Below are 56206 nucleotides of genomic sequence, written 5' to 3' on the forward strand. Positions count from 1 at the left end.
CGACTACATCGAGCGGTTCTACAACACAAGGCGCCAGCACTCAACGCTGGGATACGTCAGCCCCATGCAGTTCGAGGCGGCGGTTTGTTAGGTTAAACAACCTGTCCGGAGAGGCGGGGCAAGCCCAGATACCCGGTTAACTCCTTGAACGCGTCGTTAACATATAGCACCCGGCGCAGGCTTCGTTCAGCCTCAAAAATAACGATACTTTCAAGCTGTTGATCCGCGTATTGACGAAATGCAAAGTGAACGTCAATCGGCTTGCGTTGTGCCATGTATCCAATCTCACTGGGCCAAGTAGAACATCAGCCTATACTTCACATGGGTGGTTAATCGTGATTTATGGAAGCCAAGGCGCGCCGAGCACGCCGTTCCATGAACTGAGGCAGGGACATTCGTGGGTAGATGTGTGTAAGCGTGTAAAGGTCGTTCATATCCTCGTTGGACAACTCATTGGCGCCCAAGCTGTCGAACGCGCGCACCCCCCAATTTAGCCAACGGCGGGTCTCGGAAGAATTTTCAAAGTAGCAGCCGGCGAACATAAGAGCTTTGGCAACATCAGTCCGCCCCCCTCGCTGCCAGTGCGCCCTGCGGAACTGATGCAGATAGCGCACCTGCACTATCAAGCTCCGCAGAAGAAACTCGCCAGTCAGTCCTCCGTGACGAAGATCCCACTTGATCCAGTGAACGATCCGCGCAGACAGGCAAGACGGTGACCATGCCGGGCCACGCCCGGGCAGGTTTGCCATGGCCCAGCTCCTGACGATAGCTTGATGCCACGGCAAGCGTTCGTCCGCCCCGGCCGCGGTGAGGTCCTCGAAGCGATGCAGCATGGTGAGCCATGCTTCCCCCCAAGGTATGTGGCGCCATCCTCTGCTATCTGGAAGCGTGTGCTCGACACCGTCGAACACGAATGTCCATGGACCTTTCATGGTGCTGGCCGAGGTACCTGCGGGCCAGCGACTTGCGGGCTGACGCAGCGGCAATGTAGCGCCATAAGCTGAATCAGCGAGGTAGCGCCTATAGCGATTCATGCCATAGACATGGCTCCAGCAGAACGTGCGGAGAGCGCTTTGCATCTCCGAAAAGACACTGCTGATTCCGCTGGCCGGCATGTCAACCGGAAGCATAGGTTCGAACGTGTGGGTTTTCTCCCACTGGCCTCGGCGCTCGCGGGCGTCGAATGGAACCCGTCGCTCCCCTATCGCTTCAGGGTGATCGTGCAGGCTGGACACGATACTTCTTCTATCTTGAACAGCACTCATGTTCTGTACTCACTCGAAAAGCTATACGAAATAGCGCATTTCAGATATGGAGCTCGCCTTGGCCAATCTTGCAATACATGACGTCCTGCGAGGGATCGTCAACGGCTCTGGAAAACACGGCTCCACCAACAAAACCATGCAGTAGTCGGCCGGCAGGCCCAGGTCGATTTCTGCGATTTCCAACAGGTCAAGATCGGGCAACGTACTGCTCAGAAACAAGGTGGATGGCTTCCACGCGCCAAGTGCGTGCACAAGAGCGCGATGAGTGCCAACCGCTCGAACATGACAGCCGTGCTGGCTCAAGAAGCTGCATGCGTCCGCGCAGAAACGTTTGTCTGCGTCGGCAAGCAGCACACGCTGGCGGCACGACGGAGTTGCAAGTCGCGAGGCCTCCAATGCAGACCTCGGATGACGCATTTGCCTGTCTTCATCTTTCCGGCCCCCCTTCCTGACCGGCAAGTTCGGTCGATGGCGGCGAATAGCTGTGCTTTCGGAGAGGACTGCTGTATCCATCAGTGCGTCTTCACCCTGTTACCGAACAACATCATCTTGTTCCCAAGAAGTAAGCTTCGTTTGGTTGCCTCATGCCAGAATTGTTGATTGCAATTCATGCGAGACCTTGGTCGGCGTGGCTTGCTCAGAAGCAGTAGTTCACGTTTGCTCGGAAGCCGTTGCGGTGCAGCCCATCAAGAGGTCAGGCGCCATCCCATGCTCGGAACGACGCACTTTGGCGCGTCCGATGAAATCCCCCTGCAGCCAGACGTCCATGCGACGCCGTACCGCGTCGATATCGGCTTCGCTTTCGATGCCTTCGATGACAATGTCGTCGGCAAGGCGGGAACACAGCTGGACGAGGTTGGTCAGGACGCTGCGCGCGGCGCCATCGCTGCGGCCGCGGCCCAGGTAGCCGTTGTCGATCTTGATGATGGCGGGCTTGGCTCGCACGCTGAAATCCAGCGTGTTGAATCTCGAGCCGAAATTGTCCAAGGCGATGCGGCAACCGAGTTGCTGCAACTTACTCACGAACTCCAGGGGTTCATCCGTCCCAGGAAATGACGCGTTCTCGGTCAATTCGATGACGAGCCGCGAGGCCACGAAAGGGTCGGCCTCCAAGTCCTCGAGCACCTGTCTCCACCAGGAATCGACGACGACGCTTTGCGCCGAAATGTTGCAACCGAGGCAAAGAGCTGGTCGCAACCTGAGGAGGGCCAGCACCGCCTGCACCACGCATCGGTCGAACAGACGGATCAGGCCCACGCGCTCAAGTGACTTGAGCGCGGCCTCCAGGGACACCGGCTCGCCGTCTTCGTCAAGAGCGCGCACGAGCCCTTCCTGGTAGAGCTGCTGGCTGAAGTCGACCCGCGCAACAATGGGCTGAAAGGCTAACGTCAATCGTCCAGCATTCAAGAGCTGGAATACGCGCAAAGCCTCCGACATATCTTTCGCATACTCAAGCCGCCAAGCCTCGGTACATTGGTCCGGAGCGAATCCCGGCTGAGTGGCCGTGCCTGGGCCGATGCCGGAATCCGTCAGCTTCGTGTCCACCCCGTCGATCAAACGAGCCTCTACGAGCGCGAAAGCCGTTTGCCCCCCATGTTCGACGGGCGTGCTGCAAAGAGAGATCAGGACGTACTCGAGCAGGCGCTCTCTTGAAACGCTCTCGCTGGTCAGGATGGGATAGGGAGACAGTAGAAAGCGGTCATCCCCGAGTCGCAACGCCGCGTCGCTGGTGATGCCGGCTGCAAGCGCTCGCCCCTGCAGCTCCCGCTCGACGGCAGCGGCAAATGCGTTCCCATAGACTGCGGCGAGATGGGCATGATTTCTGAGCGTGACGAGAAGTTGCGGCGCCTGCCGCCGGGCCGCATGGCCGGGGCCGCCAATGTGCTCAATGACTGGCCGGCATTTCATGTGGGCCGCCCAGCGCTGCGACATGCTGGCATGGCCGAGCCGGAAGCCCGAATTACAGCCGGGAGGCTGCCGAAGAGCCTCCCGGCTGTCCACCCCTCTGCAAAAGGGGTCCTTTTTGTCACTATCGCAAGCTAGCAGATATCGTGAAGCAGCTTTACCGTTTCAATGGGCTATTTTGTTACAAAACGCGCTCCGACAAAAGGGACCCCTTTTGTCAATTTTCGTAACATGCGCATCATCGGGCCGGGTCCTCCCACGTCTCTGCGCGTGCCGAGGTCAAGCATGAAGATCGGATACGCCCGTGTATCGACCCAGGATCAAAACCTGGCTCTCCAATTAAGAGCTCTCGAAAGCACTGGTTGCGAACGAATCTATACAGATCAAGGCTATTCAGGTTCAACGACTGCCCGGCCGGGACTCAAGCAAGCGATGCAGGCCCTCCAATGCGGCGATACATTCGTGGTCTGGAGGCTGGATCGCCTAGGTCGGTCCCTGGTGAGCCTCGTTGATATGGTCAGCCGTCTTAAGGAAGGCGGCGTAGAGTTCGTTTCCCTCTCCGAACACATCGACACGGCCTCTTCCGCGGGGAGGCTCGTGTTTCACATGATGGCCGCCTTGGCAGAATTTGAGCGCTCGCTTATCAGTGAGCGGACGCGAGCCGGGATGGCCGCAGCCCGATACCAAGGCAGGCATATGGGCCGGCCCCTGGCGCTGACCGAAGAACAACTGAAGGAAGCCCGAGTGGAACTGCAGCGAGAGCCTATCGCCGAGGTGGCTCAGCGGTACGGAATTCATCCGCGCACTCTGCAGCGTCTGGCAGCGCGAACGGATGCGCTGCTTGCACAGAAAACCCACGTCGAATCTGTTGCAGATTCGATTCAAAAGGATACAATTGCAACAGAAAAACCCCCTTGTTAATGCAACAGAAAATTTCTTTTTTTGCTAAAGCGTTCTATTGAGACTTTTCGGAGTGACGTCCGTTCGCCTTCACAGCCGGATCAAGAGACCTTGTCCGGTAGGACTTCTGCGATGCGAGTCGCTGCTGTAGCTCTTTTCCGTGAAAGCTGGTAGAGCAGTGCTCGACCGGATTCATGTTTGAACGCGTGGCATGAAGACCAGCCATGAAAATCGGTTATGCCAGAGTATCGACAGAGGACCAAAACCTTGCTTTACAAGTTGCTGCGCTTGAAAAAGCCTGCTGCGACGCCATCTATACAGATCGAACGTCTGGGGCTTATCTTCGGCGCCCCGGGTTGGACGCTGTGCTTAAGAAGCTGCACAGGGGGGCGACACTCGTAGTATGGCGTCTCGATCGGCTCGGGAGGTCGCTGCGCGCGCTGGTAGATTTGATCCATCAGCTTGGAAAGCGTGGAGTGAATCGCCCCGGGAATCGAGGAGGCTGTTTGGTTAAAGTACAGCGTTCATCGGCACAGCTTCAGAGTAGTTACGGTGATAGAGTTCTTCAGCCTGTGCAGGGGGAATATACCCGATGGACCCGAGCAGGCGCTGATGGTTATACCAAGCGACCCATTCCAGTGTTGCCAACTCCACGGCGGCCCTGGTTTTCCAGGGAGCTCGGCGATGGATCAGTTCGGCCTTGTACAACCCGTTGATGGTCTCAGCCAGGGCGTTGTCGTAGCTATCGCCTCGGCTACCGACAGACGGCTCGATGGCTGCCTTGCCCAGGCGTTCGGTATAGCGGATGGACACGTATTGCGATCCTCGGTCAGAATGGTGGATCAGGGAGTCAGCGGGACGTCGGTCATACAGGGCCTGCTCCAGGGCATCCAACACGAAGTCTGTGCTCATGGTATTGCTCACGCGCCAACCGACGATACGGCGGGCGAATACGTCAATGACGAAGGCCACGTACAACCAACCCTGCCAGGTCGACACGTAGGTGAAATCCGATACCCATAACTGATTGGGCCTGTCAGCATGGAAGTGACGATTGACCCTATCCAACGGGCACGCCTGCGAACTGTCAGCAATGGTGGTACGCACCCGCTTACCCCGGCGCACGCCCTGCAGACCCAGGCGACGCATCAGGCGTTCAACTGTGCAGCGGGCTGCGGCAATGCCTTCCCGTTGCAGTTGATGCCAGACTTTGCGTGCGCCGTAGACCTGCATATTGGCTTGCCAGACACGCCGAATCTCTGCCATCAAACCCTCGTCGCGTCGGCTGCGAGCACTGCGCAGTTCTGGACGCAGTTGACGGGCGGCATGACGCCGATACGCCGATGGGGCAACCTGCAACACCTTGCAGATCGGCTCGACCCCGTAGACGTCTCGGTGCCGGTCGATATAGGCGCTTACTTCTTCAGTTCGCGGTCGAGCGCCGCCTGGGCGAAAAAAGCACTGGCCGACTTCAGAATCTCGTTGGCCCGGCGCAGTTCTTTGTTCTCTCGTTCCAGCGCCTTCATGCGTTCGCGTTCGCTGGTGGTCATGCCGTCACGCATGCCGCTGTCGATCTCGCTGCGCTTGACCCAGTCCAGCAGCGTAGCCGGCACGCAACCGATCTTCGGCGCAATGGACTCGACTGCTGCCCACAACGATGGATACTCGCCACGATGCTCCTGCACCAGGCGCACGGCGCGTTCACGGACTTCAGGGGAAAACTTGTTCTGCTTGCTCATAGGGGCTCCATTTTCTCAAAGACTGGAGCCTCCGCAAAACCCGAGGCGATTCAGAGTGCATTTTGTCTCGCTTACCGAGAACATCTCCACGGAAACTTCGGGCGGCATGCTGCTTTTTCACATGATGGCCGCTCTGGCGGAGTTCGAGCGCTCATTGATCAGTGAGCGCACCAAGGCTGGCATGGCGGCTGCCCGTGCGCTTGGTCGTCCTTTAGGGCGATGCAGAGCGATGTCGCCCGAACAAAGAGTCGAAGCCCTGCGTGCACTGGCAGAAAATAGACCGCTCAAGGAAGTCGCGGCATATTATAAAGTGCACCCTAGGACGCTACGTCGTGTTGTGGCGCTGGAATCAGAAACTCTGTCCCTCGGCTTGTAGCACACTGTGCGGCCCGGCACCCCCGAACGAGCGGCACAGCTTGACGATCAAGGCCGTGTGATGCCGCCGGTCTCCAGGGGTGACAGGTCGTACTGGCGTTTGCTGCGGCGGCCATCCGGTCCGCTGGCCGCCACCGGAACGGTCTGGCCGAGCTGCACGCCGGATCAGTTCACGACCAGCCGGTCGTCGACCTGAGCAATGCCGGGTGCCGACCATGCCGCGTTTTCGACAGCGCTTCGTTCAAGCCAGCTGCGCACTTTACCCTCCAGCGTGACCTTGTTGTCGTTGACTTTTACCGTAATGCCATTCGCTTCGATCTGTGCGTTGCGCTTGAGAGCATCCTCGATGCGACGCCGCACAACCAGTGGAGCGGTGACCAGCGTGTTGGCCGCGCCGTTGCCAGCCATGTAGCTGGCCGCTCCTTGCACCAGGACCATGGCGGCAGCGACGTATTCCAGCCGTTCCCCGAACCAGCCGCGGATGAGGTCCATGACGGCTTTGGTGCAGCCGCAGCGGGCCAGGACCATGGCGGTTGCCGCGAACAGCATGACCGAGTAGATGGTCATGATCTGGCCCATGCCATCCAGGAAAAGTTTGCTGATGGCGGCCGCGGGAAGCTTGCCGATCAGCACTGCCGCGATACCCCCGATCAGGCCGGCCAGCAGGAAGTGGAAACGAAAGGGCGGAAGGAGCAGGACCAGGATCAGGACCAGCGGAAGAATGGCAAGTAACTGGGGCATTGTCATGCTGAGTCTCCCTTGGTGGCTGATATGGATTGCAGGTCGACACTCGGCGTCGACCATGCAGCCCAATTATGGGAATCCCCACAGAGATTTTCTTGACATAGATTAAGAATCGTCGCGTCGTTCACTTCTTAAATAGAGCCATCTCGTTTCGAGTGGAGGCTTCCTGTGTCGGATCTGGTCTATCGCCGCGACGATGCGCCGAGGTCGGCGCGGGGACTGGCTCGTCTACGGTTCCCAATGGCTGGTGACAATGTTCTATGCCGTGGTGTGGGGCTATGTGATCGTGGGAGCCGGCCTGGGACTGCGCGGCGTCGCTTTGACGCAGTACCTGTCGGCGATCGTGTTCACCATAGGGCTTGCCACATTGCTGCAGAGCTGGCTGGGGCACCGGTTTGCGATGGTCTCCGGCCCCAACGTGATTCCTTCGTTGGCCATCGTGGCGGCGTATGGGGCAGGCGGGGCGGACTATGCGCTGCACGCCTTCACGGCTCAGGCGATGGCCGGACTAGCCATCGCCGTACTGGTGCTTTGCGGCGTCGTGCGGTATGTCCAGCGCTTGTGGAGCCCGCTGGTTCTCGGATCGATGATCATGATGGTGGGCATTTCTGTGGCAGGTCTGGGCATTGCTTCCATGGCGCGCGGTGGCATCGGCGTGGATTTCATGGTGGCAATGGTGCTGGCCCTCGGTGGAAGCGTACTGGCGATACATGGCCGGGGTGTGCTGGCGACCTTGCCGCCGTTGCTGATCATCGGGCTGGGCTACCTGGCCTTCCTCGCCATGGGGCGGTTCGATGTGGCCTTGGTCGCTCAAGCGCCGTGGCTGACCACTCCGCGAGTACTACCCTATGGCTTGTCGATGCCGCCATGGGATCTCGTGTTGCTGATGCTTGTCGTCAACCTGATGGCGGCGCTCAATTTCTATGGCAACTTGCATGGCTATGCAGATGTGGTCGGCGAGACTGTATCGCCGGTTGTCGAACGGCGATCCTTCTTGATTTTCGCGTTGGCGGAGACCGTATTGCCGGGCTTGCTTGGCGCGCCGGCGACGGTGTCCTATGGCGAGAACCTCGGCATCGTTCAACTGACCAGGGTGGCAGCTCGTGCTTTCATCATCGCAGCCGCCGCTGTATTCGTCGGGCTGGCCTTCATCGGTCCGTTCGGCGCCCTGATGGCAGCCATGCCGGATGAAATCGCGGGCGCCGTGCTGCTGGGTATCGCTTCCACGGTCCTGGGAATCGGTGCGCACACGCTCGGTGCAGCTCCGGTCTTTGAGCGGCGCGAACAGACCCTCGTGGGTTTTTCGATGTTTCTGAGCCTGGGGCTGTACCTGTTGCCGGCGCAGGCCTGGGCGAACATGCCGGTCCTGGTCAAGGCGATCTTCGGCAACCCCGTCATTTCCGTTATCTTGTTTGTCATGTTGTTCGAGCACGTTATCTTTCGTGCCCGGCCGACGTCCTAGGAGAGCTGCAATGGAAGACGATGTGATTCACAAGGGTACGCCGTCGCAGGCCGGCGTGCATCGTACCTACGAGGAGTCGCTGCTACGCCGACGGGGGGAGATACTTGAACGAGTCCGCCAAGGCTATGAGCATTGGAAACAGACGGGTTTCTATGGCGTTCCACAATGGCTCTATGGTCCACCCAAAGGAAAGCTTTTCCAGGTCGCTTGCGAAGATGTCCCTGGCTTCGGCGATACGTCCTACCTTGAGTTCGACGCGGGTCGCACGGCGCTCGTGTCGATCGACTGGCAAGTCGACTTCTGCGGAGAGCATGGATATGTCGACGTGATGGGGTACTCCCTGGACAACACCGCGAACCCGTTGAAATACGCGGCGCGCGCGTTGCGGGACGCACGGCTGGCCGGTTTGCTGGTGCTGCATTGCCGGGAAGGCCATGTGCCGGATCTGAGCGACTGTCCGTACAACAAGATCCTGCGGAGCAAGATCATCGGCAAGAACGCGGTTGGGATAGGCGAGACTCCGGCCGGAGGGCTAGGGCCGCTACTGGTCCGAGGGTCCTTGAGCTGGGGCATCGTGAAGGAAGTCGAGCCGGTGTCGGGCGAATTGATCGTGGACAAGGCTGGCAAAGGCGCGGCACTGGTAAGTGATTTTTTCCTGACCCTGCAGAATGCGGGCATTACGCATCTCATCCTGTGTGGTATCACGACCGACGTATGCGTCCATACCATCATGCGCCAGGCCAATGACCTCGGCTATTGGTGCATGTTGTTGAAGGACGCCACAGGGGCGACCGACATGGGTAACCACGAGGCCGCGATCAAAATGGTAAAAATGCAGGGTGGGGTGTTCGGCTGGGTGTCTGATAGCGTCCGGCTCCATGCGGGCTTGTCGGCAGCAGGTCTGATCGAGTAGCCTGCGGTGCGTGTCGCCGGACTGCTGTCGCCATTGCCCGGTATTGGAATCAACCAAACCGATAGCGCCCCTGATCATCACGCACAATCGCGCGCCGGGAGGTAATATCTTCCAGCCCCCGGACAAGCTCGCGCCCATCCCGAGTCCCAACCGCCGTCATAAGCTCCGCGAAAAACTTGGGCCCGCTCTCCAGCGCAGCCTCCAGGGAAGCATGGCTCGAAGCCCCGAACCTTGGGGGATGCGGAACCTCATGCTCGATAGGGCGCCTGGCCCCAGGCGCCAGCCATGGCAGCGTCATGTCGAATCCGGTCTTGTCGGTCGTTCGCGAGCCCTCCAGCGAAGGATCCAATGGAACGGTCCTCAAGCCGCTTTGGACGACCAGGTCCCTGCTTGCCTGAAAACGCGTCGCCAGCGCCCACTCCATCTGGGCGTCGGAATAGATGTCGATGTCCGGGTCGACGACGAACACATTCTTGACGTTGCCCAGGCAGCCGAATGCGGCGGCGATGGCATTGCGGGCTTCGCCCGGGACGCGTTGCTGCAACGCGATGCGGACGTTGAACGATCCTCCCGCGGCGGGGGGCGCGTAGACCGCCCGCACTTCGCGCACGGCGGACTCGAGCGCTTTCCAGACGAGGACCTCTGTTCGCAGGGAGCAAAGCTGCGCCGTATCCGTGCAGTGCATGCTCGGTCCGCCGATGGAGGAGGTTTGAAAGATGGCGTCCCGGCGATGGGTGATCGCGGTCAAGTGGAAGAGCGGATTGCGTTTTACCGCTCCGTAGTAGCCGAGAAATTCGCCGAAAGGACCTTCGGGTTCCACATGGCCGCGCTCGTCGAAATAGCCTTCGAGGATGAACTGGGCATCGGCGGGCACCATCAGATCGTTGGTCACGCACTTGACGACGCCCAAAGGCTGGGCGCGCAAGGCCGCGATAAGCGCCAGTTCGTCGCCGGGAAAGCGAAGCGTGGCGGCGAGTTGATCGATGGGGTGGCTGCCGATGGCGAACGCCACCGGCGTGCGCTCGCCGCGTTCCGCGCGCGCCATGTAGATGGCGCGCAAATCGGAAGGCGCGACCAGATCCACGCCCGCCGACCGGCGGCCGCGCAGCATGAGGCGGCGCATGCCCACGTTCGTATGCCCGGCGAAGGGATCGTGGACGAAGTCGACCGACGCCGATATGTAGGGCGCGCCGTCGAATTCGTGCTGCAGGTGCACCGGCAGGGCGGTCAAGTCGCATTCGTCGCCGGTCAGCACGACCTCCTGGACCGGCGCATGCGCGCGCGGCACTTCCACCAGTTCGCCCGGCTTGCGCAGCCGCGCGAGCACCTCGGACAGCACCTTGTCCGCCGTGGTCCCGAAGGCGGCGGCCAGGCGGGCCCGGCTGCCCGCGACGTTGCCGCACAAGGCGAAGCGGCTCCCTTCGATGTTTTCGAACCATGCCGCGCGCGGATTGCTCTCCAGGCGGGCGGCGATATCGGCAAGCGCGACGGGCGCGGCATGTCGTTCCAGGTCGTCGGCGGGCAGGGACGCAAGAAAGGTACGCAGGCCGAATCGTTGTAGATCGGGACGGCTTTCTGATCGGGGAAGGGGCGCGTTCATGTTTCTCCTCCTTGTTGCGACGAAGTATTTGTAAAGATTGTTTATATAAAATATTCTTATATTAGTCTCGGCAACAGAGAAACGCCACGACCATCCGCAGATGGCGGTGTAAACCACGACGCGCATGAAGCGCCCGCTTTGCCCCTAGGAGGAGACGACATGAAGACACGCTTAGGAACAAGAGCCGGGACCTGGCTGGCCCTGGCAGCAGCGGTGCTGGCACCGGTTGCCGCGCCCGCCCAGGACCAGGCCGGCCGGTACCCGGACCGCATGATCAAGCTCATCGTGCCCTATACGCCCGGCGGCCTGGTGGACACGTTCAGCCGTGCCCTGGCCGAAGACATGGCCAGCCGGCTGGGGCAACCCGTGGTCGTGGAGAACCGCCCCGGCGCCAACCAGGCCATCGGGGCCAATGCCGCCGCCCGTGCCGCGCCCGACGGCTACACCCTGTTCGTCAGCTCGCAAACCGGCATGATCCTGAACCCGCTGACGACCAAGGGGCTGCTCGTCGATCCGGCGAAGGATTTCACGCCTATTGCCACGATGTTCTCCACGCCGTTCTATCTCGTGGTCAACAGTTCCGTTCCGGTGAAATCCGTCCAGGAACTGGTCGCGCTGGCGAAATCCAAACCCGGCAAACTCACCTACGGCTCGTTGGGCCGCGGCGGCACCCACCATCTGGCGGGCGAAATGTTCACGCGCCGTACCGGTACGAATATCCTGCACGTGCCGTACAAGGGCAGCGCCCCGGCCATGAACGATTTGCTGGGCGGCCAGATCGACATGATGTTCGAGGGCGGAACCTCGACGCTTCCCTATGTCCAGTCCGGGCGGCTGCGGGCCCTGGCCTCCACCGGCCAGACGCGCAGCGAAGCCATGCCCGATCTGCCGGCGCTGAACGAAATCATTCCCGGGTTCTCGATGACGGTATGGATCGGCCTGGTCGCGCCGAGCGGCATTCCCCAGCCGATCGCGGACAAGCTGAACGCCGCCGTGCAGGCCATGCTGAAACTGCCTTCCACACACGAGAAATTCGCGCCTGTCGGCATAGAAATGATGCCCGGCTCGCAAGCGGATTTTGCCAGGTTGATCCAATCCGATCTTCCGACCTGGACCAAGATCGTCCAGGACGCGGGGATAGAACCGCAGTAGGACTCTTCCTGACCCGCCATCCGGCCGCCGCATCGGGCCTGCTTCCGGTTCCGATGCGGTAAAGTCCATCGACACTTCGGATGGAGCGTTTGATGAACCCGAGAATGCCCCGCTACGCGTCCGCCTGCGCCGCCTTGCTTGCCTGCGCAAGCATGCTGGCTGTTTCGGCGGCGCAAGCCTGCACCCGCTTTGTCTATCTCGGCGCCGGCGGACAGGTCGTCACGGCGCGCTCGATGGACTGGAAGGTCGACGTCGGCACCAACCTGTGGGTGTTTCCGCGCGGCATGAGGCGATCCGGCGAAGCCGGCCCGAACTCCATCCAATGGACCTCGAAATACGGAAGCGTCATCGCCTCGGGCTATGACATCTCGACAACGGACGGCATGAACGAAGCGGGGCTGGTGGCCAACGTCCTGTGGCTGGTCGAGTCCTCCTATCCCGCCTACGACGGCAAGACGCCCGGCCTGACGCTCGCGGCCTGGGCGCAATACGCGCTCGACAACTTCGCCACCGTCCAGGAGGCGGTCGACACCTTGGCGAAAGAGCCTTTCACCGTCGTCACCGACAACGTTCCCGGCGAAGCCCGCCTGGCGACCCTGCATCTCTCGCTCTCGGATGCCAGCGGCGACAGCGCCATCATCGAATACATCGACGGCAGGCAAGTCATCCACCACAGCCGCGACTACCAGGTCATGACCAACTCGCCAACCTTCGACAAACAGCTGGCGATGGAGGAGTACTGGAAGCAGATCGGCGGGACGGTCATGCTGCCCGGCACCAACCGGGCATCCGACCGGTTTGCCCGGGCGGCTTTCTACGTCAACGCGATTCCCAAGACGGAAGATCCGCTGGAGACGATCGCCAGCGTCTTCAGCGTCATCCGCAACGTCTCGGTGCCCCTGGGCATCACCACGCCGGACCAGCCCAATATTTCGTCGACCCGCTGGCGCACCGTCGCCGACCACAAGCGCAAGCGCTATTTCTTCGAATCGGCGCTGACGCCCAACATCTTCTGGGTCGACCTGGCGAAGCTGGATTTCTCGCGCGAGACCGGACAGGTGATGAAACTCGACCTCGGCCCGAACCAGGCGAACATCTACTCGGGCATGGCCAACGGGGGGTTCAAGCCGGCGGCGCCGTTCAAATTCCTTGGGATCTGAATCGATCGGCCTCATTTCGACCGCCCATAACAAACAAGCCCTCTTGCGAGGGCTTGTCGTTTTTGAACCTACGCCGTTACCAACCGGCGTATGTCAAGCGTTACAGCGGCGTGATCTTGGTCGCCTGGGGACCCTTGGGGCCCTGGCCGGCGATGAAGCTGACGCGTTGGTTTTCCTGCAGCGACTTGTAGCCGTTGCCCTGGATTTCGGAGAAGTGCGCGAACAGGTCCTTGCCGCCGTTGTCCGGCATGATGAAGCCGAAGCCTTTTTCAGCGTTGAACCACTTGACGATACCGGTTTCCATAATTGTTTCCTTGATGAGAGATGGGCACACGCCCGGGAACAGACGATCAAGGAGGGACTAGAACAATTTATGGCGCACTATCGGATCGCACACAACCGCAGGAATCGCAACACTTGAAGATCTGCATACACTATCAGGCATGCGGCCTCCACCGTCAAGGCGTATTGTGTGACAGGACTCGGCGGCTCCGGTGGCGGATATGCAATGATTCTTCCGAAACCGCCACTCCCCACCGTCCCCATGCTCCAGCCACAGGCTCTTCGCTACTTCGCCGAAGTCGTCCGCACAGGCTCCCTGCGCCGGGCGTCCGAGCTCTTTTTCGTTGCCCCCAGCGCCATCAGCCGCCAGATCGTGAACCTGGAGCAGGAACTGGGCGCGTCGCTGTTCGAGCGCTCGCCGCGCGGCATGCTGCCTACCGAGGCGGGGCGGATGCTGTTCGAGTTCGTCCGCGACAGCGACCATCGCATCGAACGCATTCGCTCGGATCTGCACGACCTGACCGATTTGCGGCGCGGCACGGTCCGGCTGGCGGTGATCGAGGCCGTGACCGGGGATTTCCTGCCGGCGCTGATGACGCGCTTCAGCGCCGAGTACCCGGGCATCGATTTCCACGTGGAGGTGTGCGGCACGCATCAGATCGCCGACCGGGTGGTGGGGGAATCGGCCGAGATCGGGCTGGCGTTCGACGTGCTGAGCCGCGAGGACCTGGTGCTGCAAGGGCGGCTGGCGCAGCCGTTGCAGGTGATTTGCCGCCCTTCGCATCCGCTGGCGCGCCGCAAGTCGTTGCGCATGGCGGATCTTGCCGGCGAACGGATGGTGTTGCCGGATGAGACCTTCGGCACCCGCTATCTGATCGACCACGCCGCCATGCGCGCCGGCGTTACGTTGTCCGTCCATTGCGTGGCCAATTCGCTGCAATTGCTCAAGACGCTGGTGGCGGGCTCGGATGTGATCTCGTGCATGCCGCCCCTGACGTTCGCACACGAAGAGGCCGCTGGGCTGCTGGCCGGGGTGCCGGTTTCGGACAAGTCGTGCCGGCAGGCCAGCCTGGACATCATCACGGCTCGTCACCACAAGCTATCGGCCGCGGCCAGGGCTTTTCTCGAGCCGTTGCTGGCGAAGTGCAAGGGGCGGTGATTCCGCCCAGGTGTTCTATTTTTCAGAACGCTGCCATCACTTGTTCCCCGCTTCCGTGGCACAGGCCTGACGCGTTTAATGAAAGTACTTTCATGGAACGCCTGGAGCCCGCGGCATGACTTTAGAGAAAATCCTGTCTCCCTATGACGGCAGTGTGGTGGGCGAAATGCCGGTTGCCGGTCCCGCCGACGTGGAGCAGGCCATCGTCCGGGCGCAGCGCGCCTTCGAGGTCATGCGCAAGCTGCCGCGCTTCGCGCGCGCCGACATCCTGTCGCGAGCGGCGGAATTGCTGAAGGTGCGCCGCGACGAGTTCGTGCGCACCATCGCCGCGGAGGCGGGCAAGCCATTGTTCGATGCGCGCGGCGAGGTGTCGCGGGCGATCTTCAACCTGACCAACGCGGCGGCGGAGGCCCGGCTCCAGCATGGCGACGAGGTGCCGCTGGACGCGGATGCCGGGGTGTTCGAGTACCAGACCACGGACGCCGATGGCCGCCCAGCTTCGCTGGCGGACCTGGACCACGCGGCGCTGGCGTCGATGCGCCGCCGTGTGGGAATCGCGCGTCGCTTCCCGATCGGCACCATCCTGGCCATCGCGCCCTTCAATTTCCCGCTGAATCTGGTGATGCACAAGGTCGCCCCGGCGATCGCGGTCGGCAACAGCGTGGTGCTCAAGCCGGCGCCGCAGACGCCGCTGACCGCGCTGCTGCTGCAAGAGCTGTTGGCCGACGCGGGGCTGCCCGCGGGCGCGCTGGAGGTCGTCCATTGTCCGGTGGACCTGGCCGAGGCCATGGTGCGCGACGAGCGCTTCGCGATGGTGACCTTCACCGGGAGCGCCAAGGTGGGCTGGCACATCAAGGCCATCGCCGGCCGCAAGAAGGTGGCGCTGGAGCTGGGCGGCAACGGCGCGGTGATCGTGGCCGAGGATGCCGACCTGGATCTGGCCGCCGCGCGCTGCGTGCGGGGCGGGGTGGTGTACGGCGGCCAGTACTGCATCGGGGTGCAGCGCATCCTGGTGCAGGAGTCGGTGGCCGATGTCTTCATCGAGAAGCTGGTCGCGAAGGTCGGGGCCTGCCGGGTGGGCAATCCAATGGAAGAGGGCGTCGACGTCGGTCCGGTGATCGACGAGAACTCGGCCAGGCGCATCCAGTCGTGGGTGGACGAGGCCGTGGCGCAGGGCGCGCGCGTGCTGGCAGGAGGTTCGCGCGAGCGTGCGGTGGTGATGCCGACGGTGCTGACAGACACGCGGCCCGGCATGAAGGTAGAGGACGAGGAGATTTTCGGGCCCGTCGTCACCGTGAATCGCTACCAGGATTTCGACCAGGCGGTGCATCGTGCCGCCGATTCTAAGTACGGATTGCAGGGCGGCATCTTCACGCAGGACCTGCGCCGTGCCTTCCGGGCGATCGAGGATTGGGAGGTCGGTGGCCTGATGATCAACGACGTGCCGATCTACCGCATCGACAACATGCCCTTCGGCGGGTGGAAGGAGTCGGGCACCGGCCGTGAAGGCACGCGCTACGCCATGGACGAGATGTCCGAGATCCGCCTGATGGTCATCAACTACGCCTGACTTTTCCTCTGCCGCACTGACGCCAGGAGCCTGCCCATGAAACGCTTGACCGTATTCTGCTGGATCGCTGCCTTTTCCCTGCTGTCGGGCGCCGCCCGCGCCGATACCTATCCCTCCAAGCCCATCAAGATGCTGGTGCCGTTCCCGGCAGGCGGCACGGTGGATTTCTTCGCCCGAACGGTCGGCCCGCGGCTGGCCGAGGCGCTGGGCCAGCCGGTGCTGATCGAGAACCGCTCGGGCGCGGGCGGCAATATCGCCGCCGAGGCGGTGGCCAAGTCGCCAGCCGACGGCTACACGCTGCTGATGGGGTCCGAGATCGTCTCGATCAACATCACGCTGTACGAGAAGCTGGGCTACGACCCGGTGAAGGACCTGGCGCCGGTGATCCTGGTCGGCACCGTGCCCAACATCCTGCTGGTCAGCCCTTCGCTGCCGGTCAAAACCACGCAGGAGCTGATCGCGTATGCCAAGTCGGGCAAGAAGATGTCGTACGCGTCCACGGGCCTGGGCACTTCCAGCCAGTTGTCGTCCGAGTTGTTCAAGTCGGTGGCGGGCATCGACGTGCTGCACGTCCCGTACAAGGGAGGGGCGCCGGCTATCGTGGACCTGGCCGGCGGCCAGGTCGAGATGATGTTCGTCAACATGCCCACCGGGCTGCCCATGGTCAAGGGCGGCAAGGTGCGCATCCTGGCGGTGACCAGCGCACAGCGCGCGCCGCAGGTACCGGACGTGCCCACCATCGCCGAGACCCTGCCGGGCTTCGAGACCGCGGCATGGTCCGCCATCTACGCGCCCGCCGGCACGCCCAAGGCGGTGATCGACAAGCTCAACGCGGCCATGGTGAAGATCCTGCAGATGCCCGACGTGAAGGCGGCGCTGGCCGAGCAGGGCGCCGTGCCGGCGGGCGGCACGCCCCAGGCCCTGGGCGATTTCACGAAGTCCGAGATCGTCAAATGGGAAAAGATCATCAAGGCGTCCGGCGCCAAGATATAGTCCGTCGATCCATTCCCGCCACGAGGTCCCGCATGTCCCAACCCTCCATTCGCATCGCCGTCGGCGACTACGACCGCACTCGTGCCCTGGTCGACGGCAGCGTCGGTGTCGAGGGCTTCGAGACCCGGTTCGCGACCGGCGACCTCGAGGCCATCTTCTCGCAGGCTTTCCAGACCGCCGAGTACGAGGTCACCGAGCTGTCGTTCAGCAACTTCCTGATCGCCAGCGTGCGAGGCGGCTGCCCCTATGTGGCCTTGCCCATTTTCCCGTCGCGCTCGTTCCGCCACTCGGCCATCTACGTGCGGGCCGGCAGCGGTATCGCCACGCCGGCCGGCCTGGCGGGCAAGAGGATCGGCCTGCGCGAGTATTCCAACACGGTGGCGCTGGTCGCCCGCGGCATGCTGTCGGACGAATACGGCTTCGATCCGGGCAGTTGCGCGTGGTTTGCCGGCGACGTGGACCACGTGGAGCGGGACACGATCGACCCGCGCAACTGGCCCAAGGGGGTGAATATCCAGGCCGTGCGGGGTCGCACGCTGTCGTCGATGATGGAGGCCGGCCAGCTCGATGCGCTGATCGCCTACACGCCGCCGGCGATTTTCGGCCGCGCCGGCGTGGGCCGGCTGTTTCCCGACTGGCGCGACGTCGAAAAGGACTACTACGCGCGCACGCGGCGCTTTCCGATCATGCATGTGATCGCGCTGCGGCGCGACGTGGCCGAGGCGAACCCCGGCCTGCCCAAGGCGCTGCTGGCCGCATTCAACCAGGCCAAGCAGGTGGCGCAGGACCGCCTGGCCATCCACCAGGCGCTGCCCGTCATGCTGCCATGGATGCAGGCCGAGGCCGAGAGCACGCAGGCGCTGATGGGGCAGGACTTCTGGCCCTACGGTTTCGAGGCCAACCGCGACATGATCGAGACGCAGATCCGCTGGTCGCACGAGCAAGGGCTGATTCCGCGCCGGCCGGCCGCCGAGGAGCTGTTCCCGGGCTGGTAAGCCTGCGCCGGCTCGCATCCCCGCCCACCACTATTCGTTCCCCGCATACAGGGAATGACCGCCTTCTATTGGACGCCGGCCAATAGGAGCGCCTATCTTTCGTCTCCAACAGGCGGCGCATGCCGCCCCCAAAAGAATCCACCGAAGTGGAACAGGAGACGACATGAGCCGGAACCGGCGGCCGATACGCAGCGGCATGGGCCGCAGCACCCCCGAACGCATCTTCGTCCAGGGCCTGGACCTGGCCCGGGACATCATCGGTACCCTCAATTTCGGCGATATGGCGTACCTGGAGCTGACCGGACGCCTGCCCGATGCGCGGCAATCCCGAGTATTCAACGCCATTCTCGTCACCCTGGTCGAGCACGGCATGACGCCCATGTCCATCGTCGCGCGGCTGACCTACCTGGGGGCGCCGGAGTCCCTGCAGTCCGCGGTGGCCGCGGGGCTGTGCGGGATGGGAACCACTTTCGCCGGTACAGCCGAAGGCGCGGCACGGATGCTGGAATCCGCCTGGGCCGCTACGCCGGAGGGCTCGCCAGAAGAGCTTGCGCGCGGCGTGGTCGCGGATTTCCGGAACCGCAGGCAGTCCGTCCCGGGTATCGGCCACAACCTGCACAAACCCGTTGATCCGCGCACGGGCCGCCTGTTTCAGGTCGCGGCAGAAGAAGGTTATTCCGGACGGTATGTCGACCTGATGCGCGCCATCGGCCAGGAAGCCGAGGCGGTTTACGGCAAGAGCCTGCCCGTCAATGCCACCGGCGCCATCGGCGCGCTGTGCTGCGAGCTTGGGATCTCCTGGCGCGCGGCGCGCGGGATCGCGGTCATGGGCCGGGCAGTGGGGCTGGTCGGCCATCTGGTCGAGGAGCAGGCGCATCCGGTGGCCGCCGAGATCTGGCTGCGTACCGAGGAAGAGGCTGGCGAACATGACACGCCGCCCGCGGGCGGACGACAAGGAGGGTGACATGCGGCGACTATCGATGCGATGGCTGGCGGTTGCGGTGGCGGGCCTGGCCTGGTGGGGGCCGTCCACCGCGCATGCGGAGTGGCCCGACAAGCCCATCCGCTTCATCGTGCCTTATCCGGCGGGAGGCGGTACCGACATCGTGGCGCGCGCCGTCGGCAAAAGGATGGCGGAAAACCTGGGCCAGCCCGTCATCATCGAGAACCGGCCCGGGGCCAGCACCATCATCGGGACCGAGGCGGTGGCCCGGGCCGAGGGGGACGGCTACACGATCGGCCTGGTGACGGATTCCCACGCGTTGAACCCGATCTTCTTCGGGCAGAAGCTGTCCTACGACTCGGTCAAGGATTTCGCGCCGGTCAGCCAACTGGTCTTCGTGCCGTTCATCCTGGTGGCCAATCCCAAGGCGCAGGTTTCCACCGTGCACGAACTGATCGCCGCCGCCAAGGCGCGGCCCGGGAAGATCACCTATGCCTCTATCGGGAACGGCACCCCGCACTATCTCGCCATGGAGTGGGTGAAGGCGCTGGCCGACATCGATCTGACCCATGTTCCCTACAAGGGGGTCGCCCCGGCCTTGGCCGATGTGGTGGGCGGGCAGGTGGACGTGATGTTCACCGGCATGTCCTCGGGCGTGCCGCACGTGCGTTCGGGCCGGCTCAAGGGGCTGGCCGTCTCGGGCAAGGAGCGGTCGGCGATCGCGCCGGACATTCCCACGGTGGCCGAGTCGGGCCTGAAGGCGTTCTCTTTCATGACCTGGTACGGGGTGGTCGCGCCGGCATCCACGCCGCCAGCGATCGTGGGGCGCCTGAGCAGGGAGATCCGCAAGGCGCTCGAGAGCCCGGAGGTCAAGGAACAGTTCGTGAAGCTGGGCGTGGAGGGGGCTCCGTCCACGCCGGAGGAGTTCGGCGCTTTCCTGCAACGGGAGTCGGCGCACTACCAGCACATCATCAAGTTGACCGGCGCAAAGGGCGAATAGTGGAATTGACTCAGGAACAACGGCTGATCCGGGACACGGTCCATGCATTGGCGAGCGAACGGTTCGCGCCGGGCGCGGCGGCGGCCGACCGGCAGTATCGGCCTCCGCTCGACAACCTGAAGGTGCTGGCCGGGCATGGCTATACCGGCATTTTCCTGCCCGAGAGCTACGGCGGGACAGGCCTGGGGCTGCTGGAGACGGTGCTGGTGGTGGAGCAACTGGCGCGGTCCTGCGCCAATACGGCCATGCTGTATTCCTGCACCGACGGCGCGACGCCGCGCGCCATCCTGCACATCGGTTCCGAACCGCTCAGGCAGCGCTACCTGCCTGCCTTCGCCAAGGCGGAGCGGTATGCGGCCTGGAGCATGTCGGAAGCGAATGCGGGCTCCGACGTGGGCAATGTGCAGACCCGCGCCGTCGGCGATGGCCAGCATTACGTGATCAATGGCAGCAAGCTCTGGTGCACCGCCGCCCAGGTGGCGGACGTGTTCCTGGTGCTGGTGCGGCTGACCGACGAGCCCGGCATGAAGGGCGTGGGGGCGGTGCTGGTCGAGCGCGGCACGCCCGGGTTTTCGGTGGGCAAGCATCTGGATCTGCTGGGGCTGCGCGGGACGGGCATGGCCGAACTGGTCTTCCAGGACTGCCGTGTGCCGGCCGAGAACCTGCTCCTGCCGGCTGGACGGATGAAGGATTTGCTGCAGGTGCTGGACGCCGATCGCATCACCGGCAACCCCCCCATCTGCCTGGGGCTGGCCCAGGCGGCGCTGGGCCATGCCGTCCAGCATCTGAAGGACCGTTCCCAGTTCGGCCGCCCGCTTGCGGAGAACCAGGGATTGCAGTGGAAGCTGGCCGACATGGCGATGGATATCGAGGCGGCGCGCGCGCTGGTGTACGGGGCCGCGCAGGCCATCGACCAGGGGCGGCAGTCGGTGGCGCAGGTTTCCATCGCCAAGACCTATGCCAACGAGATGGCGGTGCGCGTGACCAACCAGGCCATGCAGCTTGCCGGCGCATACGGGCTGTCGGAGGAATATCCCTTCGAGCGCTACTTCCGCGACGCGCGCGGCATGTCCATCGGCTACGGAACGACCGAGATCCATAGAAATTCCATCGCGCGGGAACTGCTCAAGGGCAGCTACCTCGTCTGACGCCTGATGCGCGGGAGGACCATGATGTCAGAAGCAAAGACCACCATCGACGCCGGCGACGGGCGCGGTTTCGCCGCTTATGTCAGTCGACCGGGGAAACCGAACGGCCATGCCGTGATCGTGCTGCAGGAGATATTCGGCGTGACCGACGCGATACGCGGCGTCGCCGATCGCTATGCGGCCGAAGGCTATCTCGCGCTGGCGCCCGATCTCTATTGGCGCATCGAGCCGGGCGTCGAGCTGAGCCATTCGAAGGCCGACATCGAGCGCGCGTTCCAGTATCTGGAGCGGTTCGACGAAGAGGCGGGCCTGGCCGACATCGGCAGGGTTGCCGCGCACATCCGCGCCATGCCGGGATTCCGGGGCCGCGTGGCGGTGGTGGGCCTGTGCCTGGGAGGAAAGCTGGCATTCCGCTGCGCCGCCAGACTGGAGGTCGATGCGGCGGCCGTGTTCTATGGCGTGGGGGTGGAGGACCATCTGGACGAGGCGGCCGCCTTGCGCTGCCCGGTGGTGCTGCACTACGGCGACCAGGACCGCTACGCGTCCGCCGAGGCCCAGGCCAGGATAGAAGCTGCGCTGCCGCCCACGGCAGGCGGAGGCTTTCACCGATACCCCGGGGTCGGCCACGGTTTCTATACGCGCGGCGAGCTGGCGGCGGCCGAGCTGGCCCACGAGCGGACCACGGCGTTCCTGCGGACCGCGTTGGGGGCAGGCAATCGATGAAAGTCCTTCAAGGGATCCGGGTGCTCGACCTGGGGAATTTCATTACCGCGCCGCTGGCCGGCATGTCGCTGGCCGAACTGGGGGCGGATGTCGTGAAGATCGAGCGGCCGGGCAGCGGCGACCCGTTCCGCGCATTCAAGGGGGGGCTCTACAGCCCCCAGTTCCAGGCGCACAACAGGAACAAGCGCAGCCTGGCGCTGGACTACACCCGACCCGAGGGGCGGGCCGTGCTGGACAAGCTGGTGGAAGACGCCGACGTGCTGCTCCTGAACATGCGTCCGGGCGTGGAGGAGCGGCTGGGCCTGGGCGCCGAGCGTCTGCGTCGGCTCAATCCCCGCCTTGTTTATTGCGCCATCACGGGCTTCGGCGCCAGCGGCCCCTATGCCGGCCGGCCGGCCTACGACAACGTGGGGCAGGCGGTCTCGGGATGGCTGTCCATGTTCCACCGCGGCGAGGACCCGCGGGTGGCCGGCCCCGCGGTATCCGATGCGGTGACGGGCATCTACGCCTGCCTCGGGATCCTGGGCGCCCTGGTGGAGCGGGCATCGACCGGCCTGGGGCGCAAGGTCGAGGTCAACATGCTCGAAGCGATGATCGCCATGGCGTGCGAGCCGCTGGGTTCGATGCTGGCAACCGGCCAGACGCCCACGCTGTATGGGCGGGCAGCCATGTCGCAGTCGTACATCCTGACCTGCCGTGACGGGCGCCGCATCGCCCTGCATCTTTCGTCGCCCGACAAATTCTGGCGCGGGCTGGTCCAGGCGATCGACCGCCCGGACCTGCTCGCGGCCTATCCGGCACGCCACGATCGCGTGGAACGCTACGACGAACTGGCGCGCACGCTGGCCGAGGTGTTTGCCCAGCGGGAGCGGGAGTACTGGCTGCCCCGGCTCGAGGCCCATGACGTTCCGTTCACCCCGGAGCGGACGCTGGACGAACTGGACGAGGATCCGCAGGTGCGTCACCTGGGCGTCTTCTATACGCAGCAGCATCCGCGCCACGGCACGTTGCGCGCCGCGCATCGCGCGATCCGTTACGACGGCGACCACGACAGCAATTTCCTGCCTCCGCCCGACCTGGGCGAGCACACGGAAGAAGTCTTGCGGGAGGCCGGTTTTTCCGAAGCCGCCATGAGCGAGCTCAGGCAGGCCCGAATCATCTGACGCGGATCTTTCCGCACGAAGGAGATGGCGATGAAGTTGGCACGCTTCACGGGAACGCTGTGCGCGCTGGGCCTGGCGGTTGCCGCCGGCCCGGCGGGCGCGGCCGGGTGGCCGGATCGGCCGGTGCGCATCGTCGTCTCGTCGGGGGCGGGGGGGACCGCGGACATCGTTGCCCGCCTGCTCGCGCAAAAACTGGAGGCGGCTTTCGGCCAGCCATTCGTCGTCGAGAACAAGCCTGGGGCGGGCGGACATGTTGGTGCCGCCCAGGTGGCCCGCTCACCCGCGGACGGCTATGTATGGCTGATGAGCGGCAGTCCGACGCACTCGGTCGGGCCGCACCTGTACAAGAACCTTCCGTATGACCCGATGCGCGACGTGCCGCCCGCCGCCATGGTCGCCATTGCGCCGAACCTGCTGGTCGTCAATCGCGAGCTACCCGTGCGATCGGTGGCGGAACTCGTCGCGCTGGCGCGCGAGAAGCCCGGCGAGCTGACCTACTCGTCGGCCGGCAACGGCACGTCGGGACATCTGGCGGGGGCCTTGTTGCAGAGCATGGCCGGGATTCGCCTCAAACACGTTCCGTACAAGACCGGTCCGGACGCGGTGACGAGTGTCATCGCCGGCGATGTCTCCATGACCTTCTTTACCGTGCCCGCGGTGATGAAGCAGGTGCAGGCGGGCCGGTTGCGGGCGTTGGCCGTGACATCGAGCGCGCGCACCCCGCTCGCTCCCGATTTGCCCACGGTGGCCGAGGCAGGCTATCCGGGATTCGATGTGCTGGGCTGGTACGCCTTGTTCGCGCCCAAGGATACGCCCGCGCAGATCGTCGACCGCTTGAGCGCGCAGGTCGAGCGTATCCTGGCCCAGGCCGACGTGCGCGAAAGACTCCAACAACTCGGCGCGGAACCGCACTACCTCGATGCCAAAGACCTGACCGCTTACATCGCGGTCGAATCACCGAAGTGGAAGACGCTGATCGAAGCATCGGGCGCACGGGTGGACTGATGGCCGAAAACAGTCAGATCGAGCGCATCGTGCGCTGGGACGTGTTCGTCCGCAGCCTTGCCTACGCTCGCGAGGTCCGTTGGAGCGACATGACCGAGGCGGCCGCGCAGTTCGTGATCCTGCGCATCGAGACCGAGTCCGGCGCGGCGGGGGCGGCCGAGGTCGTGGTCAAGCCGACGTGGGTCGGCGCCACCGCAGCCAGTCTCGTCGCCACGCTGCGCGAGGTGTTCGAGCCCTTGGCCCGGCAAACGGGGTTGTCGGGGCCGGGGCAACTACGCGGGGCGCTCGAATCCATCCCGGGCAACACCGTCGCCAAGGCCTTGATCGACAACGCATGCTGGGACTGGGAAGCAGCCCGCCAGGGGCAGCCGTTGTGGCGGCTGTGGAAGGGGCGGTCCGAGGTCGAACTGTCCTGGGCCGTTACCCGGCAGGCGCCCGACGCCATGGCGCGCGAGGCCGCCGCGATGGTGCAAGCCCATGGCTTTCGGACCCTGAAGATCAAGGGCGGGCAGGGGCTGCATCTGGACCGGGCCAGCCTGGCGGCGGTACGCCGGGCACTGGGCGATGCCACGCGCCTGTATGTGGATGCCAATGGCGCCTATCCGTTCGAAGAAGCCGCGGACTACGTGCGAGCCATGGCGCAGGAAGGCGTGGAGGTCGTGGAAGATCCTTCGCCTTTGTCCCCGGATGGCGCGTTCCAGGCCCTGCAACGGGAGGCGGGCCTGCCGCTGCTGGTCGATTTCGGGATGACCTCGACGCGGGACGCCCGGCTTTTCCTGGAGCGCGGCGCCGGCATCCTGAGCGCGAAGCCGGGGCGCTTCGGCCTTTCCGATGCGCAGGCCATGCGCGATCTTGCCGCCCGGGCACGGGCCGGCACGGTAGCAGGCCTCATGGGCGAGAGCGCCATGGGCACGTGGAGCGGCCTGCAATTCGCCGCGACGCTGCCGGCCGGCTCGCTACCCGCCGAACTGAGCTGGTTCCTGGCCATGCGGGAGCAGTACGTCGGGCACGTGCCGGCGATCGTCGACGGCATGGTGGCCCTGCCCGAGACCCCCTCCGTTGCCGAACTCGTGGACTGGGAAAGCATGAAAGATTTCAAGGTGCCGTCATGAGCAATGTCCGAATGGGCAGGCACGCCATCGCCTATGACGAACTGGTCGTGGGCGAGCGTTACGAGGGAAGCGCCCGAACGTTGACGCAGACCGATCTTTCCCTGGCCTGCATGTTGAGCGGAGACTGGCACCCCATTCACGCCGACGTCGAGTTCTGCCGTGCGGCAGGCATGCCGGGGCCGATGTTCCAGGGCCCCTACGGCATCCTGCTGGCCATGGGCATGGCGACGCAACTGCCTGTATTCGCGGATCCTGTCGTCGGCGCGACCGGCCTGGCGCAGTGGCGATACAGGCGGCCGTTGCGGGTGGGGGACACGGTGCATGTCAGGGCGACGATCAATGGCAAGCGGGTGACATCCGACGGACAGCGAGCCATCGTCGACAGACGCTTCGAACTGCTCGGCCCGGACGGGGAGTCGTTCCAGGAAGGGTATGGAGGAACCATGCTGCGGCTCTCATCCAGGGGGGAACAATCATGATTCTCGGCGACATCGTCGACCACAACGCGCGCTGCCTGCGCGATCATCCGGCCTTTCTTTTCGAAGGCCGCGTCATCACGCACGGAGAGTTCGGGCAAAGGGTGAGACGGCTCGGCAATGCGTTGCTCGCCCAGGGCCTGGCGCGCGGCGACCGCATTGCGATCCTGGCCCAGAATTGTCCCGAATACATGGAGATGTACTGTGTGGCGGGCATGTGCGGGTTCATCGCGGTCGGGATGAATTACCGGCTGTCGGCGGCGGACCAGGTTGCCATCCTGCGTGATTGCGCTCCTGCCCTGCTGGTCTATGACCCGGAGTACGAGGACCGGGTGCGGGAGTTGTGCACCGCCTTGCCTGCGCAGGTCCAGACCATGAAGCTGGGCGGCGATGCGGGCGATTCGGGCTACGAGGCGGCCATCGCCCGCGCGGACGCCGTGCCGCCGCCGATGCGCGCCCGGGACGACGACACCGTTTTCCTGATCTATACCAGCGGCACCACTGGAACCGCCAAGGGTGTCATGCTGGGCAACGCCGGCCAGGTGGAGCAGGCCCGCATGCTGGCGCTGTCGCACGGCGCGCAGCCCACTGACCGCATGCTCATCGTCATGCCCGCCTATCACATAGGGGGTACCACCGAGCTGCTCAGCTACCTGATCTGCGGTGCGACGATCGTACTGCACCGCCGGTTCGACGCGCGGGAGATCCTGGACAGCATGGCGCGCCATCGCGTGACGGCCGCCCACTTCGCGCCGATCATGATCCAGGCCCTGCTGGACGAGCAGGAAAGGCAGGCCGTGGACCTGTCCAGCCTGAAGACGATCTGCTATGCCTCCGCGCCGATGTCGGTGGCGCTGTCCCGGCGGGCGCATCGCGCGCTTGGCCGGATTTTCATGCAGGTCTATGGGATGACCGAGCACGGGCCCGGCACCGCTCTCCTGAAGCACCAGCACGAACCGGAGGGGGACTCGGCCCAGGCCGCCCGCATGGCGTCGGCAGGCCAGCCGATCCCCGGCGTGGAAATCAGGATCCTGGACGAGCAGGGCCGGGAACTGGAACAGGGGCGAATCGGCGAAATCGCCATGCGCTCGGCCGCCATCATGCAGGGCTATTGGGGCAGGCCGGCGGAGACCGCGGCGGCGCTGGACGGCGGGTGGATGAAGACGGGCGATCTGGGCTATTTCGACGAGGACCACTACCTGTTCATCGTCGATCGCAAGAAAGACATGATCATCTCTGGGGGCGAGAACATCTATTCGCGGGAAGTGGAGGAGGCGTTGCTGCTTCATCCCGCGGTCCTGGAAGCAGCGGTGATCGGCGTGCCCGATGAGAAGTGGGGGGAGTCGGTGAAGGCATTCGTCGCCCTGAAGGCGGGCGGGCAGGCCGACGAGCGCACGCTGATCGAACACTGCCGCCAGAGGCTGGCCAGCTACAAGAAGCCGCGCAGCATCGAATTCATGGCTGCGCTGCCGCGCCTGCCCAGCACGAACAAGATAGACAAGAAGGCATTGCGCGCGCCGTACTGGGCAAACAAGGCCAGGCAAGTCGCCTGAGCAGACAGACCAAAAGGAGACGAGCATGAACCTACGCAGGATTCTCGCCGGCGTTGCCGCGCTGGCATGGTTGGCGGCAGCCGGAGCGGCGCACGGCGAGGCGTTTCCCGCCAGGATGGTGCGCATCGTCGTACCCTTCACCGCCGGCGGCCTGGCGGATGTCGTGGCGCGTGGAATCGCCCAGGAGTTGACGAGCCGCTGGTCGCAGCCTGTCATCGTCGAGAACAAGCCCGGGGCCAATACCATCATCGCCGCCGAACACGTGGCCCGTGCGGCGCCGGATGGCTACACGCTGCTGATGGCCAACGACCCGACGCTCTCCTCCAATCAATATCTCTATCGCAAGCTTTCCTACGATCCGGTCAAGGATTTCGTGCCGGTGGTCAATCTCGTACAGACGCGGGAGATTCTGCTGGCGAGCAGGAAGTCAGGTCTGGCGAGCGTGGAGGCGCTCGTGGCGCGCGCGAAGGCGCGTCCCGGAGAGGTGACCTACGGCTCGTATGGCGTGGGAAGCAAGGCTCAACTCGATGCCGAGGCCTTTTCGTCGCTGGCGGGCATCCGGATGAATCACGTTCCCTACAAGGGCGTCGCCGACGTCATGGCCGCCCTGGTGGGCGGCCAGATCGACGTGGCCTGGGTAGGCGTGCCGCCATCCATTCCCATGGTCCAGGGAGACAAGGTCAGGCTGCTGGCGGTTGCGGCGCCGAGGCGGATCACCGCCTTTCCTGCCGCGCCGACGTTCGCGGAGCTGGGGTTTCCGGAGATGGTCTCGCAAGCCTGGTTCGGCCTGGTCGCGCCCAGGGACACGCCGGACGCCATCGTGGGCAGGATCGCCGCCGACGTGTCGGCCGTCGTCTCGCAGCCGGCTTTCCTGGACAAGTACGTGACGGGCGTCGGGCTCGAGCCGTTGAACCAGGGGCCCGAGGAGTTCGGCCGTTTCCTGGTCCGGGACCGGGCGGAGTACGAGGCCAGCATCCGCAATGCCAAGGTGAAGCTGGACTAGCCGGAGAAGAACGATGGATTTCGAGCTGGAACCGGAATTGCGCATGCTGCGCGACGCCGTGCGCCGTTTCGTGGAAAACGAGTTGTTGCCGCTGGAAGGTCGTTACGCCAATGAGTATGACATTCCCGACGATGTCCGGCTGCGGTTGCAGGACAAGGCGAAGGAATTGGGCTTTTGGGCTTTCGATCTGCCGGAGGAGGCGGGCGGAGGGGGCGTCGGCGTTGTCGGCATGTGTGTCGTGTTCGAGGAACTGGCCCGGTGCAACGTCCCCTCGTTCCGTGCCCCCACGGTTCTGACGCCCTATCTGGGGCCGGTATTGTTCCGTGGCAGCCAGAAGCAGAAGGAAACGTACCTGCTGCCCGTCGCCCGGGGCGAGAAGCGCACCTGTTTTGCGCTGACCGAAGCGGGGGCCGGGTCCGATCCGGCCGGCATGCGGACGACCGCGATCGCCGACGGCGATCACTTCGTCATCAACGGCGCCAAGGTCTTCATCACCGGCGCCGACAAGGCGGATTTCGCGCAGGTGTTCGCGCGCACCATCAAGGATGGACAGGAGCTGGGTGTCAGCTGTTTTCTGGTCGACCGGGGCACGCCGGGGATGCGCTTGGGCCAGAGCTTCGAGCTGATGTCGCCGGACCGGCCATGGGAACTGCTGTTCGACAATGTTCGGGTTCCGGCGGACAGCATGGTGGGCGTGGCCGGGCAGGGCTGGGAGCTGGCGCGGGAATTTCTCGACATGGGCCGCCTCATCCACGGCCCGAAGGCGCTGGGGCGCGCGCAGCGGGCCCTGGACATGGCGATCGCCTACGCCAACGAACGCTGTACGTTCGGACAGCCCCTGGCCCGGCGCCAGGCCATCCAGTGGATGATCGCCGATTCCATGGTGGAACTCCATGCAGCCAGATCCATGGTGCTGCACGCCGCGTGGAAGGCGGACCGCGGACTGGACTATCATCTCGAGGCGTCCGCGGTGAAGCTCTACGCGGACGAAATGTTGATACGCGTCGTCGACCGGGCCATCCAGATCTACGGCGGCGTGGGGTTGTCTCGCGAATTGCCGCTGGAACTCATGTATCGAGATGCGCGCAGCCGCACCATTACCGAAGGTTCTTCCGAAATGCAGCGGATGATCATTGCGTCGGGGGCGCTGTCCGGCCGGTACGGAACCAATCGCTTCGAAACTTGAACAGGCAGTAGGCATTGCCGCCGGCGACCGATCGCATTCCACGGAGGGCGGCAATGAACATCGAGAGCATCGATCTGAACCTGTTGGTGGCTTTCGACGCAATGATGCAGGAGCGCAACGTCACGCGGGCCGGATTGCGCGTAGGCCTGTCCCAGCCTTCGATGAGCCATGCCCTGACCCGCTTGCGCCATCTGTGCGGCGATCCGCTGTTCGTGCGGGTGAAGACGGGAATGGAGCCCACGCCGTTCGCGCAGCGTATCGCTCCCAGCGTGCGGGCCGGGCTGGCCATCATGCGCGCGGGACTGGAGGAAGCCGTGGCGTTCGATCCGGCGCGGTCGGAGCGGATTTTCCAGATACTGCTGAGCGACATCGGCGAAGTGGTCTACCTGCCTCGCCTGATGCAGCACCTGAAGAGCGTGGCGCCGGGCGTCGGGCTGCGCATACTGCAATTGCCGCGCGAAAGCTACCGCGAAGCGCTCGAATGCGGGGACGCCGACCTCGCGGTGGGTTTCCTGCCCGGATTGAGTGCGGGGTTCTACCAGCAGCGTCTGTTCAGCGACCGCCATGTCTGCCTGCTGAGGTCGGATCACCCGCGCATCGGCGCATCGCTCGGCCTCCAGAGTTTCAGCGAGGAATTTCATATCATGATCGAGCCGGCGGGGACGCGGTATAGCCGCGCCTCCCTGCATTCCTCGACCACGACGCTGATCGAGCAGTACCTGGAGAAGAACGGGTTGCGCCGCCACATCGCGCTGCGTGTGCCGCATTTCACCATCGTGCCCGAGATCCTGGCCGCTACCGAACTGCTGGTGGTCATCCCCGGTACCGTGGCGCGTCTCATGATGCCCTGGCGTCACGTCAAGATGCTGCCGCTGCCTTTCGAGGTGCCGGAATTCGAGGTCAAGCAGTTCTGGCATGAACGCAGCCACCAGGATGCCGGCACTCGCTGGCTGCGCGGCGTCTTCGCGGACTTGTTCCTGGAGCAGGGCGCGCAATTGCGGACGGCAGGCTAGCTCGGAAGCCGTAGTCGTTGCAGACCATTTCCCTCGCCGCTCCTGGCGTCAGCTGTGCGTCGCGGGCCTGAGCCTGGGGGTGACGCCATTTGTCCGGGTGCCATCGCTCGCGCCCGACTGCATCGCCCGGGTACTGGATGGCGGGGCCCTCGGTGTCATTGCTCCCCACGTCCAGGGCGCGGACGAAGCCGCCCGGGTGGTACGCGCCGCGAAATATCCTCCCTCCGGCTCGCGCTCATTCACCGCGGCGCTGCCTCACTTGAGATTCCGGAGCTTTCCCGGCGCGGAAGCCGGGGCGGCGATCGATGCCGCCACCATGGTGGTCATCATGATCGAGTCGGCCGTGGCGCTGGAGGCGGTGGATGCCATCGCCGCCGTCGACGGGGTGGACATGCTGTTCATCGGCACCAACGATCTCTGCGCGGAACTGGGTATCCCCGGGCAACTGGACCATCCGCTGATTCGCCAGGCCTATGCCGCATGCATGCGTGCCTGCGAGGTGAATGGCAAGCACCTGGGCATAGGCGGACTGAACGCGCACCCCGCGCTCGCGGCCGAGTTCGTCGAGCTGGGTGCCCGCTACGTATCGACGGGTACGGACCTGTCGTTCCTGGCCACAGGGGCGGCGTCCAGGGCCAGGCAGATGCGCGAGCGTTTTTCCGCGCCTCCTCACACTTGAAGACGGCCCATGGCCCCGGCCTGGCCGCCGTCGCTGGCGCTTCTAGAACCCCAGCGCCACCGCCAGCCCCCCGCCCACCACGCCGATCCCGACCACGCCCGCCACCAGCACGGCCAGTTCCACCGGCCTGAACGACTTCGCCACCATCGCCAGCGAGGGCAGGCTGATGGGCGGCAGGGTCATGATCAGCGCGGCGGCGGGGCCTGCGGCCATGCCCAGCGACAGCATCGCCTGCACGATGGGAACTTCGCCGGCGGTGGGGATGACGAACAGCATGCCGGCCACGGCCAGGCCGACGATCCAGAGCACGCTGTTGTCCACGCCGGCGCCGACTTCCGGGAACAGCCAGGCGCGCGCGGCGCCCAGCAGCAGGACCAGCACGATGTATTCGGGCAGCAGGCGCAGCGTCATGCGGGCCAGGATGCGCATCCAGCGCCGGAATACGTTCGGGTCTTCCGGGCCCGTCTCGCCCGCGGCCTGCATGGCTTGCATCTGCGCGACGTCGAAGGTGCCGGTGCGGCCCTGGCTCATGCGGTTGAGCAGCCAGCCCAGGCCCAGCACCATCACGAGGCCCAGTCCCAGGCGCAGCCCCATCCAGTGCCAGCCCAGCACGAAGCCCATGAAGATCAGCGTGGCGGGGTTGAGCACCGTGTTGCCCAGCCAGAACGCGGCGGCGCTGCCGGGCGCCGCCTGGCATTTGCGCAGGCCGGCCACGACCGGCGCGGCGCAGCAGGTGCACATCATGCCGGGCAGCGAAAGCAGGCCGCCGGCCACGACGCTGCCCAGGCCGGTGCCGCCCAGCAGGCGCAATATCCATGCGCGCGGCAGCAGGGCCTGCACGCCCGATCCCAGCAACAGGCCCAGCACCATGGCCTTCCAGATGGCCAGGCCGTAGGCCACTGCATAGTCCAGCGCCGCCTGCATCGATGGCGCGGGCGGGGCGGACTGCCCGCCCATCAGGATGGACCGGCCGATGGAGTGCGTGTCGGCCGCGACGAAGGCGCGGTCGTAATAGGGCGACCATTTCACGTAGAACAGGCCGGCGATCGCGATCAGCGCGAACACCGCGATGGCCCAGGCGGGGTGGGGGGCGGAGCGTGGGGAGGCGTGGGTACTCATGAAGGGCTGCGCAAGGTGCCGTCGTTGGCGAGGAGGCACCATTTTAGTGGCTGCGCAGGCCTTTTCTTTCGCGGTGCCACGATTCCCGGCCGAGCTGGCGGCCTACCGTTTTTACAAATAGTCATCTGAACTGCAACTATTGACATTTGGCGCGAACCGATGCAGTCCGGCAGACAAAATCACTTACAATCGCCGGTCATGCGAGCCCGGTGGCGTTTCCGCCATGCCCGGCCCGCAAGCCGTTCCAGCCCGTGATCGCATGGGCTTTTTTATTGGGCGCGGCAGCCCACGCGTAGGAAGCGCGATCAGATGATGACCGTATTGGGATGTATCGTCGACAGCCACAATCCCTGGCTGGTGTTACTTGCCGTCCTGATCGGTTGCGCGGGGTCCTGGGTGGCCATCCGCCTGTTTCTGCGCGCCGCGCGTACGGCCGGCGTCCAGCGCCTGGGCTGGAACGTGTTGACGGTCGTGGCGGCCGGCTCGGCGATCTGGTGCATGCATTTCGTGGCGATGATCGGCTTCGATCCCGGGGTGCCCATCGCGTTCGATCCTACGGTGACCGTGCTGTCGCTGCTGGCCGCCATCGTCGGCGCGGTGCCCGGCTTCGCGCTGGCGAGCAGCCGCCGGTGGCGGTTCGCGCCCGCCCTGGGCGGGGCCGCGGTGGGGCTGGCCATCGTCCTGATGCACTATGGCCTATCGGGTCCAGGGCATCGTGTCCTGGCACATGGGCTATCTCGCGGCGTCCATCGCGATCGCCGTCGTATTCTCCGGCCTGGCCCTGCACCTGGTCGTCAGCGATGACCGGCCCGCGTACCGCTATGCCGGCGGCTGCCTGTTGGGACTGGGCATCGCCGGCCTGCATTTCACGGGCATGACGGCTTTCCAGGTGTCCCCCATGTTGGTGGAGGGGGTGTTTTCCCAGCCGCAGGCGCTGCAGGCACTGGCCCTGGCGGTCACCGGCGTGGCGCTGGTCATCGCGGCGGCGGGCGTGGCCAGTTATCTGATCGACGACAGCGTGCGTTCCGAGTCGCTGGAGCAATTGCGCCACATGGCGATGACGGACAGCCTGACGAACTTGCCCAACCGCAGCAGTTTCAACGAGCGCCTGGACAACGAGCTCTATCTTGCCGATCAGATGGGCGGCAAGGTGGCGCTGGTGGGCATCGACCTCAACCGCTTCAAGGAAATCAACGACCTGCACGGCCATGCCGCGGGAGACAGGGTCCTGGTGATCCTTGCCCAGCGCATGAGAAGCCTGCTGCAGGAAGGCGAATTCGTCGCGCGGCTGGGCGGAGACGAGTTCGTCGCCATCCACCGCCTGCGCGAGGGCAGCCTGCTCGACTTCCTGTCGCGGCTGGAAACCTCGCTGTTCGCCCCGATCCAGGTCGACGACTGGGAAGCGGTGCCGGGCGCCAGCCTGGGAGTGGCCATCTATCCGGACGACGCCCGCGACAAGAGCATGCTGATCGGCAACACCGACCTGGCGATGTACCGGGCCAAGTCGGACATGCTGAAGAACGTCTGCTTCTACGAACCGTCGATGGACGAGGCGGTGCGCGCCCGGCGCACCCTGGCCAGCGAGCTGCGCGAGGCGCTCGAGAGCGGCCAGCTCGACATTCACTACCAGGTGCAGACCTCTGTCGAGACGCGCGAGATCCGCGGCTACGAGGCGCTGCTTCGCTGGCAGCATCCCCGGCGCGGCTACGTTCCGCCCGCCGAGTTCATTCCGCTGGCCGAGGAGAACGGCCTCATCCTGCAGCTGGGAGAATGGGTGCTCAGGCATGCATGCGCCCGCGCCGTGTCCTGGGATCCGCCCTACAAGGTCGCGGTCAACCTGTCGCGCGCGCAGTTCGCCCATTCGGACCTGCCGGCGCTCATCCAGGACGTGCTGGCGGACACCGGACTACCGCCGGCGCGGCTGGAGCTCGAGCTGACCGAGTCCACGCTGTTCGCCGACCGCGAACGTTCGCTGCGCATGCTGCGCGAGATCAAGGCCCTGGGCGTGAGTATCGCGCTGGACGATTTCGGCACCGGCTATTCCTCGCTCGAGACGCTGCGCGCCTTCCCGTTCGACACGATCAAGCTGGACTGCTCGTTCGTCAGCGAGGTGGAGTCCAGCCCGCAGGCGCGGGCCATTGTGCGCGCGGTCCTGGCCCTGGGCAAGAGCCTGGACATTCCCGTGCTGGCCGAAGGCATCGAGACCCAGGGGCAATTGTCGCTGCTGCGCAAGGAAGGCTGCGACGAAGCGCAGGGTTATCTGCTCGGCCGTCCTGCGCCGCTGGGCCAGATCGTCGACAGCGGCCAGATATGCCTGGCCGCCGTGGCTGATAAGCTGGTGCATCCTTAGGAAAGCACGGACCGACCGGACAGCGGACGGCGGCGCCCGGCGGTTGAGGGTATCCTTGCGGCAGGCCAGGCAGCGCGCCGTGGCGGCTCGAATCAAGGCAAGGGGACACAATTGGCAGGGCAACGCATCGGCAACTGGTATTTCGGCTGGACCATCGTGGCGGCGGCCACGGTGCTGACGCTGCTGACCGTCGGCATGCGCATGGGTATCGGCCCGTTCTTCCTTCCCATCACCGAAGACCTGGGCTTCAGCCGCAGCATGCTGGCCGGCATGGTCGCGATCGGCATGCTGTGCTATGGCCTGGCCATGCCGCTGGCCGGCTATCTCGTGGCCGCGCGCGGCACGCGCTTCGTGCTGCTGACCGGCATGGCGGTGGTCGTGGCTTCGTCCATCGCCACGGTACTGGCACGTCATCCGCTGGCGTTCTTCCTGGCGTTCGGGGTGGGACAGTCGGTGGGGCTGGGGCTGACCAGTCCGGTGGCGCTCACGCCCATCCTGACCCGCTGGTTCACGCGGCAGCGCGGCATGGCGCTGTTCTTTCTTTCCACCGGATCGATGGCCGGCATCGCGCTGATGACGCCGGTGTTCACGTCGTTCATCGCCTGGCTGGGCTGGCGCGCGACCATGCTGGTCTTCGCGGCGGCCTTCGCCCTGTTCACGGTGCCTGCCGCGCTGCTGATCTTCCGCGACAATGCGCCGCCCGAAGCGGACCTGCGTCCCGAGGACCTGGCGGCGCGCGCCGCTGCCAGGTCCTCGCAGCCCGGGCCGGCCGCCGCCACCTTGCGCGTGGGCGATGCGCTGCGCTCCGCGCCTTTCTGGCAGATCGCGCTAGGCCTTTTCGCCTGTGGCTTCAGCATGAACCTGCTGGGGTCGCACGGCGTGCCCATGCTGATGGACCACGGCTTCGATGCGATGACCAGCGCGCTGGGCATCGGCCTGATCGGCGCGGTGGCCGTGTTCAGCACACTGGTGCTGGGACGCCTGGCCGACGTGCTGCCCAGGCGCGACATCCTGGCCACCATCTATCTCGTGCGCGGCCTGGGGTTCTTCGCGCTGGTCGTGGTGGGCACGCACTGGGAGCTGTATACCGCCGCCACGCTGGGCGGCATCGTCTGGTCGGGCAGCATCGCCCTGTCGTCGGCCTTGCTGGCCGATGTCTACGGCGTGAAGCTGGTGGGCATCCTGTACGGCTGGGCCTATCTGGGACACCAGTTCGGCGGCATGATCAGTTCGTGGCTGGGAGGCTGGGGCTACGAGACCTTCGGCACGCACTGGGTGTCGTTCGGCGCGGCCGGCACGCTGCTGGTGGCGGCCGCGCTGCTGTCCATGCGCCTGCCCCGGCGCGCGACGCTGATGGTGCCGCGCGCCACGCCGGCGAGCTGACTCGCCGGGCGGCTGGCGGCGTCAGTTCACCGAGACGTTGAACTCCTTGATCAGTTTTTCCCATTCGCTGGCCTCGCGCTTCATCGACTGCCCGAAGGCTTCGGAGCTTTCGAAGGCCGGCTCCAGTCCCTGGTCGCGCAGCCACTTCGTCACGTCGGCCTCTTTCAGGATGGCCTGGACGTCGGTGCGTATCCGGTCGACGATGGGCCTGGGCGTGCCGGCGGGCGCCAGGATGCCGAACCAGCCCCCCGCGCGCAGTCGGGGGAAGCCCAGCTCGATGAAGGTGGGGACGTCGGGCAGGACCCGGGACCGCTTGGGTGCCAGCACGGCCAGGGCGCGCACACGGCCGTCGCGGATATGCGGAAGGGCGGTACCCACCGAGTTGAAGCTGGCTTCCACGTGGCCGCCCATCATGTCGGTCAGGGACAGTGCCTCGCCCTTGTAGGGCACCGGCAGTACGTCGATGCCGGCGCCCTGGCCCATGATCAGGCTGTAGAAGTGGAAGCTCGAACCGTTGCCGAAGTTGCCGACCCCCAGGGGCTTGCCGCGCGTCTTCACGCCTTCGACCAGTTGTGCGAACGTCTTGTAGGGCGAGTCCGAGCGCACGACCAGCACGGTCTCGGTATCGACGAGCTGCACGACGGGCGCGAAGTCGTTGATGGGATCGTAGGGCGTCTCGGGGTAGAGCAGTTTCACCATGCCGTGCGAGACGAAGGTCGACAGCAGCGTATAGCCGTCCGGCGCGGCGCGCGCGACGATTTCGGCGCCGATGCGGGTCGTGCCGCCGGGACGGTTCTCGATCACCACCGGCTGCTTCCACTTCTTGCTCAGATGCTCGGCCAGGAGCCGCGTGATGCGGTCGGGGCTGCTGCCGGGCGGGCCGGGCAGCACGATGCGCACGGATTTTTCCGGCCAGGACTGGGCGGCCGCGGTCGCGCTGGCGGCGGCGAGGGCGCATGCCCACAGCAGAGGGAACAGGCGGGGCTTCATTCGGGTGTCTCCTTGTCGGGGTGTCTTGTACGTATCGGGGAAGCCGGAGGAAAGCAGGGACCGGACAGGCCTCATGCGGGCGCGGCGGCAGTCTCCAGCGCGGGCATGACCTGTTCGGCGAACAGGCGGGTCGAGTGCAGGGATTCGTCGCGGCTCAGGTCGCCGAAGGTCAGGCGGCAGACGAAATAGTTGATGCCGGCCTGGGCCGACTGGTCGGCGATCCAGTCGCGCACCTGGTCGGGGGTGCCGGCGATGCCCAGGCCGGCGCGCTGGGCGTCGTCGAACTCGTCCGGGAAGGCCAGCGTCTGGGGGCGGGTGCCGTGCTTGACCCACAGATGCATCAGGTGGCCGTGCCAGCGCCGGTAGGCGCGCCGGGCCGCGTCCCGCGCCTCGGCCTCGGTATCGGCCACGACCACGTGCCGGCTCATGCCCATGAACGGAATGGCGCTGGCGTCGTGGCCCAGTTCCGCCCAATGCCTGCGGTACTGGTCGGTGATGGCGCGCACCTGGGCGGCCAGTCCGTTGCAGACGATGTTGATGCGCTGGGCGGCGGTCCACTGGGTGGAAGCCGGCGTGCCCGCGCCGTACCAGATCGGCGGGGTGGGGCGCTGCACGCATTGCAGTTCGACCGGTACCTTGCGCAGGTCGAAGTGCTTGCCCTGGAAATCGACGACGGACCCGGTCAGCCCCTGCATGATGATCTGGTAGGACTCGTGGTAGATGTCCTGGGCCTGGGCCGGATCGACGCCGTAGTAGCCCAGCTCGTAGGGCGAGATGCCGCGTCCGAAACCGACCTCCAGGCGGCCGCCGCTCATCTGGTCGAGCATGCAGATTTCTTCCAGCACCCGCAGCGGGTGGTGCATGCCCAATGTGTAGACCAGCGGTCCGAAGCGCAGGCGGCGCGTGCGCTGGGCGACGGCCGACAGGTAGACGCCGGGCGAGGGCGAGATGCCCAGCGGCGTGGAATGATGCTCGGCCACGTGGTAGGCGTGGAAGCCGGCGCGGTCGTAGGCCTGCACCAGCGCGAGCCGGTCCTCGTACTGCTGGGCCAGGGAGACCGTGCCGCGGTCCATGTGGTCGAAGACGGCGAATTTCATGGGCTGCTCTTGCTAGGGAAGTGAAGGGAAACGGGGCGGGCGTTCAGGCTGCGCTGAACAGGCCGCTCTTGTAGAGCAGGGACAGGTCGTCCTTCTGGGCGAGGGCGACGATTTCCCCGATGTAGATCGTGTGTGTGCCGCAGTCGATAGCCTGGGCCACGCGGCATTCGAAGGCTGCGAGCGCCTGGCGCAGCAGGGGCGCGCCGGTGCTGCCCGATGTCCAGTCGCCGGTGCGGAAGCGGTCTTCCGGCGCGCCGGCCGGCGCGGCGAAGGCCTGGGCGATGTCGCCCTGGTCCTGGCTGAGATAGCTCACGCCGAAATGGCCGGCAAGGCGGATGTGGTCGTGCGCGCGCACGCGCTTGTTCACGCAGACCAGCAGTTGCGGCGGTTCGGCGCTGACGCTGCAGACGGCGGTCGCAGTCAGGCCCCGGCGTTCGCCCTGGTGGGCCGCGCCGACGATGGCGACCGCGCTGGGGACGCGGCGCATGGCCGCCTTGAACGAGTCCGCGCTCGGAATCATGCCGATTCGTCTCCTTAATTCAATAATATTGAATTGTTTGATATAGTTTAATTAATCGTAGGGGCAGGCGGCCAGGCTGTCAAGGTGCCCCTGGGTACAATGCGGCACTCTTCCGGCTTCGTGCCCCTGCTCGCGTATCGGCTCCATGACATCAAGCAAGACGGCTAGCGCACCCGTGCCGGGCCCCGGACCGCGCGGCATCCAGTCCATCGAGATCGGTTACCGCATCCTGGTCGCGATCCAGATGGGGCCGGGCGCCGTGGCCCTGAAGGTCGTTGCCGCCCGTGCCGGCATCGCGCCCAGCGCGGCGCACAACTACCTGGCCAGCTTCGTGCGCACCGGCATGGTCAAGAGCGATGGCCGCGGCCTGTACCGGCTGGGTCCCAGCCTGGCCGCGCTCGGCATGACCGCCGCCCGCGACGTCGACCATTTCGAACTGGTGCGCGAGGCGGCCGTCGCGCTGAGCGAGGAAACCGGCCTGGGCGTGGCGGTGGTCATCTGGAGCAACGGGCCCGTCATCCTGGTCAATCAGTCGGCGGTGCGCGGCCGGGTGTTCGAATTGCGCAATGGTCCCGTGGAGATGCTGCACACGGCGGCCGGCCACGTGTTCGCGGCGTATCTGCCGGCCGAAGCGGTGCTGCCCGTGCTCAAGCGGGAGCTGGAGGCGGACGGGCTGGCGCCTACGGCGCAAGATGCCCAGGCCCGGCTGGCGGCCATACGCGCGGCGGTGTTGGAGCGGGGATATTCGGTGGTGGAACTGCGGGCCTTGCCCACCTATCTGGCCGTCAGCGTCCCGGTCTGGAACGTGCATGCCGAGGTGGCCTATGGCTTGACGATCACGTCGCCCATGGCCTTGCTGGATACGAGCGCCGACAGCGCGCAGGTTCGCGCGCTCAGGGAAAAGGGCCGGGCCTTGTCACGCCTGCTGGGCGCGCCGGCCGGTCTTTGGGCCGGGTGAATGCGCGTGCCGGGGGCTCGCCCCGGCACGGTTCACGCGCAGGACTGCTTACATGTTGGCGGGGTATTCGCCGGGGCCGCCGGCGCGGTTGGACGCCTCGTAGTTCCTGACTTCCTGCCGGACTTGCGCGCGGTCGACCGGCTTGCCGGCTTGTTGGAGCGTCTGGTCGGGGAAGCCTTCCTGGCCGTAGACGATGCCGCCGTTGGCCTTGGCCTGCGCCAGTTCCTCAAGGACCTGGGCGCGGGTCAGCTGGGACGTGGTCGAGATGGCGGGAGGCGGGAAGTCGTTACCGTAGTTGTTGCCCTGGTCGGCATGGGCGGCGGCGCCGAACAGAGAGGCGGCGATCACGGCGGTGTAGGCAATGGCTTTCATGGCATATCTCCAAAGTAGGTGTGTCGGGCGGCTGGACATCGTGTCAACCGCCGTGCTTTGAAGATGGGCGCGCAAGAATCCTTTTAAATATCGAAGATCTGGAAATGACTTTTCCAGTTCCGCCAACAATCGGATGGTCCGCAGGCTGGCGAAGCGCAGACTAGAGCGAGAGCATTTCCTCGCCCTCGCGCGCCATGGCGTCGCGGGCGTCGCCCCGTTCCTGTCCGGGGGCACAGGCGATCCGATCGCGTCCCTGCCGCTTGGCGGCATACAGCAGGACGTCGGTGCGGGCGAAAAGCTCGTACAGCGGCTCGTCCACCCGGGACTGGGCGATGCCGAAGCTGGCCGTCACGGCGAAGTCGCCTCTTGGCATTTCCAGGCGCGTCAGGGCCAGTTGCGCGCGTATGCGCTCGGCAACCTGGACCGCGCCGGCCGCCGGCGTGCCGGGCATCAATATCGCGAATTCGTCGCCGCCCAGGCGCCAGGCCATGTCGCCGGTGCGGGTGCAGTCGCGGATGATCCGGCCGATTTCGGCCAGCGTCGCGTCGCCGGCGGCGTGGCCATAGGTGTCGTTGATGGCCTTGAAGGTGTCCAGGTCCAGCAGCACCAGGCTGAACGGATACTCCGGATGCCGCTGCAGGCGCTCGAGACTCAGGTCTTCGAAATTGCGGCGGTTCTTCAACTGGGTGAGCGGGTCGGTGATGCGTTCGTGCTTGAGCGGCGTGATGACGTCGGACAGCGCACTGGCGAAGAGCGAGCCGCCCAGCACCAGGACGAGGCCGGCGGGCGGAAGCGCCCGCAGCCAGGCATTCGGTTGCACGAATTCCCCGGCCCGGGGCGCGACCGAGCCGGCGGCCCAGGAAATGCCCAGGAACAGGCAGGCGGAAACGAGCGGAAGCATCCAGTACAGGACCTGGTCGGCGGTGCCGCCGCGGCGCAGCGCACCCAGCCGCATCCATGCCAGGAGCAGCAGCGCGCCCAGGCCGACGCCCAGCGTATAGGCGAACGCGGGGACATCGTTCTGCATGATGTGGAAATGCAGCAGCAGGACCAGGACGGCGATGCCCAGCGCGCCTAGCGGCGAGCCCTCGGCATCGATGCCGCAGCGCGAAAGCAGGCCGCGGGCGAGCAGCAGTGCGCTGCCCACGTAGAGGACGGCGGCGGCCAGGTCGTCGCCCGTCACGTCGGCCTGGTCGAAGATGCGCAACAGGGTACCGGCGGCGTAGACGGCGAAAGCGGCCGCGTACAGCAGCAGATAGGCGCGCGCCCGCTCGTGGGCCCACAGGCAGGCGAAGCCCAGCGCGAACAGCAGGCACATGGCGGGATTGCCCAGCGCCAGGGCCTGGCTGGCGGTAAGAGGCAGGGATGAGTCCAATTTGATACTCCTGAACGACCCGGCCATGAAGCCTTGCCGGGAACAGGTAGCCGTATCTTAGAAAGGGCCGCCCAGGAATGAAACTGCTTGTAAAGAATCGTTCACCTTTGCGCGCGCGTCGTGGCCGTGAGGTTCAACCCGCGAAACGGTAGCCGACGCCGACCTCCGTCAGCAGATAGACGGGCTGGGCGGGATCGGCCTCGAGCTTCTGCCTGAGGTGGCCCATGTAGATGCGCAGGTAGTGATTGTTGCCGACGTAGGCCGGTCCCCAGACCTCGCGCAGAAGCTCGCGGTGCGTCATGACCTTGCCGCGGTGCGCCGCCAGAGTGGCGAGCAGGCGGTACTCGCGGTTGGTCAGGTGGACGGCCTTGCCGCCGCGGGTCACGGCACGCCGGGCGAAGTCCAGGGTGATCTCGCCGAAGTGGATTTCCGCGGGCTGGCCGGCTCCCCCCCGGCCATGTCTGCGCAGCAGCACGCGCACCCGTGCCAGGAGCTCGCCCACGCCGAAGGGCTTGCTCAGATAGTCGTCGGCCCCGGCGTCCAGCGCGCCGATCTTGTCGCCTTCGGCGTCGCGGGCGGACAGCACCAGCACCGGCACCTCGGTCCAGCCACGCAGTTCCCGGATCAGGGTCATGCCGTCGGCATCGGGCAGGCCCAGGTCCAGGATGACGAGGTCCGGGTGCCGGGTTCCGGCCTCGATCAGCCCGCGCTGCACCGTCTCGGCCTCGAAGATCACGGCGCCTTCGCCTTCCAGGGCGGTGCGCACGAAGCGGCGGATGGCCGCATCGTCCTCGATGATCAGGATGTTGGGTCGGTAGTCGAACATGGAACGTCCGGTTCAGGATGGATGTCCGGCGGCGTGCCCAGGGGCAGGGTGAACGCGAAGCGCGCGCCGTGCCCGTCCGGAGCGGCCTCCAGCCGGATGTCGCCGCCATGGGCGCGGACGATGGCCTGGCAGACGGCCAGGCCCAGGCCCACGCCCGGCGTGGATGATTCACGCTCGCCGCGAGCGAATTTGTCGAAGATGCGTCCGGCGGTGTCCGGCGGCACGCCGGGGCCGTCGTCGGTCACCAGGGTGGCAAGCTGGCCACCGCGGATTTCGGTGTCGATGCGGATGATGCTGGACTCGGGGGTGTACTTGATGGCGTTCTCGAGCAGATTGCACAGTACGCGTTCGATCAGGACGCCGTCGCATTCCACCAGCGGCAGGTCGGACAGGCTGCCTACGATCACGCGCCGCTGGCCGAGCGCATCGCGCATGTAGGCCAGCGCCGATCCGACCAGTTCCTCGATGGATTGCCACTCGCGGTGCAGCGGGGCATCGCCGCTTTGCAGCCGGGCCATGTCCAGGATGTTGTCCACCATCGCGTGCATGCGGCGGGCCTGCACCGTCAGCCCGTGCAGCGCTTCGAGCACCGCCTGCGGCAGTTCCGGATGCTGGCGCTGCAAAGTCTGAGAGGTGCCGACCAGGCTGGTCAGGGGCGTGCGCAGATCGTGCGAGACGGCCGCCAGCAGCGAGTTGCGCAGTTTCTCGGACTCGACGCTCAACAGCGCGTGCTGGGCGACTTCCACATAGTGCAGGCGCTCCAGCGCGATGGCCACCAGCGTGCCGTAGGCCGTCATCTGCCGGCGGCTTTCCGCGTCGTCCAGGCCGGGGCGGCCGCCGCAGGCGATCGCCAGCACGCCGCGCGTGCGCATCGATGCCTGCAGGGGCAGGTAGTAGAAGGCGCTGGTGGACAGCGTGGCGGTGCCGGCGCCAGCGGGCTGCCCGTGGTCGTAGGCCCACTGCGCCAGGGCCGGCTCCAGGCCCGTCGGGACATCGGCCGGGGCCGCGGGCCGCAGGTGGTCGGTGGTGTCCAGGACGTACAGCACGCAATGCGTGTCGAAGGCCGCGCGGACATACGAGGACGTGGCCTCGACGATCTGTTCCGGCTGCAGCGCCGACGACAGCTCGCGCGCGAATTCGTACAGCCCGTGGGCCTCGGCCTCGCGGCGGACGGAGGTCTCGGCCTGCAGGCGCAGTCCCGCGGTCAACTGGCCGACCACGAGGCCCGCCGCCAGCAGGACGAGGAAGGTCAGCGCGTACTGGATGTCGGAAATGGCAAAGGACCACAGCGGCTGGACGAACAGGAAGTCGAACAGCGCGACGCTGACCAGCGAGGCCAGGGCGGCCGGCCCGCGGCCGTGGCGAAGCGCCACTCCGATCACCGCCAGCAGGAACAGCATGACGATGTTGGTCTGGTGCAGCACCGGGAAGGCCAGCGAGGACAGCGCGGCCGCGGCGCCGCAATACGCCAGCGCCCAGAGATAGGCGGGCAGGCGGGAAGCGCCGCGCGGCTCGCGCTCGCCTGCAGGCGGCGCCGCCACGCGCGCCTGCGCGGGCAGGGGCGGGGCGGCGATGCGGATCACGTCGATTTCCGGGCAGGCGGCCGCCAGCAGGTCGGCGAAGCTGTGGCGATGCCAGATCCAGCCCGGCGCCAGCAGGCGCGACAGCAGGCCCGACAACGACAGGCGCAGGCGCCGCAAGCCGCCCGGCGCGGAGCGGCCCAGCACGACCTTGGTGATGTTGTGGCGCCGCGCATAGCGCACCACGGCCTCGACCAGGTCGGTGCCGCCCAGGACCTCGGTGCGCGCGCCCAGCGACTCGGCATGCGCCAGCACGCGCCGCAGGTAGTCGTGCCGGGCGGCCGGCTGGGGCTGGACGCTCAGGCTTTCTACGGTGACCACGTGCAGTTCGCAATCGAGCTGCTGGGCGAGCCGATGTGCATTGCGCACCACGTGGCCGGCATCGTCGGCGGCGACGCAGGCCAGGACCGCTTCGCGCGTGCGCCAGATGTCGGTGATGGACCGATCCAGCCGGTAGGCCTGCACGTCGTCGTCCACGTGCTCCGCGGTGCGCCGCAAGGCCAGTTCGCGCAGCGCGATCAGGTTGCCCTTGCGGAAGAAGTGGCTGGCCGCGTGCCGGGCCTGCTCGGGCAGGTAGACCTTGCCCTGGCGCAGGCGGCGCAGCAGTTCGTCGGCCGAGGTGTCGACCAGGATGATCTCGTCGGCGTCGTCGAACACGGCGTCGGGCACGGTCTCCCGTATCCGCACGCCGGTGATGCCGCCCACCGCCTCGTTCAGGCTGTCCAGGTGCTGCACGTTCAGCGTGGTCCAGACGTCGATGCCGGCCGCGAGCAATTCGTGCACGTCCTGCCAGCGCTTGTCGTGGCGCGACCCTGGAACGTTCGAGTGGGCCAGTTCGTCCACCAGCACCAGGGCGGGCCGCCGGGCCAGGGCGCCGTCCAGGTCGAATTCCTTCAGCGTCCGTTCGCGGTAGCGGATCTCGGCCTGGGGCAGCGTGGGGATGCCGGCCAGCAGGGCCATGGTTTCCTTGCGCCCGTGCGTTTCGACGACGCCGGCCACCACGTCCGCGCCTTGCTCCATCCGGTGACGCGCGGCTTCCAGCATGGCGTAGGTCTTGCCGACGCCGGCCGAGGCGCCGAAATAGATGCGCAGCCGGCCGCGCGCGGCCGGCTGCCCGGCGGCATCGAGGTTCCTGAGCAGGGTATCGGGATCGGGACGTCCAGGGGCGGCGGATGCCATGTATGGGATCGGGGCGTGATCGGCGGGTCAGGGGCGGGGCAGCCGGTCCAGCGCCAGGTTGAGCTGGAGTACGTTTACCACGGGTTCGCCCAGTATGCCGATGAATGGCCGCTCCGTATGCGCGGCGATCAGTTGCTCTACCTCGTCCGCCGGCAGGCCGCGCTCGCGCGCGACCCGGGGCGCCTGGTAGCGGGCGCCCGCCACGCTGATGTGGGGGTCCAGGCCGCTGCCCGAGGCGGCGACCAGGTCGACCGGGATGGGCGCCGCGTTGCCGGGGTCGGCCTGTCGCAGCGCCACGGCGCGTTCGCCCGCCAGGCGCGCCAGGTCGGGGTTGCGCGGCCCCAGGTTGGAACCGCCCGAGGCTTGCGCGTTGTACGGGCGTTCGGCGGTGGCCGAAGGGCGGCCCCAGAAATAGCGGGGCGAGGTGAACGACTGCCCGATCAGCGCCGATCCGACCGTCGTTTCGCCTGACTGGACGGGCGATCCAGCCGCCTGGTGCGCAAAGGCCAGTCGGGCGAGGGCGGTGGTGGCCAGCGGATAGAGCAGGCCGGTGACGAGGGAGAGCGCGGCGAATACCGCCAGCGCGGGCCGCAGCACGCGTTGCCGGGCGAGAGAGGAATCAGGGGGCATGGGAGTCTCCGAAAGCGGGTGGGTCAGGCCAGTCCGGTGGCGGCCAGGATCATGTCGATCAGCTTGATGCCGGCGAAGGGCACCAGCAGGCCGCCCAGCCCGTAGACCAGCAGGTTGCGGCGCAACAGCGCGGCCGCGCCCAGCGGCCGGTAGCGCACGCCCTTCAGGGCCAGCGGGATCAGCACGATGATGATGAGCGCGTTGAAGACCACGGCCGACAGGATGGCCGACGACGGCGAGGCCAGCCGCATGACGTTCAGCGCGGCCAGTTGCGGGTAGACGCCGGCGAAGGCCGCCGGAATGATCGCGAAATACTTGGCCACGTCGTTGGCGATACTGAAGGTGGTCAGCGCGCCGCGCGTCATCAGCATCTGCTTGCCGGTCTCGACCACCTCGATCAGCTTGGTCGGGTCGGAGTCCAGGTCGACCATGTTGCCGGCTTCCTTGGCGGCCTGGGTGCCGGAATTCATCGCCACCGCCACGTCGGCCTGCGCCAGCGCGGGGGCGTCGTTGGTACCGTCCCCGGTCATGGCCACCAGCCGGCCGTCGGCCTGGTAGCGGCGGATCAGCGCCAGCTTGGCCTCGGGCGTGGCCTGCGCCAGGAAATCGTCCACGCCCGCCTCTGCCGCGATGGCCGCCGCCGTGAGCTTGTTGTCACCGGTGATCATCACCGTCTTGATGCCCATGCGGCGCAGTTCTCCGAACCGTTCCCGCATGCCGGGCTTGACGATGTCCTTGAGCTCTACCACGCCCAGCGCGGCGCGGCCGTCGCACACCACCAGCGGCGTGCTGCCGCGCCGGCCCGCATCGTCCGCCGCGCGCGCGACGGCCTCGGGCAGCATGGCGCCCTGGCCGGCCAGCCAGTCCTGCATCGCGTCGACCGCGCCCTTGCGTATGCGGCGGTCCGCCAGGTCCACGCCGCTCATGCGGGTATGGGCCGAGAACGGTACGAATGCGGCGCCGGCGGCCGCTTCTGGCATGTGCCCCAACTGGCGGGCCGCCAGCGCGGCGATGCTGCGTCCTTCGGGCGTCTCGTCGGCCTGCGATGCCAGGCAGGCGGCGCGCGCCAGCACGTCGGCCGCCACGCCGGGCGCCGGATGGAAGGCGCTGGCCTGGCGGTTGCCGAAGGTGATGGTGCCGGTCTTGTCCAGCAGCAGCACGTCCACGTCGCCGGCCGCCTCCACGGCCCGGCCCGAGGTGGCGATCACGTTGGCGCGCATCATGCGGCTCATGCCGGCCACGCCTATCGCCGAGAGCAGGCCGCCGATGGTGGTCGGGATCAGGCAGACCAGCAACGCGACCAGCGCGGTGATCGCGATGACCGTTCCCTGGCCGGCGGCGGAAATGGCGAAGAACGAGAAGGGAAGCAGCGTGGCGACGACCAGCAGGAAGACCAGCGTCAGGCCCACCAGCAGGATGTTCAGCGCGATCTCGTTCGGGGTCTTCTGGCGCCGCGCGCTTTCCACCATCGCGATCATGCGGTCCAGGAAGCTTTCGCCGGGATTGGCCGCCACCTGCACGATGATCCAGTCCGACAGCACGCGTGTGCCGCCCGTCACCGACGAGAAGTCGCCGCCGGCCTCGCGGATGACGGGCGCCGATTCTCCGGTGATGGCGCTTTCGTCCACCGAGGCGATGCCGGCGATGATCTCGCCGTCGCCCGGGATGGTGCCGCCCGCCTCGACCAGCACGATGTCGCCCTTGCGCAGGCTGCCCGACGGGCGTTCCGTCACGTGACCGCGATAGGCCTCGGCCGTTGCCGGCGTGCCGGCGGGCACGCCCTGCACCACCCGGGCGATCACGGTGGTGCGCAGCCCGCGCAGCGCGGCGGCCTGCTGTTTGCCGCGTCCCTCGGCCAGCGCCTCGGCGAAGTTGGCGAACAGCACGGTGAACCACAACCATGCGGAGACGGCGAACATGAAACCCGTATCGGCATCCGCGTGGCCGAACAGGCCGGCGATCCACAGCAGGGTGGTCAGCATGCTGCCCACGTATACGGTGAACATGACCGGATTGCGGACCTGGGTCGAAGGCCGCAGCTTGAGCAGGCTCTCTTTCAGGGCCGTGCCGAGCGGGATGCCGGACAGCGCGCGCCGGCCAGGCACCGCGGCGGCGGGGTGGGGAAGGGAAGGTTCCAGGTGCGTAGACATGAGGATGCCCGTCCAGGCGTTCAGGGTTGCAGGTGTTCCGCCACCGGCCCCAGGGCCAGCGCGGGGATGTAGGTCAGCGCGCCCACCATCAGCACGGCGCCCATGAGCAGCACGACGAACAGCGGCCCCGTGGTGGGCATGGTGCCCGGGCCGGCGGGGATGCGCCGCTTGGCGGCCAGCGATCCGGCCAGGGCCAGGACCGGCACGATGATCCCGAAGCGGCCGCACCACATCGCCAGGGCCAGCAGCACGTTGTAGAAGGGGGTGTTGGCCGACAGGCCGGCGAAGGCGCTGCCGTTGTTGTTGGCGGCCGAGGACAGCGCGTACAGCACTTCCGAGAAGCCGTGGGCGCCCAGATTGAATATCCCCGCCTGTCCGCCCGGCAGCGACACGGCCGCCGCCGTGCCCAGCAGCACCAGCAGCGGCGTGGCCAGCAGCACGATGGCCACCATCTTCATGTCGTGGCTTTCGATCTTTTTGCCCAGGTATTCGGGCGTGCGGCCTATCATCAGGCCGGCGATGAACACGCCGGTGATGGCGAAGACCAGCATGCCGTACAGGCCGGAGCCGACGCCGCCGAACACCACTTCGCCCAGTTGCATCAGCAGCAGGGGCGGGAAGCCACCCATCGCCGTCAGCGAATCGTGCATGGCGTTGACCGCGCCGCACGAGGCCGCTGTGGTGATCACCGCGAACAGGGCGCTGGCGGCGATGCCGAAGCGGCTTTCCTTGCCCTCTATGTTCCCGCCGGTCGACAGCGCGGAGGGCGCGGCGTCGATGCCCGGCTGCGCCAGCATGGGGTTGGCCTGTTGTTCGAAGTAGCCGGTGGCGAGCACGGACAGCACGAACAGCACCGTCATCGCGGCCAGGATCGCCGCTCCCTGGGCGCGGCTGCCCACCAGTTCCCCGAACGCCATGCACAGCGCGGCGGGGATCAGGAAGATCGCCAGCATCTCCAGGAAGTTGCTGGCCGCCGTGGGGTTCTCGAAAGGGTGCGCCGAATTCGCGTTGAAGAAGCCGCCGCCGTTCGTGCCCAGCAGCTTGATGGCTTCCTGCGAGGCGACCGGCCCCATGGGCAGGGTCTGCGCCGCGCCCTCCAGCGTATGCACGGTCTGGTAGGCGTCGAAGTTCTGGATCACGCCCTGGCTGACCAGGAACAGCGCGAGCAGCAGCGACAGGGGCAGCAGCACGTACAGCGTCGAGCGCACCAGGTCGGCCCAGAAGTTGCCGACCGTGCCCGCGCCGTGCCGCGCCAGTCCGCGCATCAGCGCGAACAGCACGGCGATGCCGGTGGCCGCCGACACGAAGTTCTGCACGCCCAAACCCAACATCTGGGTCAGGTAGCTCATGGTCGTCTCGCCCGCGTAGCCCTGCCAGTTCGTGTTGGTGACGAAGCTCACCGCCGTGTTCAAGGCCGAGTCCGGCGCCACCGCCCCGAGGCCGGCGGGGTTCAGCGGCAGCCATCCCTGTACGCGTTGCAGCGCATACAGCGCGGCCAGGCCGACCAGATTGAAGGCCACGGCGGCCACCGCATAGGCCTTCCAGCCGGTTTCCAAGGCCGGATCGATGCCGGCAAGCCGGTAGATGACCCGTTCGGCGGGGCGGCCCCAGGCGGTCCACCGCGACGGGCCCGCGTCCATGGCAAGACGGATGTAGCGGCCCAGGAAGGGGGCGATCGCCAGAAGGACCGCAAGGTAGAGCGCCAGCAGAAGGAGCAGCTTGGTATCCATCAGAATTTCTCCGCCTTGAACAGGGCGACGAGCAGATAGACGAACAGGGCCGCGGCCGCCACCGCCCCGGCCAGGTGCAGCCAGGTCATGGCGTTTCTCCTTGCGACAGCGCCGCGCAGAACTGAATCAGCCCGATGGTCGCGCGCGCGATGACGACCAGGCCCAACAGGTAGATGAGATCCATTTTTTCCCGCCGATGCGGACTCCACGATGGGCGGGGGCGGCTTGTTCGTCCCCATGCCCGACGCCTGCCAGCGTAAGGAGACGGGCGTAAAAACGGGGTATAGCTTGGGCGGACGGGTATAAAAATGGCGTAAAAATCGCGGCGGTCGGCGGCGCGTTAAGCTATCGCCCATGACCAATGCGGGGACCGCCGTGCGCGTTCCCCACGTGCCGAGGAATATCGTGTTTACCGGAATCATCCAGGGCACCGCCCAGATCGCCGCCATGAACGACCGCGAGGGCCTGCGCACCTTCACGATCGAGTTTCCGCCGGGTTTCTGCCAGGACCTGGCCATAGGCGCCAGCGTCTCGGTGGACGGCGTCTGCCTGACGGTCACCGAGATCGCCAGTCCCACCGCCGCCTCGTTCGATGTCATGCTGCAAAGCCTGAACATCACCACGTTGTCCGAGTACGGCGTGGGGTCGCGCATCAACGTCGAACGCGCCGCCAAGGACGGGGCCGAGATCGGCGGCCACCCGTTGTCCGGCCACGTCGACTTCACCACCACCATCGCCAGCATCCGCAGCTCGGACACGAACCGCGTCATGCGCTTCACCATTCCCGAGGCCTTTCGCAAATACGTCTTCGCCAAGGGCTACATCGCCATCAACGGCGCCAGCCTGACGGTGGCCGAGGTCAACCGGGCCGAGGGCTGGTTCGAGGTCTGGCTGATTCCCGAGACGCGGCGCATGACCACGTTCGAGGAAAAGCAGGTGGGCGACCGGCTCAACATCGAGATCGAACGCGGCACGCAGGTGGTGGTCGATACCGTGCGCGAGACCGTGCAGGAAAGCCTGGGCAAGCTCCAGCCCCTGCTGGAGGCCGTGCTGAAAGAACGCGGGATCGAGCTGGAAGACCTGTTCCCCGCGCCCAAGTCGCTGAAGTAGCCGGGGCCGGCTCCGGGTTTGCGAGAGTTGCGGCCTCGCATGCCGCTGGTATTATTTACCTACCGTTCGGTAAGTAAATAAGCCTGCCATGTCCGCACCCGCTTCCCACCCCGCTCCCCGGCGCCGCCAGGGCCGCCCGCCCGTGGTGGCCGACGCGCGCGAGCGCATCCTGCTGGAAGCCTCGAAGCTGTTCGCGCAAAGCGGCTACGAAAGCAGCTCCATCGGCGAACTGGCCGCCGCCATCGGTGTCTCTAAGCCGGCCATCTATCACTACTTCGCCACCAAGCAGGACATCTACGACGCCATCATCCTGCAGGCGCTGCAAGGCCTGACCGATGTCGTCGTGCCGGCCGTGAACGCCCAGCCGGCCCCGCTGGACAAGCTGCGCGTCTTCATGACGGCGCATGCCGCCTACCTGGAACGCAACTACTGGAGTTTCGTCGCCATGCTGGTGGGCTTCAGCGGCATGAGCCCCAGCTACCGCGACGACGCCGCGCGGCTGCGCGACGCCTACGAACGGCTGCTGCGCCAGATCCTGGAGCAGGGCGCGCGCGAAGGCGTGTTCCGGCCGGGGCAGGTCGTGACCTCGGGCCGCGCCGTGCTGTCCCTGCTCAACTGGATGGCGCGCTGGTTCAAGCCCGGCCACGGCAGCACGGCCGAACAGATCGCGCTCGATTATTTCGAACTTCTATCCGCCGGCCTGTGCGTCAGGCCGGCGGCCACTTCCTGATGGGGACTGTCATGTCGTTGGATGCCGATACCTTGAATTTGCTGATCGAGGCCACGCGCACGTTCGTGGCCGAGCGCCTGGTTCCGCTCGAGGCCGAAGTGGCCGAAACCGGCGTGATTCCGCCGCAGGTGCGCGAAGAGATGCAGGCGCTGGGCCTGTTCGGCCTGTCCATCGCGCCCGAATACGGCGGGCTGGGCCTGAACATGGAAGAAGAGGTGTTGATCGCGATGGAGCTGGGCCGCACGTCGCCGGCCTTCCGGTCGCTGGCGGGCACGAATATCGGCATCGGTTCGCAGGCCATCGTGCTGGCGGGTACCGACGAGCAGCGCAAGCACTACCTGCCGCGCCTGGCCAGCGGCGAACTGATCGGCTCGTTCGCGCTGACCGAGCCGGACGCGGGGTCCGATGCGCTGTCGCTGCGGACCTCGGCGCGCCGCGACGGCGACCATTACGTCCTGAACGGCACCAAGCGTTTCATCACCAACGCCCCCATCGCCGGCCTGTACACCGTCATGGCCCGCACGGGAGAGGGGCGCGGGGCGGGTGCGATCTCGTGCTTCCTGGTCGAGGCCGGCACGCCCGGCATCACCCTGGGCAAGCCGGACCGCAAGATGGGCCAGGCCGGCTCGCTGACCTGCGACATCGTATTCGACGATTGCCGCGTGCCCGCCAGCGCCCTGCTGGGCGGGGAAGAGGGCAACGGCTTTCGCACCGCCATGCGCGTGCTGGACAAGGGCCGCCTGCACATCTCGGCCGTCTGCGTCGGCATGGCCGAACGGCTGATCGCCGAATCCGTGCGCTACGCCACCGAACGCAAGCAGTTCGGCCAGCCCATCGCCGATTTCCAGTTGATCCAGGCCATGATCGCCGACAGCCAGACCGAAGCCTATGCCGCCCGGACCATGGTGCTGGACGCGGCCCGCAAGCGCGATCGGGGCGAACCGACGACCCTGGAGGCTTCCTGCTGCAAGCTGTTCGCCACCGAAATGGTCGGGCGGACAGCCGACCGCGCCGTGCAGATCCACGGCGGATCGGGCTACATTGCCGAATACGCGGTCGAACGCTTCTATCGCGACGTCCGCCTGTTCCGCCTGTACGAGGGAACCTCGCAAATACAGCAACTCGTCATCGCGCGCGAAACCATCAAGGCGCACACGGCCTGAGGGCCGCCAAGGGAGGCAGGAATAAATGGCACGGATCAATAGCGTGGGGATAGTCGGCGCGGGCGCCATGGGACGGGGCATCGCCCAGATCGCGGCCCAGGCGGGGCTGCGCGTCTACCTGTACGACACCGCCCAGGCGGCGCTCGCGTCGGCGCGCGACAGCCTGCGCGACACCTGGGACAAGCTGGTGCAGAAGGGCAAGCTGGAAGCGCCCCGGGCCGAGGCGGCACTGCAGGCGCTCACCCTGTGCGAGGACCTGGGACGGTTGCGCGACTGCGAGCTCGTGGTCGAGGCCATCGTCGAACGGCTGGATGCCAAGCAGGGGCTGTTCCGGCAGCTCGAGGACATCGTTGCAGAAACGTGCATCCTGGCCTCGAACACCTCGTCCCTGTCCATCACCGCGATCGCCGCGGCATGCCGGCTGCCCGCGCGCGTGGCGGGCTACCATTTCTTCAACCCCGTCCCGCTGATGAAGGTGGTGGAGGTCATCGACGGCCTGCGCAGCGATCCGGAGGTGGGCGACGCGCTGGCCGAACTGGCCCGCCGCATGGGACACACGCCCGTGCGCGCCAAGGACATGCCCGGCTTCATCGTCAACCACGCCGGCCGGGGCCTGAATACCGAAGGGCTGCGGGTGCTGCAGGAAGGCGTGGCCGATTGCGCCCAGGTCGATGCCATCATGACCGGCCAGGCGGGGTTCCGCATGGGGCCCTTCGAGCTGATGGACCTGACCGGCCTGGACGTCTCGCATCCGGTCATGGAGTCCATCTACCGCCAGTTCTTCGACGAGCCGCGTTTCCGCCCCTCGCCGCTGACCACGGTGCGCCTGGCCGGCGGACTGCTGGGCCGCAAGACGGGCCAGGGTTTCTACACCTATGCCGATGGCAAGAAGCAGGCCGCGCCCGAGGTCCCGCCCCCTTCGGTCGCGCAGATGCCCGAGGTCTGGGTATCGCCGGCGCGCCCGGAGGCGCGGGCGGTGGTGGTCGAGCTGCTGGAGCGCCTGGGGGCGCGGGTGCAGCAGGGCGACCGTCCCGGCGACGATGCCTTGATCGTGGTCACGCCCCTGGGCGAGGATGCCACCACGGCGGCGTGCGACCAGGGCCTGGATGCCCGCCGCACGGTGGCGGTGGACGTCCTGCACGGCCTGCCCGAGGGGCGCCGCCGCACCCTCATGGCTACGCCGCTGACCGCGCAGGCGTGGCGGGACGCCGCCGTGGCCCGCTTCGCCTCCGACGGCGCGCCGGTGACGCTGGTCCAGGATTCGCCGGGCTTCGTCGCCCAGCGCATCGTCGCCACCATCGTCAACATCGCCTGCGAGATCGCCCAGCAGGGCATTGCCACGCCCGAGGACATCGACCGCGCCGTCACGCTGGGCCTGGGCTATCCCAAGGGGCCGCTGGCCATGGGCGACGCGCTGGGCGCCCCGCGCATCGTCGAGATCCTGCGCAACATCGTGCGCGTGACCGGCGACATGCGCTATCGGCCCAGCCTGTGGCTGCAGCGCCGGGCCCAGCTGGGGATGTCGCTGCTCGATCGCTAGCCCCGTGCACCGCGCGCGGGCGCGGTCACGAAAGAGATCGGCGGGGACGGCGCCATATCTTCTAAAATGCGGCGCTGTTTGATGGAGGATGTAATGGGACTCTTCATGGACCCCCGCCGGCAGCCCGAGGACACGCGCAGCAGCTACGCGCGCCGCCGCGCGCCATGGCTGGTGCTGGTGGCGATCGGCTGCAGCGCCTATGTGCTGTCCAGGGGCTACCCCAGCTATACCGGCTGGCTGGCGATGATGGTGACCTGGGTGGCGGCCGTGCTGGCCATCACCACCGCGGACTGGAGCGACTTGCGCAGGAAATGAGACGCCCTTGACTGTCGCCAGCCAACACCCCCTGGCGGCCGAGCTGGTCGCGGTGCTCGTCGCCGCCACCGACGCCGAGCCGCTGGTCCTGACCACGCACGATGGACGCATGCTGCCGTCCGGACCCTTCGAGTCCGGCCACCGCTCGCTGCAGGCCGGCCTGCGGGCCTGGGTGGAGGAGCAGACGCACCATCCGCTGGGCTACGTCGAGCAGCTCTATACCTTCGCCGACCGCGACCGCACCGAACAGAACACCGAGCAGCGCGTCATTTCCATCAGCTATCTGGCCCTGACCCGGCAGGGGCCGGTTTCCGGCGCCGATGCCGCCTGGCACGGGTGGTACCGCTATTTCCCCTGGGAGGACAGGCGCGCGCCGTCGGCCGAACTGGGAGAACTGATCGATGGCGCGCTGCGCGCATGGTGCCGGGCGGGCGCCGATGCCGCGCAGCGCCGGGCCCGGCTGCAACGGGCCGAGGTCTGTTTCGGCCTGGACGGCCGTGCCTGGAACGAGGAACTGGTCCTGCAGCGCTACGAACTCCTGTTCGAGGCGGGGCTGGTGCACGAAGCCATCCGCCGCGCCGGCAGGACCGGGCTGCCCCACCTGGGCGAGCCCATGCGACACGACCACCGCCGCATCCTGGCCACGGGCATCGCGCGCCTGCGGGCCAAGATCAAATACCGCCCGGTGGTGTTCGAGCTGATGCCGCCGTCCTTCACGCTGCTGCAATTGCAGCAGGCCGTCGAGGCGCTGGCCGGGCGGTCGCTGCACAAGCAGAACTTCCGCCGTTTCATCGAGCAGCAGCAGCTGGTCGAGGAAACCGGCGCGCTGTCCACCGAGACGCCGGGGCGCCCGGCCAAGCTCTTCCGCTTCCGCGGCGACGTGATGCTGGAGCGTGCCCTGAGCGGCAGCAAGCTCCCGCTGGTTCGCGGCAACTAGGGCCCATTCCCGGCCTGTGCCCGCCTCCTTTTGGCGGGAGCCGGCCTAAGCCACTGGATCGTCTCTTTCAGGTTTCCACGTATTGACAGCCCTTATGCTCATATCTAGCATAAAGAGCACGGCTAGAGCCGCGATTTTTTTCAACGGAAAATACTCATAATGAGCATAAATAACCTCAGCGCCCATGCCCGGGGTGCCCACGAGGCCTGGGACATCGCGCCGCTGCCCTCGGTCATGATCGAGCCCCTGGTGCGCGCCACCCTGTTGGAAGACCTGGGCCGCGCCGGCGACGTCACCACGAATGCCATCGTGCCCGCCGGCCATCGCGGCCGTACGGCCATGGTGGCGCGCCAGCCCGGCGTGGTCGCCGGCATGGACGTGGCGCGCGTGGCGTTCGGCCTGATCGATCCCGACATCCGTGTCGACGTGCGCAAGCCGGACGGCAGCCGTATCCAGCCGGGGGACGTCATCGCGGTGGTGGAGGGCAACTCGCGCGCCATGCTGACGGCCGAGCGCACCGCGCTCAATTTCCTGTGCCACATGAGTGGCATCGCATCGGCGACGGCCTCGGTGGTCGATGCCATCGGCGCTGCGCGGTCGCGCGTGGTGTGCACGCGCAAGACCATGCCGGGGATGCGCATCGTGCAGAAATACGCGGTCCGCGTGGGTGGCGGCTCCAACCATCGCTTCGGCCTGGACGACGCGGTGCTGATCAAGGACAACCATGTGGCGATCGCCGGCAGCGTCGCCGAAGCCGTGCGGCGTGCGCGCGCCGGCGTGGGGCACCTGGTGAAGATAGAACTGGAAGTCGATACGCTGGAACAACTGGACGAGGCGCTGGAATTGAAGGTGGACGCCATCCTGCTGGACAACATGAGCGTCGAGACCATGGCCGAGGCGGTGCGCCGCGTGGACGGCCGCGCGGTGACCGAGG

Annotated in this window: 54 protein-coding genes, 1 pseudogene and 1 other annotated feature (1 of these 56 cut by a window edge); of the genes and pseudogenes, 36 read left to right on the plus strand and 19 right to left on the minus strand. The window is 66.2% G+C overall.

The features are described 5' to 3' along the window. Positions 1-91 (plus strand): IS3 family transposase (locus CDO46_RS27845; RefSeq protein WP_140416819.1); only part of this gene is annotated, 91 nt, incomplete at its 5' end. 1 nt (position 92) lies between these two features. Here the strand turns inward: CDO46_RS27845 and CDO46_RS01575 are convergent. The 3 genes from CDO46_RS01575 to CDO46_RS01585 all read right to left on the minus strand — a co-directional run bounded on the left by CDO46_RS01575 (position 93) and on the right by CDO46_RS01585 (position 3197). Beyond that, on the minus strand, positions 93-275 hold the full coding sequence (locus tag CDO46_RS01575; protein ID WP_087836824.1) for a PAS domain-containing protein: 183 nt from the start codon (positions 273-275) through the stop codon (positions 93-95). A 54-nt stretch (positions 276-329) separates the two neighbouring features. After that, positions 330-1235 (minus strand): hypothetical protein, encoded by a 906-nt coding sequence (locus CDO46_RS27850; protein ID WP_140416820.1) that lies wholly within the window; start codon positions 1233-1235, stop codon positions 330-332. A gap of 681 nt (positions 1236-1916) precedes the next feature. Then, a complete protein-coding gene (locus CDO46_RS01585; RefSeq protein WP_087836826.1) occupies positions 1917-3197 on the minus strand; it encodes an EAL domain-containing protein in 1281 nt (426 codons plus the stop codon). Positions 3198-3455: 258 nt separating this feature from the next. Here CDO46_RS01585 and CDO46_RS01590 point away from each other — a divergent pair, with 258 nt between their 5' ends. Next, positions 3456-4091, plus strand: a complete 636-nt coding sequence (locus CDO46_RS01590; protein ID WP_087836827.1) for a recombinase family protein — start codon at positions 3456-3458, stop codon at positions 4089-4091. A gap of 203 nt (positions 4092-4294) precedes the next feature. Beyond that, positions 4295-4552 (plus strand): annotated as a pseudogene (locus CDO46_RS01595) (recombinase family protein); the annotation flags it as partial. 28 nt (positions 4553-4580) lie between these two features. On the opposite strand, the gene CDO46_RS01600 reads toward CDO46_RS01595, so the two are convergent. Next, positions 4581-5809, minus strand: a protein-coding gene (locus CDO46_RS01600; protein WP_087836873.1) for an IS3 family transposase whose coding sequence is annotated in 2 segments (ribosomal slippage) — positions 4581-5530 and positions 5530-5809 — 1230 coding nt in all. Because the reading frame shifts where the segments join, the coding sequence is not laid out codon by codon here. Beyond that, positions 5415-5531: a sequence feature (AL1L pseudoknot), on the minus strand. (Overlaps the previous gene by 117 nt.) Before the next feature lie 55 nt (positions 5810-5864). On the opposite strand from CDO46_RS01600, the gene CDO46_RS01605 reads away from it, so the two are divergent. Further along, on the plus strand, positions 5865-6185 hold the full coding sequence (locus CDO46_RS01605) for a recombinase family protein (RefSeq protein WP_132980707.1): 321 nt from the start codon (positions 5865-5867) through the stop codon (positions 6183-6185). Positions 6186-6349: 164 nt separating this feature from the next. Here CDO46_RS01605 and CDO46_RS01610 read toward each other — a convergent pair whose 3' ends face one another. Continuing rightward, positions 6350-6931: a BON domain-containing protein gene (locus CDO46_RS01610; protein ID WP_207958701.1), complete on the minus strand. Its 582-nt coding sequence runs from the start codon at positions 6929-6931 to the stop codon at positions 6350-6352. A 193-nt stretch (positions 6932-7124) separates the two neighbouring features. Between CDO46_RS01610 and CDO46_RS01615 the strand changes: the two genes are divergently transcribed. Then, the gene (locus CDO46_RS01615; protein ID WP_087836830.1) at positions 7125-8390 is read left to right on the plus strand and encodes a solute carrier family 23 protein; all 1266 of its coding nucleotides are present in this window, start codon (positions 7125-7127) and stop codon (positions 8388-8390) included. 10 nt (positions 8391-8400) lie between these two features. After that, positions 8401-9303 carry a cysteine hydrolase family protein gene (locus tag CDO46_RS01620; protein WP_087836831.1) on the plus strand — a complete coding sequence of 301 codons (903 nt, stop codon included), beginning with the start codon at positions 8401-8403 and terminating at the stop codon, positions 9301-9303. Positions 9304-9352: 49 nt separating this feature from the next. Here the strand turns inward: CDO46_RS01620 and CDO46_RS01625 are convergent, their stop codons facing one another. Beyond that, positions 9353-10903, minus strand: coding sequence for a UbiD family decarboxylase (locus CDO46_RS01625; RefSeq protein ID WP_087836832.1), 1551 nt, complete (start codon positions 10901-10903; stop codon positions 9353-9355). A gap of 159 nt (positions 10904-11062) precedes the next feature. Between CDO46_RS01625 and CDO46_RS01630 the strand changes: the two genes are divergently transcribed. Both CDO46_RS01630 and CDO46_RS01635 read left to right on the plus strand, forming a co-directional pair. Continuing rightward, the gene (locus CDO46_RS01630) at positions 11063-12055 is read left to right on the plus strand and encodes a tripartite tricarboxylate transporter substrate binding protein (protein WP_087836833.1); all 993 of its coding nucleotides are present in this window, start codon (positions 11063-11065) and stop codon (positions 12053-12055) included. Between the two features lie 92 nt (positions 12056-12147). Further along, positions 12148-13215: a linear amide C-N hydrolase gene (locus CDO46_RS01635; protein ID WP_087836834.1), complete on the plus strand. Its 1068-nt coding sequence runs from the start codon at positions 12148-12150 to the stop codon at positions 13213-13215. A gap of 100 nt (positions 13216-13315) precedes the next feature. Here CDO46_RS01635 and CDO46_RS01640 read toward each other — a convergent pair whose 3' ends face one another. Further along, on the minus strand, positions 13316-13519 hold the full coding sequence (locus CDO46_RS01640; RefSeq protein WP_087836835.1) for a cold-shock protein: 204 nt from the start codon (positions 13517-13519) through the stop codon (positions 13316-13318). 204 nt (positions 13520-13723) lie between these two features. On the opposite strand from CDO46_RS01640, the gene CDO46_RS01645 reads away from it, so the two are divergent. The 17 genes from CDO46_RS01645 (at position 13724) to CDO46_RS01730 (ending at position 31218) form a co-directional block, all read left to right on the plus strand. Beyond that, positions 13724-14656 carry a LysR family transcriptional regulator gene (locus CDO46_RS01645; RefSeq protein WP_087836836.1) on the plus strand — a complete coding sequence of 311 codons (933 nt, stop codon included), beginning with the start codon at positions 13724-13726 and terminating at the stop codon, positions 14654-14656. Between the two features lie 115 nt (positions 14657-14771). Then, positions 14772-16226, plus strand: coding sequence for an aldehyde dehydrogenase family protein (locus CDO46_RS01650; protein ID WP_087836837.1), 1455 nt, complete (start codon positions 14772-14774; stop codon positions 16224-16226). 36 nt (positions 16227-16262) lie between these two features. Then, on the plus strand, positions 16263-17219 hold the full coding sequence (locus CDO46_RS01655) for a tripartite tricarboxylate transporter substrate binding protein (RefSeq protein WP_087836838.1): 957 nt from the start codon (positions 16263-16265) through the stop codon (positions 17217-17219). Positions 17220-17251: 32 nt separating this feature from the next. Continuing rightward, positions 17252-18214: an ABC transporter substrate-binding protein gene (locus CDO46_RS01660; protein WP_087836839.1), complete on the plus strand. Its 963-nt coding sequence runs from the start codon at positions 17252-17254 to the stop codon at positions 18212-18214. A 163-nt stretch (positions 18215-18377) separates the two neighbouring features. Beyond that, positions 18378-19178: a citryl-CoA lyase gene (locus CDO46_RS01665; RefSeq protein WP_087836840.1), complete on the plus strand. Its 801-nt coding sequence runs from the start codon at positions 18378-18380 to the stop codon at positions 19176-19178. A gap of 1 nt (position 19179) precedes the next feature. Next, positions 19180-20157 (plus strand): tripartite tricarboxylate transporter substrate binding protein, encoded by a 978-nt coding sequence (locus tag CDO46_RS01670; RefSeq protein WP_165963369.1) that lies wholly within the window; start codon positions 19180-19182, stop codon positions 20155-20157. Between the two features lie 5 nt (positions 20158-20162). Beyond that, complete coding sequence (locus CDO46_RS27855) at positions 20163-21305, plus strand: acyl-CoA dehydrogenase family protein (RefSeq protein ID WP_165963370.1); 1143 nt, start codon at positions 20163-20165, stop codon at positions 21303-21305. 21 nt (positions 21306-21326) lie between these two features. Beyond that, positions 21327-22028, plus strand: coding sequence for a dienelactone hydrolase family protein (locus CDO46_RS01685; protein WP_165963371.1), 702 nt, complete (start codon positions 21327-21329; stop codon positions 22026-22028). Next, entirely contained in the window at positions 22025-23191 is a 1167-nt protein-coding gene (locus CDO46_RS01690) for a CaiB/BaiF CoA-transferase family protein (protein WP_087836843.1), read from the plus strand. The genes CDO46_RS01685 and CDO46_RS01690 overlap by 4 nt, the downstream gene beginning before the upstream one ends. A 30-nt stretch (positions 23192-23221) precedes the next feature. After that, positions 23222-24196 carry a tripartite tricarboxylate transporter substrate binding protein gene (locus CDO46_RS01695; RefSeq protein WP_165963372.1) on the plus strand — a complete coding sequence of 325 codons (975 nt, stop codon included), beginning with the start codon at positions 23222-23224 and terminating at the stop codon, positions 24194-24196. Beyond that, on the plus strand, positions 24196-25308 hold the full coding sequence (locus tag CDO46_RS01700) for a mandelate racemase/muconate lactonizing enzyme family protein (protein WP_087836845.1): 1113 nt from the start codon (positions 24196-24198) through the stop codon (positions 25306-25308). Before CDO46_RS01695 ends, CDO46_RS01700 begins: the two co-directional genes overlap by 1 nt. Beyond that, positions 25305-25787: a MaoC/PaaZ C-terminal domain-containing protein gene (locus CDO46_RS01705; RefSeq protein WP_087836846.1), complete on the plus strand. Its 483-nt coding sequence runs from the start codon at positions 25305-25307 to the stop codon at positions 25785-25787. Before CDO46_RS01700 ends, CDO46_RS01705 begins: the two co-directional genes overlap by 4 nt. Then, a complete protein-coding gene (locus CDO46_RS01710; protein ID WP_087836847.1) occupies positions 25784-27337 on the plus strand; it encodes a long-chain-fatty-acid--CoA ligase in 1554 nt (517 codons plus the stop codon). The genes CDO46_RS01705 and CDO46_RS01710 overlap by 4 nt, the downstream gene beginning before the upstream one ends. A 25-nt stretch (positions 27338-27362) precedes the next feature. Further along, complete coding sequence (locus tag CDO46_RS01715; RefSeq protein ID WP_087836848.1) at positions 27363-28340, plus strand: tripartite tricarboxylate transporter substrate binding protein; 978 nt, start codon at positions 27363-27365, stop codon at positions 28338-28340. Between the two features lie 13 nt (positions 28341-28353). Beyond that, positions 28354-29526, plus strand: coding sequence for an acyl-CoA dehydrogenase family protein (locus CDO46_RS01720; RefSeq protein ID WP_087836849.1), 1173 nt, complete (start codon positions 28354-28356; stop codon positions 29524-29526). A 53-nt stretch (positions 29527-29579) separates the two neighbouring features. Further along, positions 29580-30539: a LysR family transcriptional regulator gene (locus tag CDO46_RS01725; protein WP_087836850.1), complete on the plus strand. Its 960-nt coding sequence runs from the start codon at positions 29580-29582 to the stop codon at positions 30537-30539. 79 nt (positions 30540-30618) lie between these two features. Then, positions 30619-31218 (plus strand): HpcH/HpaI aldolase/citrate lyase family protein, encoded by a 600-nt coding sequence (locus tag CDO46_RS01730; protein ID WP_243724700.1) that lies wholly within the window; start codon positions 30619-30621, stop codon positions 31216-31218. Between the two features lie 42 nt (positions 31219-31260). Here CDO46_RS01730 and CDO46_RS01735 read toward each other — a convergent pair whose 3' ends face one another. Next, positions 31261-32337, minus strand: a complete 1077-nt coding sequence (locus tag CDO46_RS01735; protein ID WP_087836852.1) for a permease — start codon at positions 32335-32337, stop codon at positions 31261-31263. A gap of 309 nt (positions 32338-32646) precedes the next feature. On the opposite strand from CDO46_RS01735, the gene CDO46_RS28555 reads away from it, so the two are divergent. The 3 genes from CDO46_RS28555 to CDO46_RS01745 all read left to right on the plus strand — a co-directional run bounded on the left by CDO46_RS28555 (position 32647) and on the right by CDO46_RS01745 (position 36070). After that, on the plus strand, positions 32647-33141 hold the full coding sequence (locus tag CDO46_RS28555; protein WP_243724701.1) for an MHYT domain-containing protein: 495 nt from the start codon (positions 32647-32649) through the stop codon (positions 33139-33141). After that, complete coding sequence (locus tag CDO46_RS01740; RefSeq protein WP_243724702.1) at positions 33053-34687, plus strand: bifunctional diguanylate cyclase/phosphodiesterase; 1635 nt, start codon at positions 33053-33055, stop codon at positions 34685-34687. Before CDO46_RS28555 ends, CDO46_RS01740 begins: the two co-directional genes overlap by 89 nt. A gap of 111 nt (positions 34688-34798) precedes the next feature. After that, a complete protein-coding gene (locus CDO46_RS01745; protein WP_087836853.1) occupies positions 34799-36070 on the plus strand; it encodes an MFS transporter in 1272 nt (423 codons plus the stop codon). Positions 36071-36091: 21 nt separating this feature from the next. Here the strand turns inward: CDO46_RS01745 and CDO46_RS01750 are convergent, their stop codons facing one another. From CDO46_RS01750 to CDO46_RS01760, 3 genes are all read right to left on the minus strand, one after another. Next, a complete protein-coding gene (locus CDO46_RS01750) occupies positions 36092-37060 on the minus strand; it encodes a tripartite tricarboxylate transporter substrate binding protein (protein WP_176400636.1) in 969 nt (322 codons plus the stop codon). Between the two features lie 71 nt (positions 37061-37131). Beyond that, a complete protein-coding gene (locus CDO46_RS01755; RefSeq protein WP_087836855.1) occupies positions 37132-38157 on the minus strand; it encodes an LLM class flavin-dependent oxidoreductase in 1026 nt (341 codons plus the stop codon). Positions 38158-38200: 43 nt separating this feature from the next. After that, positions 38201-38677 (minus strand): flavin reductase family protein, encoded by a 477-nt coding sequence (locus CDO46_RS01760; protein WP_087836856.1) that lies wholly within the window; start codon positions 38675-38677, stop codon positions 38201-38203. A 145-nt stretch (positions 38678-38822) separates the two neighbouring features. On the opposite strand from CDO46_RS01760, the gene CDO46_RS01765 reads away from it, so the two are divergent. Beyond that, positions 38823-39635 (plus strand): IclR family transcriptional regulator, encoded by an 813-nt coding sequence (locus tag CDO46_RS01765; protein WP_087836857.1) that lies wholly within the window; start codon positions 38823-38825, stop codon positions 39633-39635. A 48-nt stretch (positions 39636-39683) separates the two neighbouring features. Here CDO46_RS01765 and CDO46_RS28240 read toward each other — a convergent pair whose 3' ends face one another. The 8 genes from CDO46_RS28240 to kdpF form a co-directional block, all read right to left on the minus strand. After that, positions 39684-40007 (minus strand): DUF4148 domain-containing protein, encoded by a 324-nt coding sequence (locus tag CDO46_RS28240; protein WP_176400637.1) that lies wholly within the window; start codon positions 40005-40007, stop codon positions 39684-39686. A 160-nt stretch (positions 40008-40167) separates the two neighbouring features. Then, positions 40168-41382: a diguanylate cyclase gene (locus tag CDO46_RS01775; protein WP_132980712.1), complete on the minus strand. Its 1215-nt coding sequence runs from the start codon at positions 41380-41382 to the stop codon at positions 40168-40170. 133 nt (positions 41383-41515) lie between these two features. Further along, positions 41516-42208, minus strand: a complete 693-nt coding sequence (gene kdpE, locus CDO46_RS01780; protein ID WP_087836860.1) for a two-component system response regulator KdpE — start codon at positions 42206-42208, stop codon at positions 41516-41518. Further along, positions 42181-44967 carry a sensor histidine kinase KdpD gene (locus tag CDO46_RS01785; RefSeq protein WP_087836861.1) on the minus strand — a complete coding sequence of 929 codons (2787 nt, stop codon included), beginning with the start codon at positions 44965-44967 and terminating at the stop codon, positions 42181-42183. The genes kdpE and CDO46_RS01785 overlap by 28 nt, the downstream gene beginning before the upstream one ends. Before the next feature lie 27 nt (positions 44968-44994). Then, positions 44995-45597, minus strand: a complete 603-nt coding sequence (kdpC, locus tag CDO46_RS01790) for a potassium-transporting ATPase subunit KdpC (protein WP_087836862.1) — start codon at positions 45595-45597, stop codon at positions 44995-44997. A 23-nt stretch (positions 45598-45620) separates the two neighbouring features. Beyond that, on the minus strand, positions 45621-47747 hold the full coding sequence (gene kdpB / locus CDO46_RS01795; protein ID WP_087836863.1) for a potassium-transporting ATPase subunit KdpB: 2127 nt from the start codon (positions 47745-47747) through the stop codon (positions 45621-45623). Between the two features lie 20 nt (positions 47748-47767). Beyond that, positions 47768-49477: a potassium-transporting ATPase subunit KdpA gene (gene kdpA, locus CDO46_RS01800; protein ID WP_087836864.1), complete on the minus strand. Its 1710-nt coding sequence runs from the start codon at positions 49475-49477 to the stop codon at positions 47768-47770. Further along, the gene (gene kdpF, locus CDO46_RS27860; RefSeq protein WP_132980717.1) at positions 49477-49566 is read right to left on the minus strand and encodes a K(+)-transporting ATPase subunit F; all 90 of its coding nucleotides are present in this window, start codon (positions 49564-49566) and stop codon (positions 49477-49479) included. The genes kdpA and kdpF overlap by 1 nt, the downstream gene beginning before the upstream one ends. A 316-nt stretch (positions 49567-49882) precedes the next feature. Between kdpF and CDO46_RS01810 the strand changes: the two genes are divergently transcribed. The 7 genes from CDO46_RS01810 to nadC all read left to right on the plus strand — a co-directional run. Then, positions 49883-50587 carry a riboflavin synthase subunit alpha gene (locus CDO46_RS01810; protein WP_087836866.1) on the plus strand — a complete coding sequence of 235 codons (705 nt, stop codon included), beginning with the start codon at positions 49883-49885 and terminating at the stop codon, positions 50585-50587. An 88-nt stretch (positions 50588-50675) separates the two neighbouring features. Continuing rightward, positions 50676-51317, plus strand: coding sequence for a TetR/AcrR family transcriptional regulator (locus CDO46_RS01815; RefSeq protein WP_087836867.1), 642 nt, complete (start codon positions 50676-50678; stop codon positions 51315-51317). An 11-nt stretch (positions 51318-51328) separates the two neighbouring features. Next, on the plus strand, positions 51329-52480 hold the full coding sequence (locus tag CDO46_RS01820; protein WP_087836868.1) for an acyl-CoA dehydrogenase family protein: 1152 nt from the start codon (positions 51329-51331) through the stop codon (positions 52478-52480). A 25-nt stretch (positions 52481-52505) separates the two neighbouring features. Further along, positions 52506-54020 (plus strand): 3-hydroxyacyl-CoA dehydrogenase, encoded by a 1515-nt coding sequence (locus CDO46_RS01825; RefSeq protein ID WP_087836869.1) that lies wholly within the window; start codon positions 52506-52508, stop codon positions 54018-54020. A 93-nt stretch (positions 54021-54113) separates the two neighbouring features. Further along, a complete protein-coding gene (locus CDO46_RS01830) occupies positions 54114-54335 on the plus strand; it encodes a hypothetical protein (protein ID WP_087836870.1) in 222 nt (73 codons plus the stop codon). Positions 54336-54342: 7 nt separating this feature from the next. Continuing rightward, positions 54343-55272, plus strand: coding sequence for a hypothetical protein (locus CDO46_RS01835; RefSeq protein WP_087836871.1), 930 nt, complete (start codon positions 54343-54345; stop codon positions 55270-55272). 159 nt (positions 55273-55431) lie between these two features. Next, a protein-coding gene (gene nadC, locus CDO46_RS01840; RefSeq protein WP_087836872.1) for a carboxylating nicotinate-nucleotide diphosphorylase crosses the window boundary here: on the plus strand, positions 55432-56206 show its 5' portion. The gene runs 128 nt beyond the window's last position; only the first 775 of its 903 coding nucleotides appear in the window; the start codon lies at positions 55432-55434; its stop codon lies off the right edge, out of view.

The organism is Pigmentiphaga sp. NML030171, from assembly GCF_002188635.1.
GTDB classification, from domain to species: Bacteria; Pseudomonadota; Gammaproteobacteria; order Burkholderiales; family Burkholderiaceae_B; genus Pigmentiphaga; species Pigmentiphaga daeguensis.

What these genes read in the sequence shown, in the direction of transcription:
- CDO46_RS01575 (WP_087836824.1), bottom strand. Translation starts at nt 275, where the DNA reads ATGGCACAACGCAAGCCGATTGACGTTCACTTTGCATTTCGTCAATAC.
- CDO46_RS01585 (WP_087836826.1), bottom strand. Translation starts at nt 3,197, where the DNA reads ATGTCGCAGCGCTGGGCGGCCCACATGAAATGCCGGCCAGTCATTGAG.
- CDO46_RS01590 (WP_087836827.1), top strand. Translation starts at nt 3,456, where the DNA reads ATGAAGATCGGATACGCCCGTGTATCGACCCAGGATCAAAACCTGGCT.
- CDO46_RS01610 (WP_207958701.1), bottom strand. Translation starts at nt 6,931, where the DNA reads ATGACAATGCCCCAGTTACTTGCCATTCTTCCGCTGGTCCTGATCCTG.
- CDO46_RS01615 (WP_087836830.1), top strand. Translation starts at nt 7,125, where the DNA reads ATGCGCCGAGGTCGGCGCGGGGACTGGCTCGTCTACGGTTCCCAATGG.
- CDO46_RS01620 (WP_087836831.1), top strand. Translation starts at nt 8,401, where the DNA reads ATGGAAGACGATGTGATTCACAAGGGTACGCCGTCGCAGGCCGGCGTG.
- CDO46_RS01625 (WP_087836832.1), bottom strand. Translation starts at nt 10,903, where the DNA reads ATGAACGCGCCCCTTCCCCGATCAGAAAGCCGTCCCGATCTACAACGA.
- CDO46_RS01630 (WP_087836833.1), top strand. Translation starts at nt 11,063, where the DNA reads ATGAAGACACGCTTAGGAACAAGAGCCGGGACCTGGCTGGCCCTGGCA.
- CDO46_RS01635 (WP_087836834.1), top strand. Translation starts at nt 12,148, where the DNA reads ATGAACCCGAGAATGCCCCGCTACGCGTCCGCCTGCGCCGCCTTGCTT.
- CDO46_RS01640 (WP_087836835.1), bottom strand. Translation starts at nt 13,519, where the DNA reads ATGGAAACCGGTATCGTCAAGTGGTTCAACGCTGAAAAAGGCTTCGGC.
- CDO46_RS01645 (WP_087836836.1), top strand. Translation starts at nt 13,724, where the DNA reads ATGATTCTTCCGAAACCGCCACTCCCCACCGTCCCCATGCTCCAGCCA.
- CDO46_RS01650 (WP_087836837.1), top strand. Translation starts at nt 14,772, where the DNA reads ATGACTTTAGAGAAAATCCTGTCTCCCTATGACGGCAGTGTGGTGGGC.
- CDO46_RS01655 (WP_087836838.1), top strand. Translation starts at nt 16,263, where the DNA reads ATGAAACGCTTGACCGTATTCTGCTGGATCGCTGCCTTTTCCCTGCTG.
- CDO46_RS01660 (WP_087836839.1), top strand. Translation starts at nt 17,252, where the DNA reads ATGTCCCAACCCTCCATTCGCATCGCCGTCGGCGACTACGACCGCACT.
- CDO46_RS01665 (WP_087836840.1), top strand. Translation starts at nt 18,378, where the DNA reads ATGAGCCGGAACCGGCGGCCGATACGCAGCGGCATGGGCCGCAGCACC.
- CDO46_RS01670 (WP_165963369.1), top strand. Translation starts at nt 19,180, where the DNA reads ATGCGGCGACTATCGATGCGATGGCTGGCGGTTGCGGTGGCGGGCCTG.
- CDO46_RS01685 (WP_165963371.1), top strand. Translation starts at nt 21,327, where the DNA reads ATGATGTCAGAAGCAAAGACCACCATCGACGCCGGCGACGGGCGCGGT.
- CDO46_RS01690 (WP_087836843.1), top strand. Translation starts at nt 22,025, where the DNA reads ATGAAAGTCCTTCAAGGGATCCGGGTGCTCGACCTGGGGAATTTCATT.
- CDO46_RS01695 (WP_165963372.1), top strand. Translation starts at nt 23,222, where the DNA reads ATGAAGTTGGCACGCTTCACGGGAACGCTGTGCGCGCTGGGCCTGGCG.
- CDO46_RS01700 (WP_087836845.1), top strand. Translation starts at nt 24,196, where the DNA reads ATGGCCGAAAACAGTCAGATCGAGCGCATCGTGCGCTGGGACGTGTTC.
- CDO46_RS01705 (WP_087836846.1), top strand. Translation starts at nt 25,305, where the DNA reads ATGAGCAATGTCCGAATGGGCAGGCACGCCATCGCCTATGACGAACTG.
- CDO46_RS01710 (WP_087836847.1), top strand. Translation starts at nt 25,784, where the DNA reads ATGATTCTCGGCGACATCGTCGACCACAACGCGCGCTGCCTGCGCGAT.
- CDO46_RS01715 (WP_087836848.1), top strand. Translation starts at nt 27,363, where the DNA reads ATGAACCTACGCAGGATTCTCGCCGGCGTTGCCGCGCTGGCATGGTTG.
- CDO46_RS01720 (WP_087836849.1), top strand. Translation starts at nt 28,354, where the DNA reads ATGGATTTCGAGCTGGAACCGGAATTGCGCATGCTGCGCGACGCCGTG.
- CDO46_RS01725 (WP_087836850.1), top strand. Translation starts at nt 29,580, where the DNA reads ATGAACATCGAGAGCATCGATCTGAACCTGTTGGTGGCTTTCGACGCA.
- CDO46_RS01735 (WP_087836852.1), bottom strand. Translation starts at nt 32,337, where the DNA reads ATGAGTACCCACGCCTCCCCACGCTCCGCCCCCCACCCCGCCTGGGCC.
- CDO46_RS28555 (WP_243724701.1), top strand. Translation starts at nt 32,647, where the DNA reads ATGATGACCGTATTGGGATGTATCGTCGACAGCCACAATCCCTGGCTG.
- CDO46_RS01750 (WP_176400636.1), bottom strand. Translation starts at nt 37,060, where the DNA reads ATGAAGCCCCGCCTGTTCCCTCTGCTGTGGGCATGCGCCCTCGCCGCC.
- CDO46_RS01755 (WP_087836855.1), bottom strand. Translation starts at nt 38,157, where the DNA reads ATGAAATTCGCCGTCTTCGACCACATGGACCGCGGCACGGTCTCCCTG.
- CDO46_RS01760 (WP_087836856.1), bottom strand. Translation starts at nt 38,677, where the DNA reads ATGATTCCGAGCGCGGACTCGTTCAAGGCGGCCATGCGCCGCGTCCCC.
- CDO46_RS01765 (WP_087836857.1), top strand. Translation starts at nt 38,823, where the DNA reads ATGACATCAAGCAAGACGGCTAGCGCACCCGTGCCGGGCCCCGGACCG.
- CDO46_RS28240 (WP_176400637.1), bottom strand. Translation starts at nt 40,007, where the DNA reads ATGAAAGCCATTGCCTACACCGCCGTGATCGCCGCCTCTCTGTTCGGC.
- kdpE (WP_087836860.1), bottom strand. Translation starts at nt 42,208, where the DNA reads ATGTTCGACTACCGACCCAACATCCTGATCATCGAGGACGATGCGGCC.
- CDO46_RS01785 (WP_087836861.1), bottom strand. Translation starts at nt 44,967, where the DNA reads ATGGCATCCGCCGCCCCTGGACGTCCCGATCCCGATACCCTGCTCAGG.
- kdpC (WP_087836862.1), bottom strand. Translation starts at nt 45,597, where the DNA reads ATGCCCCCTGATTCCTCTCTCGCCCGGCAACGCGTGCTGCGGCCCGCG.
- kdpB (WP_087836863.1), bottom strand. Translation starts at nt 47,747, where the DNA reads ATGTCTACGCACCTGGAACCTTCCCTTCCCCACCCCGCCGCCGCGGTG.
- kdpA (WP_087836864.1), bottom strand. Translation starts at nt 49,477, where the DNA reads ATGGATACCAAGCTGCTCCTTCTGCTGGCGCTCTACCTTGCGGTCCTT.
- kdpF (WP_132980717.1), bottom strand. Translation starts at nt 49,566, where the DNA reads ATGACCTGGCTGCACCTGGCCGGGGCGGTGGCGGCCGCGGCCCTGTTC.
- CDO46_RS01815 (WP_087836867.1), top strand. Translation starts at nt 50,676, where the DNA reads ATGTCCGCACCCGCTTCCCACCCCGCTCCCCGGCGCCGCCAGGGCCGC.
- CDO46_RS01820 (WP_087836868.1), top strand. Translation starts at nt 51,329, where the DNA reads ATGTCGTTGGATGCCGATACCTTGAATTTGCTGATCGAGGCCACGCGC.
- CDO46_RS01825 (WP_087836869.1), top strand. Translation starts at nt 52,506, where the DNA reads ATGGCACGGATCAATAGCGTGGGGATAGTCGGCGCGGGCGCCATGGGA.
- CDO46_RS01830 (WP_087836870.1), top strand. Translation starts at nt 54,114, where the DNA reads ATGGGACTCTTCATGGACCCCCGCCGGCAGCCCGAGGACACGCGCAGC.